The sequence below is a fragment of the Brachyspira innocens ATCC 29796 genome (assembly GCF_000384655.1).
Taxonomy (GTDB): domain Bacteria; phylum Spirochaetota; class Brachyspiria; order Brachyspirales; family Brachyspiraceae; genus Brachyspira; species Brachyspira innocens.
On sequence record NZ_ARQI01000115.1, the window covers coordinates 1 to 57,671 of the forward strand.

A 57,671-nucleotide genomic window follows, 5' to 3' on the forward strand; every position below is an offset into this window, starting at 1 on the left:
TTCTGGGTTTGTATTTGAGTTTGGTTTATTTTTTTAGTTATTTTCTTTTTTTTGATGTTGGGTAATCAGCCGCACGTACATTGTACTATCCGTAATGGTAAGCGATACCGTGCGGAATGCCCGCACGAAGTGTACCCGCAACGAAGTAAGGGTATAGGCGAATACTGCGGGAAGGTGCTACAGCTCGTAGGCGGGAATGCCCCCGACCGTAGGGAGTGCGTAGCTAGGCGAGTAGTGCGGGGTGGTTGCCAAGCTCTACAAATATGAAAAAAATTTATTCTTTGATAAAATATATTTGTTTAGGTATATATTAGTGAATTTATACTTTTAAATTTATTCTAATTCCTTATTTATCTTTATAAAAGCACGTTCTATTATATAATGATTAAAATCAATGCTATCTTTCATCGCTTCATATAATTTGAATGAACTTACTATAGCTTTATTCATAATTTCGTCTTTAAACTCAAAACCTTCTGTTATAGTTTTAATAGTTTTCTGCATAGTAATTCCTAAAAACTCATTAACTTTGCTTATATTAAGTATTTTTATATCAGCTTCATCTAGTTTTGAAATGAGCTTATCTACTTTTCTATGTCTTGCAAGCTCATCATTTATCGTATAGCATAAATTAATTGCCTCTTCCGTGTATGGTTTTAATGATATTATTTCTTTATCTATTTTTATTAAACCATTTTTTAAGCTCTCAAGTATTTTATTTTTATCTTCTATGTTTCTGTCATTTTTATCTATTTGTATATTTATATTATCAAACTTATCAATAAGCTCTTGAAGGGTAATATTCTCCATTGCCTTTATTATAACGCCACCCTCTGTGGCATTATAGAATTTTATATTATTATTAGTTGCACATTGAGCTTCATACCAGTTTCTGTACATATCAAATCTGGAATCAGTAAATACACTCTCACCATATATATTTTTCTCTTCTCTTAAATTACCCGCAACAAGAACTTTATATATTCTGCTGTCATAAGAATCAAGCTTTCCTATTTCAGTAAAGAAATTTTCTTCATGGTAGCTTCCTTTTATATGAGTCTGATGATTAGGAAAAGATAAATCAAGCCCAGCCATTATTATAGGATTAGCACCAATTCTCACAGCGAAATCATAGGCAGCAGTAGAAACACTTCCTCCCATAGTAATGTCTCCTCTTTTTCCTAATGGCTTCATAAAGTATTTTGCTAATGGAAATATTGAATCTATAAAATATATAGAACCATTAAATGATTCTATAGCCTCATGGTCAACTGATGACTCTGCTATAAGTACTGTATCTTCAAAATGAATATTTCTGAAATATTTTGAGTTTTTCTTTTGAGGGTCAATAGTTATAACAAAATGCGGAGATATGCCATGAGATGATAAAGGCTTCATCGCTGTATCAACTGCTATTATAATGGCTTTATTTTTCATCTCTTTTAATTTTCTTATATTTTTTTCAAGCGAAGGTCCAGCTGATACTATAACTGCTGGTATATTTTTATATTTATTAAAAAATCTATTAACTCCGTAGTGAGTGGCGATTTCAACAGCATTGGAAGCTATATTATAAGCCCATAGTTTATCAAACCTTGAAATGGTATTGATATTTATAATTTTTTTATCTACTACAGAAAGCACTTTACTTTGATAATGCATAGCCTCTTCAGCAAATAGTGAAGTATAAGACCTTGTAACGAAAAACTTCACTTTTTTTGTTGTAGTTATAGATATAAACTTTTCTATATCCTCATCATCATTTCCGCCTATAAAAAAAGTTATTTTATTGTCTTCAAGTATTTTATCTAATCTGAAATTATCTATTAAAGTACTGAAAAAATTTATATCAGGCTCTATTACAGCAATAGAAACATTAAGTTTTTTTACAGCATTAATCAAATATCCAGCCCCAATGCCGAATATAAATACCAAATCTAAATCTTCATCATTTTCAATTTCTTTTATTAAAGTATTAGCTTCTTTTATAGGATCATAAGCACTATGAAGAAGTATCTGCTTTCCATTTTTTACAACTTTAGCAGAATGTTTTTGAGATTTTGTTTCTATTACCCCTAAAGTTATATCAGATTGTTTTGCATTATTAAGAATATTAATAAAGTCATAAGGATATGCTTTGATATTTTTGTTTATTGCTTCTAAGTTAATTTTTCTTATTTCGTTCATAATGTATTATATAAATTTTATTTTTATTATTTTGTTATCGGAGAGTTATACAAAGAATTTAATAAAATGTATCTTATTTAGATATTTTTAAGATTTTCTTTCTATTATATAGTTTGCTAATTCTATTAAAATATTTTTAGCTTCACTATCTTTATAAGGCTTTAAATATTCAATGGCTTTTTCTGTTACTTTTTTAGCCTCTTTTTTAGCTCCTTCAAGTCCGAACTGCTTAACATAAGTAAGTTTTCCTTCTTTTTCATCTTTACCTACTGTTTTACCCAAAGTTTCATTGTCGGAAATAACATCAAGTATATCGTCCTGTATCTGAAAAGCTAGCCCTACAGCTTCACCGTATTTTGTTATATTTTCTATATCACTATCATTTTCAGAAGATATTGCACCAAGTCTTACAGCACCTCTAATCATAGCACCTGTTTTTTTAGCATGAAGAACTTTAAGCATATCAAAATTAATATCTTTTTCTTCATAATATAAATCTATAAACTGTCCCATAACCATTCCGCTAATTCCAGCAGCATAGCTTAATTCAAATAAAAGTTTTCTTAAAGTACTGTCTTTAACATCTGCTTTAGAAAGTAATTGAAAAGCATGAGTTAAAAGTCCGTCTCCTACAAGTATAGCATTAGCTTCACCGTATTTAACATGCGTTGTAGGTTTGCCTCGTCTTAAATCATCATTGTCCATAGCAGGCAAGTCATCATGAACCAAAGAATATGTATGTATAAGCTCTAATGATACAGCAGGTATTATAGCTTTTTTATAATCGCCTTCAAAAAGTTCACATGCTAAACAGGTAAGTATAGGTCTTAATCTTTTACCGCCTGCATCAAGAGGATATTTAAGCATTTCTATAAAACTATTTTCTAATTCAATATCGCTTTTATCAAATATATTCTCAATAGCTGTATTAATATCTTTAAGTCTTATATTCATATATTCTTTAAGGTTCATAGGTTTATCCTAATTTTTAGTGATTTCTTCTATTATAATGCAATAACTAAAAATGTAAAGAATAAAAAATAATATAGCTTTAGTTTATTAAATTTAGAAATATTTACTTTTATTATCCTTTTTGTTATAATTTTTATATGAGAAATATTAACAGAATGAATGATTACTTTGTACGCTATCTTTTAGGCTCTATTGGAAATGAAGATATACTTGAAAATATAGTTAATTGCGTTCTTAGAGATTCAGGCTTTCAAGAAGTACATAATTTAGAAATAATTAATCCTCATAATCTTCCTGAAAATATTAATCTTAAAGAATCTGTTCTTGATATTAAAGCAATTACTAAAGATAATAAAAAAATTATTATAGAAATACAATTATCTGGAAATATAGATTTTGTAAAAAGAATATTTTATTATATATCAAAAAATATTGTTAGTGAATTAAATGAAAATGAATCTTATGATATTATTAGTCAGGTAATAAGTATTAATTTTGTGAATTTTAATATGGACTTTTATGACGAAGGTAAGGCACACAGATGTTTTAAGCTTATAGATACTGAAAATCATAAGGTATCATTAGATATGATGCAAATGCATATAATAGAAGTACCAAGATTTATAAAGGTTCTTAATAATTCAAATATAGATGATATCAAGAGAAATAAAATATTATCTTGGATAGAGTTTTTTACAGTTAAGGATTTGAATAAAAAAGTTAAAGAAAAATTAAAGGAGGTCAATGATATTATGCCTAAAGTAATAGATAAATATGAAAGATTTATATCAAGTGAAAAAGAAATGGAAGTTTATAATGCTAGAGATGCTTTTTTATATGGACAAACTTTAATGTTAAAGAGGGAGAGAGAAGAGGGGATAAAAGAGGGAATAGAAAAAGGTATAGAAAAAGGTGAAAAAAATAAAGCTTTAAGTATAGCTAAAAGTCTTAAAAAATCTGGTTTAGATATTAAGTTTATCAGTAATAATACAGGTTTGAGTATAGAGGAAGTAGAAAAGTTATAACAAAAAATATCTATATATATTTATAGAAAATAGTTTTTATAAAATAAAAAAATTAAGGAAAAAATATGAAAATACTTGTTATAGGATCAGGTGCCAGAGAGCATGCTATTTGCAATAATTTGAGTAAAAATGAAAGAGTATCAAAAATATATTGTGCTTTAGGAAATGCTGGAACTGCCAAAGAAAAAAAATGTGAAAACGTAAAAATTTCTACTATAGATGAAATATTAAACTTTGCCAAAAAAGAAAATATTGATTTAACTATCGTAGGAAGCGAAGAGATGCTTGTATACGGAATAGTTGATAGATTTGAAGAAAACGGTCTTAAAATATTCGGACCTAATAAACATGCTGCCATACTTGAAGGCTCTAAAGCATATTCAAAAAATTTCATGAAAAAATACGGAGTAAAAACTGCAGAATATGAAACATTTACTGATTATAATAAAGCAAGTGAATATTTAAATAGATGCAGTTATCCTATAGTTATAAAAGCGAGCGGACTTGCTTTAGGTAAAGGTGTTTTGATATGCAAAGATAAAAAAGAGGCTCAAAATGCTTTAGAAGATATAATGGTTAAAAAAATATTTAAAGAAGCTGGAGATGAAATTGTAATAGAGGAGTTTTTGGAAGGTGCTGAGGCGTCTATACTTTCGGTAACTGACAGCAATGTTATAATACCTTTTATATCTGCTAAAGATCATAAAAAAATAGGTGATAATGATACTGGAAATAATACTGGAGGAATGGGAGTTATAGCACCTAATCCGTACTATACAAAAGAAGCAGAAGAGTTATTTATAAAAGATATATTAGAGCCTACACTTAAAGGAATAAAGGCTGAAAAAATGTCATTTGCAGGAATTATATTTTTCGGGATTATGATAACAAAAAAAGGGGTATATTTGCTTGAATATAATGTGAGAATGGGAGACCCTGAAACTCAGGCAGTGCTTCAGCTTTTAGATACTGACTATTTATCCATTATAGAAGCTGCTATGAAAAGAGACTTATCAAGTTTAAATATCAAATGGAAGAATAAACATGCATGCTGTGTGGTAATGGCTTCAGGCGGATATCCTGCTAGTTACAACAAAGGCTATAAGATAGAAGGCATTGAAAACATAAAGGGTAAGTGCTTTATTGCTGGGGCAAAAATAGATGAAAATAATAATATTGTTACTGACGGCGGACGTGTTCTTAATGTTGTTAATATTGCTGATACTTTAGAAGAGGCTAGAAAACTCACTTATGAAGATATAGAAAAAATAGATTTTAAAGATAAATACTACAGAAAAGATATTGGATTAATAAAATAGTGAGTAAATAATAAATGCTTGGTGTTTTTATTTCTGATAAATAAAAAAATCAAGCATTTTTAAATTAGATTTCTTTTCACTCCCACCCTTTAAATTTTTAGGATTTACTCTGTTATAAGCACTTAATTTATTTTTATTGCTGAATGTGTAACAAGCACACCCGCCCAAGTGTTTATTAAATTTTAGGATTTTTAATAGCACGCGGTGAGCGGAATTATAATTTATAGTAAGTGAATAACTATTAACTAGCTTTGTTTATAGAAAAAAGTTCAACGCGTGGTAAAATGACTTTATATATACTGGAACGATTTCATTTTGTCAATTTATGCACATTATACAGAATTATCAACTTTTTTGTGCCCAAAAAAGTTGCAAAAAAGACTAATAATTAGATTGAATTTTTTCTCACTCCCACCCTTTAAATTTTTAGGCTTTACTCTGTTATAAGCACTTAATTTATTTTTATTGCTGAATGTGTAACAAGCACACCCACCCAAGTGTTTATTAAATTTTAGGGCTTTTAACAGCACGCGGTAAGCGGAATTAAAAGTTATAGTAAATGTTTAATTATTGATTAATTTTATTTTTAAAGCTATTTCAACGCGTGGTAAGATGAATTTATATGCATAAAAAACCTGCCCCATAGCTCACTACAAGACAGGCTTTTTATAATATTGATTGATTTAATTTAATAAATTTTATTTCCAAGTATTATTTTTTATTATTAATGTAATTTTCATTCCTGAAGTTGTTATAAATGAAGATGAACTATCTAAAGCATATCCTGTTTTTAACCCAAATTTGAAAGTTATAGCTAGATTTTTATTAGCTCCTGTAATAGAAGTAGTTACACTATTATAATCTAAAGTTAATCCTGCTAATGTTTTAAAAGATGATGATTTTTCTATTTGACTTTGTAAATCATATTTTATTCCAGAGGCTCCAAATTGTGTATTATTAAATGTATATTCACTAGTAGCTGTAAAACTGCTTCCTGAAGAAGTTAAACTAAAAGTAGAAAAATTAAATTCTGCTCTTGGAATTATTCCATCGGTTAATGAAACTGTTCCTGATGTACCAAGGGTTTGAATCATATTTTCTATTTCTGCTTTAGTTATTATTTTTACTGGTATAACAGTAATATCTATATCTACATTTTTAGTTGATTCGCCATTTTTAAATTCAAGAGTTACAGTATATACTGCTTTTTGAGTTTTTGGAGATGATTTAAATTTATTAATACCAGAACTTGTTAATGATACTGATACTTCTTCGCCATTTTTAATATATGATGGTACTGATAAATCACTTGCAGATAAATTAACATCAGTAATAGTACCTGTTCCTTTTATAGTTATATTTGCAATTGTTACACTGCAGCTTGCATCTGAAGGGTTAATACTGAATTTATATTTTGCTTGTTTTTTTACTTGAGAGTAAGATGCATCTGTATCAACTTCTATTATATCATGCTCATTTCCAAGAGTGTAGGAATCCTCAGATACATAAAAACTATCTGTAGTATAATCAGTATCAGGGTTTGTAGACTGATTTGCATCATTTCCGCAGCTCACTGCAAAAATTAATGCTGTTAAAGATAAAATAATTTTGATAACCGATTTTTTCATTTTGGTTGCTCCTTAAATATTTTTTATTTATAACAATTAAAGATTTTTTATAATCTTTAATAAGTTATCAAATGTTTAAAGCATATCTATTCATATTAAATATATTTGCTCTTTATTCAATATTATTAATCAATAAAGTGATTACCTCATTATGGTTAGGTATGATTTTTATTTTCGCTTATGATACTGTAAAACTGTTTAGAGAACTTTTTTCTGTCAAAACAATTATTATCATAAGAATTGTATAAACTTAAAAGTATTAATGATAGCAGCAATATGCTTGCTTCATCAGTATTTAAATTACTCTTTTTATAATCATTTAATATAGTGTTTAAATACTTATCATTAAAAGTGTCTTTAAAATCATTGTCATTAATATTAAATATTTTTTTCACTTCAGTGCATATAGAACTTACAAGCTCATCTTCTATATGATGTATATTTTTTATAATATCTTTCATCTTCATAAATAACTCTTTGTTTTTTATTATTTTTGATAAGAAAAGTATTTCAAAAGATTTATTTTCAAAAATAATATTTTCTATCTCTCTTATCTCAAGTCCGTATGATTTTAATTTTACTATCTCCCTCGCAATATCAAGATGCTCCATTATGTAGTATCTGCTTTCTGTTCTAATCATTCCCTTTTCTACTCTGTATGCTGGAAGAAGTTCTTTATTATCCCATTCTCTTAATAAATTAATGCTCATATTCTTTATATTATTTTTTTCAAGAAGTTTTAAAAACTCTCCTATGGACATTAATCTTTTTTTGCTCCTTAAAATAAATGAATATTTTGGCAGTGTATATTTTTTGCTTTTTATAAAATAATGCAAATCAGAATGGTTTATATCCCTTTTAGCATTTGTATCTATATTATTATTTTCATCTCTTCTAGCCATTGTACATTTACCTTAAAAATTAAAAAGTTATAATCATAGAGCCGTTAGCTGTTTTTTTATTTAATTTATATTGATAACCTAAATATTTATATTTTTCAGCTTGCCTTAAAACAACATATTTCAGAATAGGTTTATTATTTTCACTATGAAGCCCTCTTCCAAATACCACCTCCATATTGATACTTAAGCTGTTTCCAAATAATATTTTTAATATACATAATATCTTTAATAAATTTGTGAAATGACTTCTCACTTCTTTTGCTCTTTTTCTGTGTAAATCAATAAATAAGTAAATGTTCATTATACAATCTCCTTAAATATTATTATTAATTTTTTTAATACCTCATTATCATTAGATATAAACTTTTTTTATACTAACTTTCATCATTTATAATTGTTTCACCGCCCCAAACTAATAAATAATTTGAAGCGGCTTACAGAAAAAATTTTATTTATTATTTTTTCTGATTAGGGTTCATCTGTTTACCTCTGTTGCCTTGATTCTTGTCATAGGTAATATTTGTTCCAGATGTACCCTTGTTGGCATTTGAAATGTCAGCATTATGATTAGGTTTTTTGCTCATATCAAGCCTCCTTAAAAATATAATTTTTAGTTAGATATATATTTTTTTATCTAACCATAGTTATATATTAGTCTCTTTATATGTTTTTATCATTTGACATATTCGTATGGAGGTCAATCAAGAATTTTTTTTTGATTTTTTTTAATATTTTTTTATAGGAATTTCTGTTGATTTGTATATATTATAGAAGTTATTGATTTTTTTTATTATATCTTCTGTACTATCAGAGTTTAATTTATATTCTTCTTCTAAAGATGAGTAGAATAATTTATTTAAAATATCTTCTGAATTATTAATATATTCTGGTCCATTATTATATAATCTTATTTTCTTATTATTTAATTCTATCTCTTTTTTTATTAATTTATATACTTTAAAGTCTTTTATATTTTCTTCTATATCAGAAAATTTATCTTTAATTTTATTATTAATAAAACCTAATAAACCTATTATTTTTATAGCTTTAGCTGAATTGAAATTATTAATAATATTAATGTAATGCAAATATTCAATAACTTTTTCAATTTCATTTACAGTGTTTTTTATTTTTATAATTTCTTTTATTATTGATTGATAGACTTCAAATTCTTTTATATTTTCTTCTATATTTATAATTTTTTCTTCATCTTGAATTAAATCACAAATATAATTTATTAATTCTAAAAGTTTATAACAATCATATTTTTTATATTCTTTATAATCAATAATATTAATAAAGTATAAATTATTAAGCATTCTATTAAACTTATTAATATCATTTTTTATTTTTTTAAATTCTTCTTTATAGCTAATTCCCAAATTAAATATTCTGCTGTATGGATTTTTTTCTATCTCTTCTCTTATTTTTATTCTAGTTTTTATATAATCTTTTTCATCTCTATGATATCCTATGATATTGTATGCAATACTCATCAATATAAACTTATAATAATAAATGTATATTTCTTTATAATCATATATTGAATAATTTTTAATTATTTTTTCTTCATCATAATAAATATAAATATTATAGTCAATAATACCATAATCTTTTATATTATGCTTTTTTGCGGTTTCATTATTTAAATAAAATTTGTAGAATCTATAAATATTATGGCTTCTAAGTGTATTATATTTATAAATGTAAAGCTCTATTATTTTTATATATTCTTCTTCATTTATAATTTTTTTATCGATAAATAAATAGCCTATAAAATATTGTAAGTAATGAAAAATATTGTCATAGTATAAAATGCCTTTTTGTAACTGTTCGTCTTCTATTATATTATAGTTTTTATTATCTCTTATTAAATTAAGTACAGCATCATACAAATAAAATATGGTATTCTCCAAATCTAATATAGTTATATTATTAAAATTATTCAATATATTTTTTATATTAATCTTTTTTATTTCTTTCTGCCTTTCTTTATTTTCTCTGATATCTGAACGTATTTCTTCTATATATTTTACACCATCAATAGTATTATATCTCTCTGATTTGAGTTTCTTATCAAAATTAAATATTTCTTTTGCTATCTCTTCAGTATCATCTAAATAACTTATATTTCTTATAAATACAAAATCGGTACTTTTTATATTTTTATATATTCTTAATATTTCATCTAAAACAAGCATGCTTTCTAATGTATAATATCTAGTATCTTTTTTCTTATCTTCTTTATTTAATCTATATGAAGGAAGAATTGAAACAGTTTTTTTATTGTTATCAAAATATTCCTGCATTACTTTCTTTAATCTTTCAATTTCGATTTCTCTTATAATAAGTTCAAAATTATCATTTTTTATATCTTCTATAATATCTTTATGACTTATCTCTTTATTTAAAAGAGTAGAATTATCATATATCAATTTATAAGGACTTATTATTTTATTAATGATTTCATATATAGTGCATCTGAATTTTTCATAAGATTTCAAATTATTATATAATTCTAAAAACACACCTATTTCAAAAAAGCATATTTTATTTTCATCTAAAAAGAAATAAATATCATCTGTATAATTAGAATCTTTTTCTTTATAGCTTAAATCTTTTTTGAATTCTATTTCTATATATTTATATTTTCCTTTTTTTAATTGAGTAGGCTTACCAGAATTGATTGATACTAATAATACTTTTATATTACTATTTTCTTTTTTTAGAGTATTAATTTTATTTATTATATTTTTTAGAGAATGAAGAATATAATAATCATCATAGTGTTTATTTTTATTACTTTTGTATGGATCATATTTTAAATATATGTCTGAGCTGTATTTTTCTATTATATATCTTATGTTTTTTGTATTTAACCTTTTTGCTTTGTCATTTTTATTTGAAGCCATTATAAAACTCTAAAAAATATTTGTATTATTTTATAGTATTAACTTTATTTTATCAATTATTGATTTTATATAATTATACCTAAACAATTATAATTTTTTATTTTAATACTATTTATTTAGATTATTAAAAGCACTTTATTTTTATTATCTAATTTATACTGGAACGATTTTATTTTGTCAACGGATGCACTTTATATAGAATTATCAACTTTTTTGCCGCACACGCTCTGCGGGCTTCACCAAAGTTTTTATCCTTCGGATACGCTTCACGAAAAACGCAATTACTAGAACTTTATATTTTAAATATATGTATTAAATGTATGGTAACACCTAAAATTTTGACTAAAAATGCAGTTCTTTTGGTTCTTTTATACCAATAAAAGAACTGGGGTGCGGGGCAAAGCCCTGCAAATATTTAAAATTAAAAAAATTAATTTTGACAAACTGTATTTGTTTAGGTATATACTAAAAATTTTTAAGTTTTTCAATTTTTTTGTTGCTCTTTTTACTGCCTCACTTGTTTAAGGAACTAGAGTGGTCAAGCTGTGTATTTCCAGATTATATAAAATGTGAGATTTTAATCATATATCATAATACTAAAAAGGATATGAAAAATACTCAAAAAAATTATAAAGTTTTACATATATATGAATTTTTTATTGCTTTAATTGAAATAACTTTGAAAAAAGTATATATTATTTGAAATTTAATTTGGAAGGTGAATTAATGAAAACAGCAGAAGAATTAATAAAGAAGCTTATTAAAAATCAAATGGACTATAATATATTTATAAAATTTAATTCCAAAACAGCAATAGAAAAAACAGCATTAACAAATTTGATAAGAAAAGCTATAAGCGATGGTTATATACAAAAAACTGATGGAAATTTGCTAAAAGTTACAAAAGAGGGAAAACAGTATATTAATAAATTGGAAGGTAAAGAGGAGGCTCCAAAAACAGTAAAATCTGTAAGAGTAAATATTGATGTAAAAAATGCCAAAGAAGATTCTAAAATTATATCTAAAGCTTATAATATAAAGCAGGATTTCAGCGAAGATTTAATTATGCATGCTGAAAAAATAAATGAGGCTGCTGATTTCAATAATATAGAAGAAGATAGGGTTGATTTAAGAAATTTAAAGACTATAACTATAGACAGTGAAAGTTCTAAAGATCTCGATGATGCTTTGAGTATAGAAAAACAAGATGATGATAATTATAAAGTTTATATTCATATTTCAGATGTAAGCCATTTTATAGAACTTAATTCTCCTTTGGATATAGAAGCTAGAAGCAGAGGAAACTCTACATATTTGATTGATGAAGTATACAATATGTTTCCAGAAATTTTATCTAATAATGTAATTTCTTTAAATGAAAACACAGACAGATTTGCTATGACATTATTAGTTCATATTAATAACAAAGGGGAAGTATTATCTTCAGAAGTTTTTAAAAGCGTTATTAATTCTAATAGAAAATTATCTTATGATTATGTAGAGGATATTATAGATAAAAAATGCCAAGATGAAGATTGGCTTATGGTTTTAATTGACAATGCTTTGACTATAAAAAATCTATTATATAATAGAAGAAAAGAGGGTAGAGGAGTTGAATTTGAGAATCAGGATATAAAAATTGTTTTAAATGATGATGGTATACCTATAGAGTTTTATGCAGAAGAAAAAAAACAATCTATGTCAATAGTAGAAGAATTAATGCTTTTAGCAAACAGCGAAATAGCAAAAAAGCTCTCTAAATATGATGGGGCAATATACCGTTATCATGGTGTTCCAGATGAATATAGATTTAATAATTTTAAAATACTAGCTCATAATAAAGGATATGATTTAAAAGAACTGCCAGATAAAAGCTATGATATAAAAGAGTTTGTTGATAGGGTGAAAGGCAAACAGGAAGAGAATTTACTTATACCAGTTTTACTTCGTTCGATGACGCCTTCTTCTTATAGTATAGTTAATAAAAGCCATTTTGGTTTGGGTCTTGATTATTATACTTATTTTACTTCTCCTATTAGAAGGTATGCTGATTTGCTTATACATAGAATAGTAAAAGATACTATTTTGTCTGGTAAGGAAGTTATAGAAGAGAGTTTAAAAAATATATGTAAGGACTCTATTGATAGTTTGTCTATCCTCGATAAAACTTCAAAGAAAGCTGAAAGGTATACAAGACAGATAAAAGCAGCCAGATATATGAAAGACAGATTGGGTGATGAATATTATGGAGTTATAAGTTCTATATCTCCAAAAGGTATTTATGTAGAGATAGAAGGTTTGGATATAGAAGGGTTTATAGAATCTATTTATATAGGTTCTAATTACAGATTTTATCAGGATATGCAAAGTGTTTATATAGATAAGATAAAGGCTTATGAATTAGGGGACAGAGTAAAAGTATTAGTTGCTAAATCTAATGTAGAAAATGGTAAGATATTTTTCTCATTGTAGATTGTAAGATTGTAGGATTTTTTTTATTTTAATATTTTTTATAAGAAGCAGGGAATTAAAATCCCCTGCTTTTATTATTATTTTACTTTAAAATATTCTATTTCATTAATAATATCTTTACTCATATTTGATATTTCAGAACTAGAGGTTGAGTTTTGATTAGCCAAACTGGAGTTTTCCTGAGTAATATTATTTAATTCTTTTATAGCAATATTCATTTGAGTTATTCCGTCTTCTTCCTGCATTATAGACTGAGTTATATCCTGAAGTTCGCTCTCCATTTCTTTTACCAGATCATTAATAGTATTTAATATAACTGATGATTTATTTGCCGATTCATTTCCGATTTCCACTCTTTTTACAGTCTCTTCTACAATTGCCGTAATATTTGTTGCAGCTTCATTAACAGTTTGGGCTAAAGATCTAACTTCGCTTGCCACTATAGCAAAACCTCTTCCTTGTTCTCCAGCTCTTGCCGCCTCAACAGCAGCATTTAAAGCAAGTATATTGGTCTGAAATGCTATGGACTGTATAAGTTTAGTTATTTCAGATATTTTTTTACTAGATTCAGATATCTCATGCATATGAGCAGATATTTCATTAACAGCTTCTACACCAGTAGTTGTTGTATCCATTATTTTTACACTTTTATCTTTAGCCTGAAGTGAGTTTGAAGTTATTTCTTTTATAGAACTAGATAAAGACTGCATTGAACCTGTAAGCTCTTCTATAGCGGCAGCCTGAGTATTAGTTCTGTCAGATAAATATTCGCTGCTTGATGATATATTTTCTATTTCTGTATTTATAGAATTAAGATTTGATTGAAGTTTATATACAACTTTTCCTATAGCATTTTTCATATTATTGACATAAGAAACTAAAGAACCTGATTTATCATTTTTATTTTCGTTATCTTGGCTGTCTATGATAAAGTTTCCTTTAGACATTTGATCTATACTGTTCATAGCTTTATCAAGCATTTGAGATATAGGTATAACTACGAGGAATGCTAAAACTGTTTGTATAATTAAAACTATAATCATAATTATTAAAGATATAATCATCATTCTAAGTATTCTATTATTTGTAGCATCCATATTACCGCGTATTATAAGTTTATATGGAGTGCCTCTTAATGATTTTATAGCGTACCATTCATTTCCTACTATCTGCATTACAGATTTATTAGGGTCTTCTAAAGATTTTGCATCTTTAAATAAAGGCTCCTGATATACATTGTATTTGTCATTAAATATATAATCTTTATTCTGATGCGACATATAAAGTCCGTCGGATGTAATCATATTTATTTGATTTTCTGTGATAACTTTTTCTAAAATTGTATTCATCTCTAAAAAGTCTATACCTATAACCCCTTTTAATGAATTATTGGTATATACCGCAAGCGATAAAGTTATTGCTATTGCTCCGCTGTTTGCATCAACATAAGGTTCTGTAATAAATATACCGTTTTTAGAAATTGCTCCCTGATACCAAGGTCTTGAAGTTTGGTCATAAGTATTAGGATAAGGATCTATTGAATTAACAAAAAGCCCTCCGTCTTTATATGGTATTTCATTTCCGTAAAGTATATCGTATATATTATTATTTGATTTTAATACATCTGATAATGTTCTTCTAATATTTTCAAATATTGTTTCATTTGCCTGAAAATATCCTCTAAGAGTATATAGAATAGTGTATATTTTTTCCATTTCTATTGATATAACAAGTTCTGTATTATCCATTTCAATTAATGTGTTTTTTTGAAACTCATTTTTGTATATTTTATTGAAAGCTATATACATTCCTATATATGATATTAATAAAAATGCTGCGAAAGGAACTATTAGTTTTAATAATAAAATTTTATTGTTTTTCATAACTAAAAACCTAAATAAAATAATATTCTTTATAGTAAAAGTATAGTAAAAAGTATTTATTGTGTCAAATTGTATTATAATTTAAAATTATTTAATTATTAATAAAAATTATCGTATTAAAAAAAGCTGTCTTAAAATAAGATAAAATATGATATTAATGTTTATTGGACTGATTTTTAAAATTATAAATTTATTTCTATATAAAATGACTGCATATTCAATATATTAGAAATAAATATATTAAATATGCAGTATATGGTAATTAACAAATTATTTTTTTAGTTTAAAATATTATATTTCATTAATAATATCTTTACTCATATTTGATATCTCCAAACTTGAAGATGAGTTTTGAGTAGCCAAACTGGAGTTTTCCTGAGTAATATTATTTAATTCTTTTATAGCAATATTCATTTGACTTATACCATCTTCTTCCTGCATTATAGACTGTGATATATACTGAAGTTCATTTTCCATTTCTTTTACCAAATCATTAATGGTATTTAATATAGAAGATGACTTATTTGCTGATTCATTTCCAATTTCCACTCTTTTTACAGTTTCTTCTACAATAGAAGTAATATTATTTGCAGCTTCATTAACGGTCTGAGCCAAAGATCTTATCTCACTTGCCACTATAGCAAAACCTCTTCCCTGTTCTCCAGCTCTTGCCGCCTCAACAGCAGCATTTAAAGCAAGTATATTAGTCTGAAATGCGATAGACTGTATAAGTTTAGTTATTTCAGATATTTTTTTGCTGGATTCAGATATCTCATGCATATGAGCAGATATTTCATTAACGGCTTCCACACCAGTAGTTGTAGTATCCATTATTTTTGAGCTTTTATCTTTAGCCTGAAGTGAGTTTGAACTTATTTCTTTTATAGAACTAGATAAAGACTGCATTGAACCTGTAAGCTCTTCTATAGCAGCCGCCTGAGTATTAGATCTGTCAGATAAATATTCGCTGCTTGATGATATATTTTCTATTTCATTATTTATTGTATTAAGATTTGATTGAAGTTTATATACAACATTTCCTATGGTATTTTTCATATTATTTACATAAGAAACTAAAGAACCTGATTTATCATTTTTATTTTCGTTATCTTGGCTGTCTATAATGAAGTTTCCTTTAGACATTTGATCTATACTATTCATAGCTTTATCAAGCATTTGAGATATAGGTATAACTACAAAGAATGCTAATGCTGTTTGTATTGATATTAAAATAATAATGACTAAAAGATATGCAAGCATAATATTTCTTATTCTATTATTGATAGCATTCATATTACCGCGTATTACAATTTTATACGGAGTATCTCTTAATGGTTTTATAGTGTACCATTCATTTCCTACTATCTGCATTACAGCTTTGTTAGGGTCTTCTATAGATTTTGCATCTTTAAATAAAGGCTCATTATATACATTGTAATTGTCATTAAAGATATAGTCTTTATTCTGATGCGACATATAAAGTCCAGCTGAAGTCATTATATTAACCTGATTTTCACTAATAACTTTTTTTGATATATTATTCATTTCTAAGAAGTCTATACCGATAACTCCTTTTAATGAATTATTAGTGTATACAGCTAATGCCAATGTTATACATATTCCCCCAGTATTAGCATCAACATAAGGCTCTGTAATAAATATACCATTTTTAGTAAGAGCACCTTTATACCATAATCTTGAAGTTTGGTCATAAGTATCAGGATAAGGACTTATACCATTAACAAAAAGTCCTCCGTCTCTGTATGGTATTTCATTTCCGTATAGTATGTCATATATGTTTTTATTTGATTTTAATATGCTTTCAAGTGTTTTTCTTATACTTGTAAATGTATTATCATTTGCTTCAAAATATCCTCTTAATGTGTACATTACATCGTATACTTTTTCCATTTCTATAGATAAAACTAATTCAGTATTATCCATCTCTACCAATGTATTTTTTATAAATTCATTAGTATATACTTTTTTATAAGCAAAGTACATAATAATATATGCTACAAGCAAGAAAACAGCAAAAGGGATAATTAATTTTAATAATAGAACTCTGTTATTTTTCATAAATATAACCTTAAAAAAAATTCTTCAAGCGGTTAAAGTATATAAAAAAAATTTTTTTGTGTCAATTACCTGTTATATATTTATTTGGTAAAATCTAATTTGATATGAAAATATATTTAAAGTAGTATATTTTAAAAAAAATATCAATATTATCATTTTGTATCATACATATAATACAAAAAATGAAGTTTTTTTCTGCATCAGTGATCATTATTTAATATGGAATTTATTTCATTTTGAGTAAGATGTTTGAATGTTCCTTCCTTTAGATCATTTAATAATATATCAGCTATTCTTAATCTTTTTAGTATAATTACTTCAAATCCTATTTTTTGACACATTCTTCTAATCTGTCTGTTTTTTCCTTCTGTAAGAATTATATGAAATGAGTTTTTATTTATTCTTTTTACTTTAGCGGGTTTTAATTTTTGTCCGTCTAAAGAGATGCCATATTCAAGTTTTTTTAAAGCTCCGTCTGGTATATTATCATTAACTTTAACAAAATATTCTTTTTCACAGTTTGTATTTTCGCCTATAATTTTTCTGCTGAATACGCCGTCATTTGTTAGTATTATAAGTCCGCTGCTGTCTTTATCAAGTCTTCCAACAGGGTATATATTATTAAAATCATTTTTAATTAGATTGTATATAGGTTTTCCCTCATCTTTGTTTGAAGATACAACATATCCTCTAGGCTTATTTAATTTTATATATATTTTATCTTCTTTGTACTCTTTTATATCACATTCTACTTTATCATCATCAGAAACCCGATATGCGGGATTTGTATTTACTATGCCGTTTATTTTAACATTTCCGTTTTGAATAAGTTTGTCAGCTTCTCTTCTGCTTGCTATATTTAATGATGCTATATATTTGTTTAATCTCATTTTTTATTATTTTATTTTATTATTTTTAAAAAAATTATAAAATAATATTACCATAATATGAATTTTAATCAAATTTAAATAATTATTTACTAAAATAATATAAGTATTATATCAATATAATAGTATGAGAATTTTATATTTTATAGTTGACAATTTTTGTTGATTATAATATAATGGTGCTAAGTTATTGGATATAATTGCTTAGCTATAAATATTAAGGAGAGTGCGCTATGAAATTCTATAGAAGTACGAGAGATTTTTCTCGCTACCTCATAATCATTTGTCTATTCATAAGCATATGTTCATTTGCTGTTTATGGACAAACTTCTAGTGTTTACATGGAAACTAGACTACTTTACAACTTTGAAACATTAGATGAATGGCAGCCAATATCAAATGCTAGCCGTTTTATGTTTAGAGGTGATAGAACAAATGAAAATGGTGTTGTAATGAAATATCCTAATATGAGATTGTTCGCTACAAAACCATATGGTATGGGTAACCAAAGCTATAATTCAACTAATTCATTATCAGTAAGTGTTTCTTTTTTCAGAAAATCTTATAACTTCTTTGACTTAGTTCCAACAGTACAAAAAATCATACCAGGAAAAGCTCAAACTTTTGATGTTTGGGTATGGGGTGGTAACTATGACTATACTATGGAAATGTTATTTGAAGACTATCGTGGTTATACTTATACATTGCCTTTAGGATCCATCAGATTTATCGGTTGGAGAAATATGAGTACAGCAGTACCATCTTTCATTCCTCAAGAAGAACCTTATGTACCTAGAGCAAAAGGTTTAAGATTTATGAATTTCCGTTTCTGGTCATCACCAGAGGAAAGAGCTGATAACTTTGTAGTTTTATTGGATTACTTCCAAACTGTTACAGATACATTTAGAGAAGCTTATGACGGTTCAGATATTGAAACTACATTAGGTCAGGAAGTTGGCGGAAGATCTTCTGAACAATATACAGAAGGTGGAGCTCAAGTAGTAGGCGAAGAAGGCGGTACAACTGCAACAGATACTACTGCAGAACAACCACAAGAAGCGCAACAATAAGGTATAAGTAAGGAGAAGAATAATATGAAAAGATTAAGTATCTTGATAACAATGTTAATTCTAACTGTTGCATTCTTGTTGTTTGCTCAAGATGCGGCTCAAACAGGTGAGCAAACTACTCAAAATGATCAAGGTGAAGATGGTAACAATTTTGTAACTGAAGCTATTACTAACTATTTAATAGATGATTTTGAATTCGCTAATACTTGGCAGGCTTCTATGCCTAGAGATTACGGCGTAGTTAGTATTATTCGTCGTGAAGGCGGTCCTGCTGACGTTGTAGCTGAAGGTGCTGAAAATAATAAATATATTTTGGGTGCTAAAGTAGAGTACTTCAGAACTGGTTATCCTTGGTTCTCTGTAACTCCTCCTAGACCTGTTAAAATCCCTGGTTATACTAAAGAACTTAGTGTTTGGGTAGCAGGCCGTAACCACAATAATAAAATGAGTTTCTACGTTTATGATATAAACGGAAAACCTCAGTCAGTTGGTAATGAAGCTCTTAACTTTATGGGTTGGAAAAATATAACTGTTCAAGTTCCTGCTAATATAAAACAAGAAGATTTTAGAGGTCAGGTAGAACAAGGTATCAGCTTTATGGGTATACATGTTAAAGTTGATCCTAGAGATTCTTATGGTAAATACTATATCTATTTTGACCAATTAATGGCTAAAACAGATATGTATCTAGAAACTTATAGAGAAGAAGACGATCCATTAGACACTTGGTAATAATTAAATAACAGAGAATATAAGGGCGGAGTATATATACTTCGCCTTTTTTATTTTTTATAACTTGAAATTAATACAATTATATATTAAACTATAAAAATAGTTATAAAGAATATTATTTAAGTGAGTGTTATTATGTCGCATATAAATATATTATTGATTGTTGGTTTTGTGCTTCTTGCTGTATATTCAATTACTTCTAGAATAGTTAATAGCAGAGCCGAAAAAGATAAAAAAGAAAATGTAATAAATAATGATGATGAGAAAAATATTGAATAAAAGGTTTTTTATATGTCAGAATTAGTTTTATATATAATAATAGGTGTAATATGTGCTATAATATCTCTTATACAAAAAGCCAATAAAAAGAATAAAGAAAATAAAAAATCTAAATCAAAAAATACAGTGAAAAATAATAATAAAAAAACTTATACTAATAAAAAAGTTAATAATAATGAAGAAGAAATATTCAGAGAGCTTAAAAAGAATATGGAGTCTCTAAAAAATTATAGTGAAGATACTTTAAGAAAAAATACTGAACATCAAAAAGTATATACTTCCAATTATGAAACTTCAAATAATGACAGAGAGATGTTAGAACTGCAGCAAAAATATAATTCTAAAATATCTCAAATTAATAATATAAAAAAAGAAGAAACAGTTAATAATGCTTTCAAAGTATCAGAAAATAAAAGACATGTTAATCATATGCTCTCTTCATTAGATATAAAGAATGCTGTAATATATAATGCTATATTAGAACCAAAGAGAATTAACTATACAAGAAAATCAAAAATCAATTAAATACATATGGGCTTAAAATTATGAATTCATTTGAAGAATTAATATCTATAATAAAAAGATTACGCGGAGAAAACGGATGTGCTTGGGATAGAGAACAGACTTTTAAAAGTTTAATCCCATGTTTTTTAGAAGAATCTTATGAGCTTGTAGAGGCTATAAGTAATAAAGATTATGAGAATATTAAAGAAGAGCTTGGAGATGTACTTTTGCATGTTGTGTTTTTCTCAGAACTTGCAAGAGATGAAAATCAATTTAATATAGATGATGTTTGTAAAAATATTAATGAAAAACTTATAAGAAGGCACCCGCATGTATTTGGGGATAGTGATGTTAAAGATGTTGAGGGCATACTTAAACAATGGGATAAAATAAAACAGACTGAAAAAAATAATTCTGGATTTAAAAGTGTTCTTGACGGTATTCCAAAATCACTTCCTATAATGGAAAAATCTTATAAGATGATGAAAAAAGCTGCTGGTGTAGGATTTGAATATAAAAATATTGATGATTCGCTTGCAAAAATAGATGAAGAGCTTTCAGAAGTTAAAGAGGCCTATAATGAAAAAGATAAAGAACATTTAGAAGAAGAAATAGGCGATTTGATTATGACAGTTCTTGATTTTGCACGTATGAATAAAATTAATCCAGTGAACTCTTTAATAAAAGTTAATGAAAAATTCAGAAAAAGATTTAATTATGTTGAAAAAACAGCCTATGACATGAATAAAAAACTTGAAGATATGTCATTAGAAGAAATGGATAATCTTTGGAATGAATATAAAAAACAAGAGAGAGAAAAATAATATCCAATTTTTTTAACAATAAAATAAAAAAAATAATATATTTATTACATATATAAATTTAAATAACAGAATTATTATTTTTGTTTTTTATATTTTTATTGCAAGAATTTTAAGTTTATATTATAATAATAATACACTAAATGATGGGGTTTGTTTAATGGCTATTAATGCTAATTTGTACAAAAGATCTAAGCTATATGATTTACTTTCAAAAATTTTAAAGAAGAAAGATGATGAAAACTTTAATATGAAAGAGCATGTTGATAAGGCATTAGAGATTATAGATAAAAGTACAGAGGAAGAAGTTAATTATGCTGACAATAAAATAAGCTGTCTGCATTTAGCTGTTCAAACTGGAAGTCCTGATATAGTTGCTGCCTTAATTGCTAAAGGAGCTGATGTTAATGCTATTAATGAAAGAGGAGTAAGTCCGCTTCATTTGGCTATTATTAAAAATCAGCCTGAAGAAGTTATTAAAATACTTTTAGATAATGGGGCAGATTATAACAGAGAAGAGGCAAATTTTTCTGCTATGATGCTTGCTGAGATAATGAATGCTCCATATATGCATTTGTTTAAAAAATAATTTTATTTTTCATATAATAAGAGCCTAATTATAAAATTAGGCTCTTATTTTTTTATTTAAGTTTTTATTCAAATATTACTCTAGGTTTTTCATCTATATAATTTGCTGGTATATTATCAAGTTTTTTTATCTGTGATATTAGAGCATCTCTTATATCATTTCCAGTCATGATAATATTTTTTCCTTTTCTTCCTATAGGATTATTTTCGCTGTCAGCATATCCATCCCCGCCGTCCAAAATATAATCAGACATTACTATATTATAATCTTTATTTTCTGTAATATCCTCTCCATTTAGTTTGGCAGATATCAATTCTCCTTCGGCACTATATACTATTTCAACACCTCTTGAATACTGAAGAAAACCGCCGCCGCCTCTTTTTGCAGCAGATATTTTTATCATATCAAGCAAATCTTTTCCATTTAATGAAAGAGTTACAGCCTGATTATTAAAAGGAAAGAATTCATTTTGTATTTTTCCAAGAGTAATATCTCCTGCTGGAAGAGATGTTCTTAATGCCCCAGAGTTTATTATAGCTATATCTATATTGTCATAAGAATCAAGCACCAAATCGCAGGCAAAGTTTCCTATAGCCATAGAATTAGTTCTTATTCCGTCTTGAGGAAGTTCAACAGGCAAAGTACCTATTCTTACATTAAACTCTTTATCAACAGTACCTTTCATCTCATCAATAAATGCGAGCATATCTTTATCCTGTTCTATATTCTGATCCATTAATACCAATTTATAATCAAAACCGTTTACAGTGCCGTTACTAACGCTTAAATTAATATCTCCTAAATACTTTCCATAACAGCCAGTCTGCACTATAGGAGTACCATTTACAATATCAGCTTCCTGAAGTTCTGTATGACTGTGTCCGCCTATTATTATATCAAATGTATTTGGCATAGCTTCTGCTACTTTTTTATCCATTTCATAGCCTATATGACTTAATAGTATTGTAACATCGTTAGTGGTATTAAGAGGGGTTGATTTTATAAAGTTTTTTAATGCCTGTATTTCTTCTTCAAATACTAAATCTTTTACACTTGAAGAACTATAAACAGGCTCTGTAGTTGTTACCCCTATTACAGCAACATTAAGGCCATTAACATTTGTAACTATATAAGGCTTAGCATAATAACTATTATCAGCTTTATTTTTTATATTGACAGAAAGTGTTGGAAATTTTCTTTCTTTCATTATTTCTGTAAAATTATCAAGTCCGTAATCTACAAAATGATTTCCTATAGTTACAGCATCTACACCTATCATATTCATTATATCCACTTCGTCTCTTCCCTGAAACACTGTAGAATAAACGCTTCCAGTAATAGTATCTCCAGCATGAAGAACTAATACATTATCATTAGTAGATTTTACTTGTTTTATGTAAGCAGCTCTTCTAGAAGCTCCGTACATATAGTTAGTTTCAGGCGGGTTTACTTCTTTGTTTACAACTCTTTCTTCTTCATCTTTACCATGTGTATCATTCATATGTATTATAGTAAGAGTTCCAGTATTTCCCGTTTTTTTGGAAGATGAACAAGAAAATGAAAATAAAATAATCATAATCAATATGAAGGCAAATTTAAATTGTTTTTTCATATTGCTCTCCTTCAAAAGAAAAATTTATAACTTTATTAAAATTATATACAATTTATTTTTGTTTTCAATACTATAGAAAATAATTACTGGATATTTTTATGAAATTTATTATATTTGGTTATTATATTAGATTAAGATTTATATATGCGGAAAAAAAATTTTATGGGCATTATTAAGAAGACAGATAAAAAAGAGAAGAATAATAAAACAAAAAAAATAGAAATAAGCAAAGAAGAACTTGAGGCAAGAGAGATACCATTACTTTTTAGTATTGTTAATTTTTCTTCAAATATTCCAATTTCTATGTATGCCGATACTATAGGAATAAAAACTGCCGAATCCTCATACAGAGGTGCTATGCATTCTGAAGCAAATAGAAATATAAGTGAAGAATATCTTTTAAACTCAAAAAAATCACCTATAGATTTATCGGTTTTGTATAATGTTTCAGGATATTCATCATTTCCTATAGATGCTTCTTTAAGCAATAGAATACTTCTTGAAGAGGAAGTTCATAAAAAAGGAAATGCTGTAAAACTTCCTCCTTATAAAAATATTAATGCCCCTATAGGTTCAGTAATAAGGTCAAGAAGAAGCAGAAGAGATTTTAAGGGCAAACCTCTCACTTTAAGCGATTTATCTACTCTTCTATACTATGGAGATGGTATTTCTGGAGATTTTGATTTTAAGCTAAATAAAGATGAATACAGCACTATAACATTTGGAGATAAATATATATCAAAACTCCGTACAGCTCCTTCTGGAGGAGGGCTTTATCCTATATATCTTTATATAGCAGCTCTTAATATAAATAATCTTGATAAAGGAATATACAAATATATGCCTTTTACTCATTCTCTTGAAAAAATTAAATTATTTAGTGATAAAGATTTAGAGAATTATTATAACAGTAATGTTTTTGGGGGCGATATAGATTTAAGAAAAACGGCTTTATCTATTTATTATGTATATAGTTTATATGAAAACTCTAGAAAGTATGGCGATATGGCACTTCAGTTTGCATTGATAGAAACGGGGGAAATTACTCAAAATATACAGCTTACAGCAGCAGCAAGCGGTATTTTAGCATGCGATATCGGAGGATTTAATAAAACTTTATCCGAAGAGTTTTTAAATATTGACGGACAAACTAATCATGTTGTGCATCTTACTTTGCTTTCAAAATGATTGTTTAATAAGAATTATAAATTTAATAAAAAATAAATAATAGGTTGATTTTGTATGGCTAAAAAGAATATTAAACTTTATGATAATGTAAGTGTTTTTTTCAGTTCTGATAATGAGATAAGATTTAGAAAGGGTATATGGAACTTTGAAGAGGCTTCTTTAACTTTAGATGATTTAAATGATAATATGAAAGAAGTTATAACATTTATTGCAAATGAACTTTTTGATGATAAACTTATATCTTTTGACGATATAGTAAAAAAATTTTCTTTAGATGAAAATGACAGCAATTTATTAAATGATATTATATCTTCTTTGATTGGAAACAGATTTTTAGAGTATGATGATAAAAAAAATAATATGCAAAATACTCTTTATGAGCTTATAGGCGAATATTTTTATGATATTCCAGATGAAAGCAAAATAGAAAAAAATAAAATAATGTTTATAACTGATAATGACAGATTAAAAGATTATGCCTTACTAGTATCTAAAGATATATATATAAATCTTGATATTATGAGTGCTGATGATATAAAAAAAATAGAAAAATCTAATCTTACAGATACAACAGATGCTATCGAAAATATAGAAATAAAAAAAGAATTATTAAAGTTATTTGATAATATATCATGCGTAGTTATAAGTGTAGAGAAACCAAGACTTAATTTGCTTAGAAATATTAATAGGCTTCTTCTCGATAAATCAGTACCAATAGTTATATCAATACTGGACGGACCATTTTTAAATATTACAACTATAAAGGGAAAAGAAACAGCTTGTTATGAATGCTTTGAAAATAGAGTTATAGCAAGAAATGAAAGTTTGTTAGTTTATAATAAATTTGTTAAGCAGACTATGAACTTTAAAATAAAAAATAAAAGAACTTATATAACACCTATTTTGCAAAGTTTTACTTCTATTGCTTTGTATGAAGCATTTTTATTTGCGGCTATAGGTAAATGCAAATTATCAGGACGTGTTATTAATGTTTATATACCTTCTATAGAGATTCAAGTTCAGGATTTGCTTAGAGTGCCTTTCTGTCCAGCTTGCGGTCATATAAGTAAGGCAAAATATAATGAAATGTATACTTCATCGAAAGAGGTTATAGAAAAGTTTGCAAGTAAGGTTATAGTGAAATGATAAAAGATAAATGATTAAATAAAAAACGGACAAAGTATATGCTTAATTATTACCCAAGTCATAAAAACATTTTAAATAAATATAATTCTATATGCGGACATCAGACTGGTATAATGGATTCTCTTATTATAATGCAGGCTAATTCTGTGATTGCTGAGAATATTAATACCTGTACAGCAATGCTTCCTAATTATCATAAAATATTATTGGGAGATAATGCTTTGGTAAATTATCATCTTTCAGGATATGGTATTTATAGAGATGAGGCTGTTATAAGATTATTAGGTGAAGGTATTGAGAGATATGCTTTATTTACTTCAAATTTATATTTTGAAGAAAAACTTAAATATCTTTCTTACAATCAATTAAAAGAAAAATATCCAGATAATGTTATACCTTTTGAATATGTTAAAATATATACAGATGATGATTTAAATAAATTAAATAGCATAGGCATTTTAGAAAATATTACAGAAGATGATGTACTTTCTTGGGTGCTTCTTCCATCTTTATTTGACAGTAAAAAAGAATATTATGTACCAGCACAGAATTTCTTTTTATCACATATGATAAGAAGAGATAAAAAAGAGAAAGTATTTATAGGCGGATTTTCAAAGGGAAGTGCCAGTCATAAAAATATTTATCTTGCTTTAAAATCGGCTATTAATGAGATAATAGAATGCGATGCATGCATGATAAAGTGGTATACAAAAAGCAAGGTTAAAGAAGTTATTATTGATGATGATATACTTAATGAATCTATTAACATGATTCTTAAAGATATTGATTATAAAATAAGGGTATTTGATTATACAGCTGATAATAATTTGGGCTATGTTTTTACTGTTATGCTTATAAATAAAAGTGAAAAAACTCCTTATATTGCAGTAGGTGCTTCTTCTGGGCTTAATCCTAGAAAGGTAATATACAGGGCTTTTATGGAGGCTTTGGCTATACTTACATTAAATATTAACGGAGCATTATCTATGCCTAGTGATTATTTGGAAACTGTATCAGAAAAAAATTATCTTAATCTTGACAGCAATGTTAATTATTGGGCTAATTTAGAAAATAAAGATAAAAAATTAAAATTCATTAATAGCAAAATTTCAGAAAAAATTGAATTAAAAAAATATAAAAATCTTGAAGTTAATACTCAAAAAGATCTGGAATATTTATTAAAAGGGCTTTGTAATATTTCAAAATATGCTGTTTATTTGGATATTACACCTTCTGAAATAGAAAATAAAGATCTTTGTGTTATGAGAGTTTATATACCAGAGCTTGTGCAGATGTCTATGCCTGCTTTTCCTTATAGTAATCACCCTAGGATAATTCAAAATGGAGGAATATCAAATAATGAATTCCCGCATCCATTACCTTAGTGCATTGCTTGTTCTTTTATCTGTTTCTTTTCCTGCTTCTTTGATTGGAATATTTATAAAGTTAAATTTTGATAAGATAAACAGAATGCTTCCTAATGCTTTGAGTTATTTATTATTTGTGATAATGGTATTTTTTACTGGATATATTGGAAGTATTAATTATAATGTTAATATATATTTTATTATTACAGCTTTTATATTTTCTTTTGTATGTATAGCATTAGAATTATTTGAAGGTATTATTATTCATTTTATTAAATACAGAGTTTGGATAAGAAATATAGAAGTTCATGAAATAGTAGAAAAAAAGAATATATTTATTGATATTATAATTATATTTATAGGTGCTTTATGCGAAGAGATAATTTTTAGGCAGGTATTTTTTAATATTTCTTATAATATATTTTCTGTTAATATTTTTACTCTTATTATACTTTCATCTTTTATATACGCACTTAATCATATATATTTTGGTGCTAATGCTGTATTTCAGAAGTTTATTGCAGGATTAATATATTCTTTATTATTTGTTTACTCTTCTTTTAATATAATAGTACCTGCTTTATGCCATTTTTTTCAAAACAGTATTTTATATGTATTATCTTTAAAAAAATTAAAGAAATATAATACATAAAAAGAGAGGATAAATTGATATTTTTAGAAATGGTGCCGTATATATTAGTATCTTTTATACTAGGTATTTTAATAAAATTTTTAGAGCATAACAATATAATAAATAATATATGCTTTAATTTGATGAATCATAGTAAATTAGAATATAATGATATGTATGTTTATGTAAGTACTTATATATATTGGATTTTTATGTTTGCTTTTGCTTTGCTTATAAGTATTTTGCAAAAACAAAATATTTTATTATATTTATATATAGATAGAAAATACATAATTTATATTTTTATTAATATTTTCGCTGTTATTTCTGCTTTTGAAATTATTATGGCAGTATTGAGTTTGATTAATAAAGATATAAGGGCTAATGTTATATTTAATAATATATTATCAGTACCTTCTGTAGATTTGCTTTACTCTTCAAGGATAAATCCTAAATGGATATTGATAATATTATCAAGTATAATAAAATGCTTATTTTTTAACGGAGTAATATATTTGGCTGTAAAGAGTAAATTATCAAATTTATTTTTTACTATTTTCATAGCAGGTATGTTATTTTCATTGGAAGAAATTTTCAGAGTAACAAGTATTAAACAGGCATTTATATTTACTATAGCCTGCTTAGCAGTTACTTTTGTTAATGGACTTGCATTTGAGTACAGCGGAAGTTTGATACCGCCCATATTTGCTAATATAGCTTTTACAATGTATTATTTCGGGCAGTTTGAAAATATGCGTAGGTACTCTTAAATCATTGGTATTAATTTCTTTATATGAATATTTTTATATAAGGAGTTTAATATAAAAAACATCAAAAGGAGTTGTTGATATGATTAAATATTCTTCAAAAGTACGCACAACATGTTCTCTAAAAAGCCAATCTGTTGTATTGACTCCTGGAGGATGTTGCTGCTCTTGTTGTTGTTCTTGTTGTGTTAATGTAACAACTACAACAAACAATTAATTTATTATAATAATTGTTATAATAAATTTTTATGCCTGCTGTATTGATAGTTTTATTATTAATGCAGCGGGTTTTATAATAATTGATAAAATTAAATTTGGTAGCTGCTTAATATGGAAAGTTTGATTAGTGCTAGAAATATAGAGAAGAAGTTTAATAAAAATACAATATTAAAAAAAATAGATTTTGATATAAATAAAGGAGAAGTTACAGCACTTGTAGGACCAAACGGTTCTGGAAAAACTACACTTATAAATATATTATTAGGTATATTAAAAGCAGACAAGGGCGAATTAAAAATAAATATAGATAATTATAAAAAGCATATAGGAGTACAGCTTCAGTCTACACCTTTTTTTGAAGGATATACTGTAAGAGATAATATATTAATGTTTTCAGCTCTTTATGATATAAAGATAACAGATGAAGATATAAATAATATGCTTAATAAATATTCTCTTAATGCCAAAACTTTAGCTATTAAACTTTCTGGAGGCGAGCAGAAAAAACTTGCCATAATGATAGCTACTATGCAAAACCCAGATTTACTTATATTTGATGAGCCTACAGCGAGTTTGGATCCAAGAGAAAGATATAATGTAAAAAATATGATAAAAGAGCTTGCTTACAATAATAAAACAATTCTTTTTACTTCTCATGATTTAGAGGAGGTGGAAGATATTGCTGATAGAATAGTATTTTTATATAAAGGAGAGATATTAGAAAGCGGAAGTAAAGATGAACTTTTAAGTAAATATAATTTTGACAGTTTAGAGAAACTTTATCTGCATATTACTAATTATTAATAGACTTGTTTCAAAACTAAATTAATAGATAATTATACTATTTGAATTTTTAGTATTTTTTATTTTATAAGTAGGGCTTTGCCCCACACCCCACTTCTTTTGGTGACCCAAAGAAGCAAAAAGACTGCATGTTTATATACTAAAAAACAAGTTATACAACATTTAAAACGTTATATTTATAGTTTTAAAATTAAATAATTTTTATAATTAATATTGTCAAGTACTTTTGAAACAACTCTAATATATTTTTTAAATTTATGCTAAATAATAATAAATAAAGAATAACTATGAAAACAATATTTAAACTTACAATGAAAAAAGCTATAAGAGATCCTTTTCTTATATTCTGGTCAATATTTTTTCCTTTGGTAATAGTTATATCACTAGGGCTTTTTTTTAATATGGAAAGCTACACTATTCATATACTCACGGCTATGACATGTGTAAGTGTGCTTGCCTATTCCTTTATGACTACAAGTTTTAATGTATTAAGTCAGAGAAGGAGAGGGGTTTATAACTTGCTTAAAGTAACACCGCTTCCTTTATACAAATATATTATAAGTTTATCATGTGCTTGGGTGATAATATCTATTATAAGCAGTTTATTTGTATTTTTTGTATGTGCTTTATTTTTTAAGATAGAGTTTGATTTTTTATCTGTTTTTTTATTTCTGCCTGTAATAATAATAGCTTCTTTGCTTTATATATTTATAAGTTTTTTTGTTTCCAGTCTTGTAAAAAATAATGAAACAGCCAGTATATTGTATAATATTATTTTAATGGCTTCTATGTTTTTAAGCGACGGGTATTATTCATTATATAATGCTCCTAATATAGTAAAGTTTTTAAGCAAATTAAATATTTTTCAGTATTTTTTGAATGCATTTAGGGGAGCTTTTTATTTTGATTTTCTTTCATACTTTATTGGTATAGCTGTACTGTTTGTATGCTTAATAATAGCTTTGATTTTAGCTGTTAATACTTTCAGGTATGCTGATAAATAGTTTAAAATGTAGTATTGACAAAAAATCATTTTCTTATTATTATGAATTTAATAATCTAATTTGGAGGAAGAAAATGTTAAAAAAATTATTAGTATTAACATTGTTCGTATCATTTTTGGCAGTAGGCTGTGACAAATTAAAAGAGGCAGCAGGCAATGTTACAGGCGGTATAACAGGAATAAGATAGTACATATGCAGGCACTTGGAATGCTGATACTGCTAGTAGTTCAACAGAATTAGGTGGATCTTATTTCACTGTTAAAGATGATGGTTCTATGAGTTTTTATGATAGAGAACTTAAAAAGACAATTGAATATAAATCTACTTGGATAATAAAAACAGGAAGTACATATACTGCTATATATAATGAGACAGATCCTAATGATGATACTGTAATATTGGGAAAATATACAGTTGTTATTACTTTTGAAGAAAAAACTGGCACTGATTCAACTACTACTACAACAGTAGCAAATGTAAGTTATAGAGTAGAAATAGAAGCAGATAAAAAAGATATCACATATAAAGGTGTATTTAATAAAGCTCAGTAATTATTTTCTTATATAAATAACTATAAGGGGGCATATGCCTCCTTTTTTGTATATTTTTATAATTAAATTCATATTATAAGTAATAAAAATATATATAATAAATTTGCAATAGATACAAATATATAATACAATATAAGATACAATATATTAATTGAGAGGAATGAAAAATATGTTTAAAGGCACTACCATATGTGCAGTATGCAGAAACGGAATTACAGCAATAGCAGGTGACGGTCAGGTTACATTGGGTGAAACAGTAATGAAGCCTAATGCTGTTAAATTAAGAAAATTATACGGCGGTAAAGTTATATCTGGTTTTGCAGGTTCTACTGCCGATGCATTTACATTATTTGAAAAATTTGAAAAAAGGCTTCAGGAGTTTTCCGGAGATCTTACAAGAGCAGCTGTTGAGCTTGCACGCGAATGGAGAACCGATAAAATGCTTAGAAATTTGCAGGCACTTATTATAGTGGCCAGCAAAGACAAAATGCTTTTACTTTCAGGCAACGGCGATGTTATAGAAAGTGAGAATAATATACTAGCCATTGGAAGCGGCGGACAGTATGCTAAGGCTGCTGCTATGGCTCTATGCGAAAATACAGACCTTTCAGCTAAAGAAATAGCTAAAAAGGCACTTGAAATAGCTTCTCAGATATGTATATACACTAACAGCAATATTTCTTTGGAGGTTATAGAATAAATTATGTCATTTGATGCGAAATTAGAAAGTGAGCTTACACCTAGAAAGATAGTTGAAGCACTAGATCAATATATAATAGGACAAACAGAGGCTAAGCGTTCAGTTGCTATAGCTTTGAGAAATAGATACAGAAGACGTCATCTTCCAGAAGATTTAAAAGATGAGGTGGCACCAAAAAATATTATCCTAATAGGACCTACTGGGGTAGGAAAGACAGAGATAGCTAGAAGGCTTGCGAAACTGGTTAATGCTCCTTTTATCAAAGTAGAGGCCACTAAATATACAGAAGTAGGTTATGTTGGACGCGATGTTGAGAGTATGGTTAGAGATTTGGTTAATGTTGCCATATTTGAGCTTAAAACTGCTATGATGAAAGAGGTTGAAAAAGAAGCTACCGATATAGCTTTGGATAAATTGGCAAAACTGCTTCTTCCTTCTGTAAAAAAAGAAGAAAATGAAAATGTATCTGAAGAAGAGATGGAAAAAAAGAAAAATGCCAAAGAACAGATAAAAAAACGTATAGCTAACGGCGATTTTGATGAAAGCTATGTTGAATTAAAGATAACAGGCGGTCAGAATAGAATGTTCGGCATAATTCCGGGTATGGGTTTTGAAGAAAGCGATATGATTCAGTCTATGGTTGGAAGTATTATGCCTCAAAATAAAAAGCATAAACGTTTGAGAGTAAAAGAGGCTAAAAAACATCTTATAAATGAGGCTTCAGAATCTCTTATAGATATGGAGAAAATAACTTCAGATGCTTTGAGTCTTACTGAAAATATGGGTATAATATTTTTAGATGAAATAGACAAAATAGCAAGCGGAAACAAAACAGACAGTGCTGATGTTGCCCGTCATGGCGTACAAAGAGATTTGCTTCCTATAGTAGAGGGTACTACTGTTAATACAAGATATGGCCCTATAAAAACAGATCATATATTATTTATAGCCGCTGGTGCTTTTCATGTTAATAAACCTTCTGATTTGATACCAGAACTTCAGGGAAGATTTCCTATAAGGGTGGAATTAAAGGCTTTATCTAAAGATGATTTTAAAGATATATTGGTTAATCCTAAAAATGCTATCACTAAACAGTATCAGGAGCTTTTAAAAACTGAAGGAGTAACTATAGAGTTTGAAGAAGATGCTTTGGAAGCTATAGCAGATATGGCATACAATATTAATACTAATGTAGAAAATATAGGTGCTAGAAGACTTTATACTATTATGGAAAAAGTTTTTGAGGAAATTTCTTTCAGTGCCGATGAACATAAAGGTGAATTTATAAAAATCAATGCCGATAATATAAAAGAAGCTATGAAAGACATTGAAGATAACAGAGATATAAGCAGATATATATTGTAATAGTATCTTACTGTACAGTATAGATTTTTTGGTTTTTTTTTATTAAAATAGATAATGTATAAGAAAAATTAATTGGAGTTTATGATGGATAATAATAATGAACAACAAGAAACTACCGTATTTATTAAGTGGGTGCCTTTGTATGAAACAAGACACAAATTAATAGATAGCCAGCACAAAGAATTGGTAAATATAGTTAATGAACTTTATTTAGCAACAGTTGATAACAGTGCAAACACTAATGAAGCTTTTATCAAAGCCATTAAGAAATGTATTGACTATACTCAGTACCATTTCAAAACAGAAGAAAAAATAATGGACCTTATTAATTATTCGGATGCAGAAAATCATAAAGCTATGCATAAGAGTTTCTATTTGGAAATAGTTGACCAAATTAGAAAATATGAAGAAGGTCAGCCTTTTGTAGCTAACAAATTTATTAAATTCCTAAAAGATTGGCTTTTAGAGCATATAGGTTTTCAGGATAAAAAATTTGTTAATGAAATTAAGGAAGCCTTAAAGAAAAAAGAAGGTCATAATTAATATTTAAGTACTCTGTTATATATGATAAATGTTCTAAGTTTATATGTTGTTATTTTTTAATATAGAGAGTTGTGTAAAAAATAGGAAATTTTATAAGTGTCGAAAGGTAATTCATACACGGTTGGTGTAATTATATTAAGTATTATTAGTGCTATACTTCTATCTTTAGCTTTTCCGCCATTAAATTTTTTTCCTATTTCTTTTATTGCACTTGTTCCGCTTAATATTATAATTTATAAATCAGATAAACTTAGATATTATGTAATATCAGCATCTATATTTGTGCTTGTGTTTTTTGGTTATCTGCTTATGTGGGTAACTGCTTTTATGCTGAAAGAAACTGAGGCTATAGTTTCTTTTTTAACATTATTTACTATACTATTTTTAATAATATTTTTATTTTATTTTCCAGCGATGCTTTTAAGCGGTTTTTTATCAAAAAAGCTGCCTGAATTTAGGTTTATTACTGTACCGCTTGTATTCACATTTATGGAATATATGAGAAATGTAGGATATCTTGGATTTCCTTGGGGGATTATAGGATATTCGCAGTGGAATTTCTCACTATTTTTGCAGTCTGCTGATATATTTGGCGTGCTTGGTATTAGCTTTTTTGTGTATTTCTGCAACTCTGTTATAGCTCATTATTTGCTTTTCTTTGCAGAGCGAAATATTTCAAAAAAGTATCAGTACAAAAAACCATATATACCAGCCATTATATTTATATCATCATTTATATTAATTCTTATTTATGGTGCTGTGAAAATTAATATTGAGGAATCAAAAAGAACTCTTCAGCCTAAAACTAGAATTGCTCTTATACAAAAATCTTTTGACCCTAATGTATATTGGAATAATATATATACGGGAGAGCCTTACCGTAAAAACTCTAAAGGAATACAGGGTTTTGCTGAGAAATTTCTTCTAAAGCCAGAAAAATTCCAAAGCGAAGAAAAGCCTGACGGAGTAACTCAAAATGGTACAGTTTCAGTAAGAAGAATAGCAAAATTGGCTAGAGATGCCTCGCTTTCTAAACCTTCATTAATAGTATATCCGGAATCCGTTACTCTTGATTCTTACGGATATTATATAAATGAATATAAAGAAATTTTTGATTACGGACTTGTTTCTAATTCTATTTATCCGGGTATTTATAATACATATATACTTTATGATATGATTAGATATACTCAAACTTATCACCTTTTAGGTACAACTATCATAAAAGAAGATACCAATGAAAATGCCTATAATCCGTATAAATACTATAATGGCATGGAGTTTATCAATGACAGAGGTAATGTTATAGGTGAGTATTCTAAGATAAAACTTGTACCAGGCGGAGAATCATATCCGTTTCAGGATAATGAGTTTCTTCTAAATACTTTTCCTTTCAAAAATATTATAAGCTTTATGTATGCCCAATTTGATAAAGCTGGTGCCAACAGATGGGACAGAGGAAGAAGTATTACAGTGTTCAATCACCCTAATGGATATACTTTCACTGGTGTTATATGTTTTGAAAGCGCTTTCGGTGATTTTGTTAGAAAGTTCGTATATAATGGTGCTCAGACTTTGGCTGTTATTACTGAAGATGCTTGGTCTTATAGCGATGAATCTCTTCTTCAGCATTTTTATATGTCTGTTTTTAGGGCTGTAGAAAACAGAAGAGATATCGTTCATAATGGTAATTCTGGGGTTACTGGTCATATTTCAAGCACTGGTAAAATTATATCAACACTTCCTTTTTGGAAACCCGATTATATGGTTGCTAATGTGGCATTAAACAGTGACATAACTATATATACAAGATTCGGAGAGTGGTTTGTATTTCTTTGTTTTATTGGTATTTTAGTTCTTTTGTTTTTTGCTACTGCTAAAAGTTTAATCGAGTTAAAAGAAATAATTAAAAAACGTTTCTTTCTAAAGCAGTCTGCAGAAAATGATGCAGTATTTGCTGTAATTCCTTCTGCTAAAAAAGTAGATGAGTATATTAATGATGAAGCAAGTGACGATATTCCTAGTTTGGACGATATAGAGGAAGCTGTAGTTAAGAAAAAAGAGAAAACTCAGGAAGTAAAAACTAATACTCCAATAATAGATAAAAACTCTGAAATTAATAATATAAAAAATAATACTGAAGTTATACAAGAATCAAAAGAAAACAGTAATAAAAAAACTAATATGAACACTGAAAATAAAAAAATAGATTTGTTTTCTGATAAATATACAGATTATACAAAGGAAATGACTGATATAATAGAGAATTCAAAATCATACAGCATATTTGATGATAATAAATATACATCTGATATTTCTTCTGTTTTAAGTACAATTATAGAGGAGAATGAAGAAACTTCAGCAAGAGATAAAACTATAAAAAATAATAATATGAAGAATAATATAAAAAAAGACAATAAGCAGCATTAAAGGATATATATGTTGGGAGCCATTAGAGTACTTATAGCGGAAGATTCTAAGATTATTTCTGGAATGTTAAATAATATTCTAGCAAATCATTATAGAATTAATGTTGTAAGTTTGGTAAATAATGGCATAGATGCCTACAAATCTATAGTATCTATAAAACCTGATTTTGTTGTTATGGAAATAGATTTGCCTTTAATGGGAGGCATAGAGCTTTTAAAACTTTTGAAAAAAGAAAATATACAAGTTAATATATTAGTGATGACATCTTTGACTAAGAATAAGGATTTATCATCTAGGGCTTTGGAGCTTGGGGATTTGGACATTATTTATAAGCCGCGTAATGTATCTATTGATTTTTTAAAAGAAAATGTCTTAAATAAAATAATTGAAATATCAAAAAATAACAGAGAAAACAGTTTGGAGTTTGTCCCTGAATCTAGTATAGATTATAGCTTTAATTTTTTGAATAATAGTAATAAAAAAGTTATTGATGAAAGCGAAAAAACAGAAATAGATAAATTTGATGACAATGTAAGAATAATACCGTTTAATCAAAAGCAGGTTGCTACAGCTATAACTAAGGTTTTGAAGTTTAAATTTAATACCCCAAAATTAGTTGCTATAGGTATATCAACAGGCGGACCAAGAGCTTTAAGAATAATGCTTCCTAGTATACCTGCTGATTTTCCTCTTCCTATACTCATATCGCAGCATATACCGAAAGAGTTTTCTTCTTCTCTTATTTCAAGTCTTCAGGATATATGTTCCATAAAAATAAAAGAGGCAAGTCTCGATGAGGAGTTAATGCCTTCTGTTGTTTATATTTCACCGGGCGATAAAAATATGGGTATATATATGGATTCTGCTGGAAGGCTTAAAATTAAATTTTATCCAGACACTGATAAAAAGTTTATTTATACTCCTTGTGTGGATTATTTGTTTAACACTATTGATGATGTTTTAACTGACAAGGCTATAGCTATAGTTATGACTGGTATGGGTAATGACGGCACTGAAGGTATGATTAAACTTCATAATCATAATAATCTTACTATTGCTCAAGATAGAGCTAGTTCTACAGTTTATGGAATGCCTAGAAGCGTTATAGAAAATAAGGCTGTTCATTTGGTATTATCGCTTTATGATATTGCTGAGTTTTTAATACAATATATGAGGTTAAAAATTAGATGAAAAATATTATATTTATTCTCGTAATGATTTTATTTTTAGTTTCATGCCAAAAAGAATATAAAGCAGACAGTGAGTATAGCGTTTATGAGTATGAAACATATATATCCAAATTAATATCAAATAAAGATACGCTTGAGTTTACTTCTAATTTTGTTCTTAATTTAGATGATAATATAGCTAATACTCTTAAAGAAATGTCTTTAATATATGAACTTACTCCTGTTAATATTATAGAATCTATAAAAAATAGAGGTGCTTTATATCAGAGAATATTTTCAAATAATGATGATGCTTTATGCAATTATCTTCCTAAATACGGAGGATATTATGATGTAAGTATTACATATAAAAAATATAAAGATGTTATATTGGCTCAGATTGAATATCCTTCTTTTAATAAAATATCTGAAAACTCTATTGAGTTTGTAGCTATTTATTTAAATGATAAATGGAGTTTACTTACTATTAATTTTTTGAATATTTAAGGACTTATTTTAATGAAGAAATTATTTATTGTATTAATCATTTTTGTTTTATCTTTACTTGCTGTTTCTTGTCTTGAAGATTTGGACACAGGCAAGAAAAAAGATTTATTTATATTTTTTGATAATATGAAAGCTCAGATACTTGATGATAATATAAACTGGATAGAAAAAAACTCTAATATAGATAATGTAGAAAGCATAAAAAATATTCTTACAGACAATAAAGATTCTATAAAAAATTTGCTCTCATCTTCAAACGGAGAATATTCTGTAACTATAAATTATACAATAGGTGACAATACCAGTGCCTACAGAGGATATTATATAATAAGAAATAGTGAGTTTTCTCCGACATATTATTATATAAGACTGATAAACGAAGCTAATAAATGGAAAATAGAATCTATAGACAGACTTCCATTAAGGTAATATATATTATACTTGTTTCAAAACTACTTGATAACATTAAATATGAAATTATTTAATTTTTAAAATTAGAAATATAGTGTTTTACATGTTGTATAAATTGTTATTAGTATATAAATATGCAGTCTTTTTGCTTCTTTGGGTCACCAAAAGAAGTGGGGTTTGGGGCAAAGCCCCATATATTAAAAACAAAATATAACTTCATTTTTGACAAACTATATTTTTAGGTATATACTAAAAATTTTTAAGTTTGTCAATTTTTTATTCAACTTTTTCCCGCCGCACACCACAGGCGGACTTCGTCAAAGTTGCAAAAAGTGCAAATTTGTATAATATTAAGACTTGTCAATTTACAATGAGAATTTTTAAGAGTTTTTTATGGAACAACCTGAAGAATATAATGCAGAAAGAGAATTGCTTGACTGGTTATGTTATGACTTAAATAAACAAAGAGAAAATATAGCAAAAGAATTTGGAATTAAACCAGAAGAAGTTGAAGATATATATTTAACTATAAATATAGGCGATAACAATAATAATTATAAAATAAATTTCTATTTTGATTTTATAAATTTATTAAGAGTATTATTTCCAAATAAAGTATCTCATAAATATATATTTAATTTAAGAGTTAGATTTATCAATATTAATTTTTATAAAGAATTTGGTATACAGGGTATTGATTTTAAAAAGAATAATGTTTTATTCCTTAATTATTCATTTTATAAAAATATTATATTCATTAATAATTTTTTTTATGGATTGTACTTTCAAAATATTTATATTTATGAGAGTATTAATATTGTATTTTGTAAAGCATTAGACTTAAGTTTTAGTAATATTAAATTTGATAATAATAATTCTTCACTAAATATAATTGGTAATTATTGTTTTATTGATACTGTAATAATGGTAAAGTCTTTATATATTGGTAGATATGTACATGGTGGTAAAATCAATTTAAAGAATTTATCAGTAGAAAAAATTAATTTTGAAAATATTTTTATACATGATTGTATAATCAATCCTGTTAATTTCAAAGTGCATAAATTCTCTAACCGTGAAAGTGCTTTATTTCTAAAACAGCAGGCTTATGCAGCAAACAATGCTATTGACGCTTTGCAGTATAAGGCTAAAGAAATAGAACTGCATAAAGAAGAATTAAGAAAAAAGGAAAATAAAACTTATAAGGATTGGGCAGACATACTTTCCATTGAGTTAAGTTCACTCTACAGCGACAATGGTCAGAATTGGGTTAGGGCTTTATTTATGACTATATTAATAACCGCTTTTTGTTTTACTGTTTTTTATATTCCTGATTTGGCTCAGTCTAATATAATGCTTTTATATTATAAAAAATTATTTCCAGAGTTAATAAAATATTTTATACCTACCGACTACAGCCTTTTAATAAAATATGCTGAGTCTCAATTAAATTTATGTTTAAAAATATTTGGCTGTTTAGTTTATTTTTTAGGTAAAGTTTTATTTTGGTACGGCTCGGTGCAGACTGTTCAAGCATTTAGAAAATTTTCAAAAGGGGCATAATCTATAAGTTGACAAAAAATATTTAATGTGTATAATTATGTGTATAAAAAGAGGTGTTCAAATGATGCGTATTTATTTTTTTATTAAAGAGGAGAATATAGTTGAAAGCATCAGAAATTATAATACTTCTAAAAAAAGACGGCTGGTTTCAAGTTGCTCAAAAAGGAAGCCATAAACAATTTAAACATAATACTAAAAAGGGAAGAGTTACAGTTCCTTATCATAGTAATATTGACTTATCAATAGCTGTGATAAAAAGTATAGAGAAACAAGCTAATATAAAAATTTTAAATAAATAGTTTGTTTTACAGTATAATATATTTATTATGAAAAAAAAATTAGAGACATTTGTAGCAAATATTTATAAAACAAAATCTGGATATAATTCTACATTTTATGATTTTGACGGCTGTGTTAGTGCTGGTAAAACTTTAGAAGAAATAGTTAACAATTCTAAAATAGCACTTCAAATGCATATTGATGGTATGATAGAGGACGGAGAAAAAATTCCAAAGGCATCTAGCTTAGAAAAAATAATTAAAGAAACTGAAGATGAACCTATAACTAGAATGTTAATAGAAGTAAAAGTTTCAAGAGAAAAGAAAAAAAGAATAGATATTACACTAGATGAAAGTTTAATAAAAACTATAGATAATTTATCATCAAATAGAAGCGAATTTATAACATTAGCAGCTAAAAATTATATATCAAATTATTACAAGTAAATATGATATCGTATCATAATACCGCTCTGTTCAAGCGTTTAGGAAATTTTCAAAAGGGGCTTAAATTAATAATAATTTCTGTTATAATAAAAATATACAATTTTGAGGTTTATCAATGAATAAAAAAATTTTTGCCTATATAGAATATGATAAAGAAAGTAATGTTTATGTTGGATATATTCCTTCAATAGTAGGAGCTCATACACAGGCTGATACTTTGGAAGAATTGCATATAAAATTAAAAGAAGTTTTGGATTTATGTTTTGAAGAGATGGACAATGAAGAGAAGAATGCTATTCCAGAGTTTGTAAAAATAGAAGAAATAGAGCTGGTATGAGTAAGCTAATTTTAAAAGATGCAAAAACTATAGAAAAATTACTGTTTTTATTAGGATTTATTAAACAAAGACAAAAAGGAAGTCATGCTTTTTATAAACATGAAGATGGAAGATGTACGGTTATTCCTTTTCACTCAAATAAGGTAATATCAAGACCGCTTATGAGAAAAATATTAAATGAAATAAATCTTGATGTAGAAGAATATAATAATCTGATAGAAAAAATATAATACCTTTTTCAAATTTATAATTTTCTGAGCTTTTAAAAAATAATATTCTTTTTTATATTATTAAATCGTAATATCAATATAGTTTTTTAATAAATATATTGTATTTTATAATTTGCAAAAAATTATAAATATACTACAATAATAACCTATCACTTTAAGGAAATAACATGCATATAATAAAAGCTCCATGCAAAATTAATATTTCTCTCGATATTACATCAAAAAGAGAAGACGGATATCATCTTATAGAATCTTTATTTCATACAGTAAATTTATATGATATTATAAGTATAGAAAAGTCTGATAAATACAGCATTCATACAAATGGAATGTTTGCATTAAAAGATGATGAAGAGGATAATATAGTAACTAAAGTATTTAATTATTTTAAAAATGAAATGGGGCTTATTAATAATTATAATATAAATATTGAAAAAAATATTCCTACAGGTGCAGGTCTTGGGGGAGGCTCTTCTGATGCTGCTAATATTATTAAGTTTTTTTTAAGTGAACTTAATATTGATGTTAATGATAGTTTGATAGAATCATTTTCTAGGTTTGGTGCTGATATTCCTTTTTTTATAAGAGGAGGTTTAGCTTGGGTTTCTGGAATAGGGGAGAAGATAAAAAATTATAACTTTATACTTCCTTATAATATTATTTTGATATATCCTAATATACATGTATCTACAAAATTGGCTTATTCAAAGTTTGTTAAAGATGATTTCAATAAATCTGATATATTCGCTATAAAAAATATGCTTGATAATAGAGAATGTTTTAATAAAGATATTAATTTTAACGATATAGTTTCTAATACATATAATATATTTGAAAAAAATGTATTTAATTTGGATAAAAGAATAGAAGATATAAAACTACATGCAGAAAATATAATAAAAAGAAAAGTATCTATGAGTGGTTCTGGTTCTTCGCTTTTTGCTTTATATGAGAATAATGATAAAAAAATAGATGATGACTTTAATAAATTAAAATCAGAAATGAATTATAATATTTATAAATTAAGTTTGATTTAATGTTTGATTATGTTATAATTAAATTTTATTATAAAAAATATAAAGAGAAGAAAATAATATGATAAAGAAAATATTTGTTATACTTCTTATAAGCAGTTCTATATTTTATGCTAAAAACTTGTCTTCAAAACATTCTCTTTCTGTACTTGAAACAGCGAGTACAAGATCTATGGGAATGATGAACAGTGCATTTTTGCTTGGAAATGATTCTTCTTCTATATTTATGAACTCAGCTTCTTTAATGGGAGTACTTAGAGACAGTGTTAATTTAAATTATACAGTTACTTCTAATCCTAAAAACGAATATATATTTAATGCATCTTATGCACATATAGGAGCTTCTTATGCGGTAGGTTTAGGTTTTGCTGGAGATATTAATAAAGTTTATTCATATGATAGTTTGGGTACTAGAAGAAATGATATATACAGCGGACTTTATTTGATTAATATAGGAGCTTCTTATGCTATTAATGACAGCTCTTTTATAGGTGGAAATATAAAAACTGTCATTAATAATAGTGAAAAAGATAATAATTTCGGAATGTTTTTAGATTTGTCATATATGCAGTCTCTTTTTACTCCGAATTTCAAATTAGGTGTTGGAGTTAGAAATTTTGGATTTTATGATAATGTATTTGCAAAAGTTGATACTGATATAATTGCTTCTTTAGCATACTCTAAAAGTGACGGAAGTTTTTCTGTAGCTGCTCAGTATACTATATCAGTTCCTTCTGTTACTCATAGCATATCTGTTGGTATAGAGGCTATGATAGTAGATTTTAATAAATTAGGATTATTTAAAGAAAAGAGTTCTTGGTATGATGATTTGCCAGAAACTATATTAGATGCTCCTAGTGCTATACAAAAAAGATTTGCTACTAAATTACCTAGCGGCATTTTGGCAAGAGTAGGTGTTGGTAATAATGGAGCTTCTTTGGGTTTGTCTGTTTATGTGCAATTATTCAGACTTGATTATGCTATTGTTTTTGATAATTTTAGTAAGGATAATATTTCACATAATATAGGTATGAGTTTTATGTTTTAGGTTTGCTGATTTATGGCTGTTTGTAAACAAAAAATATCTAATACAGAAAATTGCGACAGAGAAGAGTATAAAGACGGTTTATGTATTATTCATCATGACAGTAATGATAAACCAGACGGGCTTTTCAGACGTATTATAAGAGATGATCTTTATAGAGGATTTTATAATTTTTCTTATATGATAAGCTATGAAGGATTTAATTTTGAAGGCTTAAAGGTAGAGAAAAATGCTGATTTACTTTTTAGAAACTCATCATTTTACGGGCCTTTTGTAATTAGAAATTATGATTTACAGGCTTCTTTGGACTTTACGGATTCTGATTTTGACAGCGGTATTATTATAAATATGTCTAATGTTCATAAAGGTATAATTTTAAAAAACTCTAAAATTAATATGGACTTTAATATGTCCTTATCAAATATATACTCTATAGATGCGGATAATATTACTATAGACTGTAATTTTAATATGTCTAATACCGATATAATAGATAAATTTAAGTTTAATCATACATATTTTAAGAATAATTTTAGCCTTCTTAATGCTAGTTTGCAAGGAGATGCTAGTTTTGAAAATATTATTATAGAGGGCGATGCTGATTTTAGAAATATTAAGTTTTATAAATCATTAAAATTTGAAAACGTAGAAATAAAAGGCAGCACCATACCTATAGAAATAGCAAAAAATAAAAATATAGAGTTCAAAAATGTTGTTATAAACGGCGTTCTCATAGAAGATAATCAAAAAGAGAAAAAAGAAAAAGAGAAAAAAGAAAAAGAACTAGAAAAAATTAAAGAAGCAAAAGATAATATAACTAAAGAAACACTTTTTAAATATTCTAAAAAGAAATAATTTTTATTAAAGCAAATGTCTTTTATCTTTTAGTTCATCTTTTTCTCTAATATCTTTTAATATATCTTTGATTTTAGAATCTTTGTTATTGGGATATATTAATAATACCCCTTCAGATTTTACTATTGTTAAATCATTTACTCCATCTATAGCTATAAAAGTACTGTCATCATCATTAATAATAATGTTTCCGTTTGATTCTTTAGTATATACATTTCCAACTATTACATTGCTTCTTTCATCTTTATCATGTATTCTTCCAAGTGCTGAAAAAGCTCCCAAATCGTCCCAAAAGAAATGTGCCTTTATACATATAATATGCTCTAATTTTTCCATTATTCCAAAGTCAAAAGAAATTTTATCTATAGCTTTAAAAATTTCCTGTTTTTTTATATCATCTTTTTCTTTTAATGTTTTCATTACTTTATCATGGGTTTCAGGCATCAATTCGCTTATAGATTTAAGTATATTATCAATAGACCAAACAAATATACCGCTGTTCCATAGATAATGTCCGTCTTCTAAAAATATGCATGCATTTTCATAATCAGGTTTTTCTACGAACTTATCAACATTATATTCATTATCTTTAATTTTATCTTTTAATTTTATATAACCATATCCAGTTTCAGGTCTGTTCGGATTAACCCCTATTATTACTATGTTATCAGTATTTTCGCTTACTTCAATGGCATTTTCAATAGTATCTAAAAACATTTCTTCATTTTTTATTATAGGGTCGGCTGGAAGTATTGATACTATAGCATTTCCTATTTTCTCTTTTATATATAATGCTCCTAATGCAATGGCCGCTGTTGTATCTTTTCCTATTGGTTCGTATATTATATTTTCTTTTTTAAAAGAAGGTATGTATTTTGCAAATGCTTCTTTATATCTTTTTCCAGTAATTATAAATATATTATCTTCTTTTGTAATTTTTGATGCTCTTTCTATAGTTTGTTCTATTAATGATTTATTTTCTATTATATTTAGGAATTGTTTTGGTTTGCTTTCTCTGCTTAAAGGCCATAGTCTTTCACCTATACCTCCTGCCATAATGAGTACAGCTTTTTCCATTTTTTAATCCTTTTTTATCTTATATAGTATAATTATAATTAAAAAATGGATAAAAAACAAGAAGTTTGTTTATTTTTTTATTATATAATTTTATATTCTATACTGAACAATTTATTAAAATTATATATTTACATTTTATACATTAAATAAAAAAAATTTAATTTTTTGTAAAAAATGTAGTTATTTGTAATATTACAAATATAAATCTACTATTATTAATTGCAAATTAAATATTTTTTATTTGACAAAAAACTAATTATATATTAATCTTTATTACTATAATAGGGAGATTTTTTATTAATCATAATTTGTGAGAGGCCATATGAATAATACTGAAGAGTTAATATATGATGATGACGACATGTTGTCACCCATTGATGCGGCTAAAGTGGTTGGGGTTTCAAGAACAACTGTTAATTATTGGGTTCGTCACTACGGACTTAAAGCTGATGTTACTCCCGGAAAGAGATATAAAATTCGTTATGCTGATTTGAAGGCATTTTTAGCTTTTAATAAAAAAGAAAAAAGAGTAAAGCTCAAAAGAAAACATACTAGATATAAAATAGCTATCATAGAGCCTATGGAGATTACAAGAAAAAATTATTCCGAATGGCTTAGTGAAGACTATGATGTGATATGTGTATCTAATCTTACATCTCCTCTTAAAGAGCTTAAAAAGATTTCACCTGATATTATCTTAATGGATATTAATTTATCAGAAGATAAAGATTATTTCTATTTACTTGAAGAGATAAAAAATGAAATATCTTTAAGAACTGCATTAATTATTATTATTACTAAGAGATATAATGAAGATGATGTTGTTAATGGGCTTGAGAAAGGTGCATGTGACTATGTTAAAAAGCCAGTAGGTCAAAATGAGCTTAAAGCAAGAATAAGAAATGCTGTAAGATTTTATGTAGATGTGTAATTGTTTAGAGCATGCTTATAGGATCTATATCTATTTCTATGTAATCACCTTTTTGGGCTTTAAAATTATTATTAAGTTTATTGAAAAATCCGCTTAATAGAGAATGAGAAGGTGTTTTTACTAAAATATTCCATCTATAATATTTATTTAATTTACTTATAGTACATGCCACAGCACCAAGTATCGTAATCTTATCTGAGTTTTCATAAGTTTCCATTCTAAGCATATCAGCTATTATATTAGCATCGCTTTCAACTTTTTTTTCATCTAAGCCTCTTATTACAAGTCTTACAAGTCGTGTAAAAGGAGGATAAATTGGGTATTTTCTTTTTTCTATTTCCTGATTATAAAATGCTATATAGTCATGATTTTTGGCACATTCTATACTGTAATTGTTAGGAGAATAGGTTTGTATATATACTACTCCGTTTTTCTCTCCTCTTCCGCTTCTTCCAGCTACCTGAGTAATAAGATTAAATGTTCTTTCAGCACTTCTAAAATCTGGTATATGAAGAGACATGTCAGCAAGTAAAACACCTACTAAAGTAACATTAGGAAAATCAAGTCCTTTAGCTATCATTTGAGTTCCTACAAGTATATCTATTTCACCGTCAGAAAATCTTTTAAATATTTTTTCATAGTTTTTTGTGCCGCCTACAGTATCCTGATCCATTCTTTCTATGACAGCATTTGGAAAAAGTATATTTAAATGCTCCTCTACTTTTTCAGTACCGCTTCCTATACGTTCAAAATGTCCTATTTTACATTCATCGCAAAGCTCATTATCCAAAAATTGAGTATATCCGCAGTAATGACACATAACAACATTTTTCTTTTTATGGTATGTTAAAGAAACAGAGCAGTTAGGACATTCGAGAACTCTTTGGCAGTAAGAACATGCTACAACAGGAGCGTATCCCTTACGGTTTAGAAATAATATTATTTGTTCTTTTTTTTCGAGCTTTTTATTTATCTCTTCAACCAATTTTTGGGTTATCATAGGAAAAACTTCAGCTCTTTTTTCTTTTTTTAAGTCGAGTATTTTAACCTCTGGCATATTAACTGAAGCGGCTCTTTTATTTAGTTTTAGTAATTCTATTTTTCCTATAGAAGCATAATAAAAACTTTCTATAGAAGGAGTGGCACTTCCAAGAAGAAGTAAAGCATTTTCATGATTTTTTCTGTAAAAAGCAACTTGTCTTGCATGATATCTTGGTGTGTCTCCAGCCTTATAGCTTGTTTCATGTTCTTCATCTATAACTATTATCCCAAGATTAGGAGTAGGGGAGAATATTGCACTTCTTGCTCCTATTACTATTTTTATTTCATCTTTTTTTATCATCTGCCAATATCTGTATTTGGAGTTTGGCGAGAGTTTACTGTGAAGTACGGCAATTTTACCTTCAAATCTTTCTGCAAATCTTTTTATAGTTTGAGGGGTAAGTGATATTTCTGGAAGTATCACTATAGCCTGCTTTCCCATATCAACAACTTTTTTAATAGCCTGCAGATAAACTTCTGTTTTTCCGCTTCCTGTTACACCATGAAGAAGAAAAGTTTTTGGTTTTTCTGATTCTAAACTTTCATTAATTTTTTTTAGTACTTCTTCCTGTTCATCATTGAGTTTTAGGTATGGTTTTTGTTTGGCTGGTATTGGTTTTGCTTTTTTTTCTTTTTTTGCGGGAGTACCCACTGGGAGTGCTGCGAAAAGAGCTTCTCCGAAAGATGAGTGATAATAGCTGCTCATCCATTTTGCTAATTGAAATTCTTTATCTGAACATATTGGTTCAAGATCAATTCTAGCTTTGATAGAATATACTTTATAGTTTCCATCTAACTTTTCAGTTTCCTCTATAACAATGCCTTTACTGTTTTTACCTTTAATAGGAGCTACAACCCTACATCCTACCAAGCTATCATTAATCTCATCTGGTTTTATGTATGTAAGTATTTTATCTATAGGTAAATTAAAAATAACTTTAACATACATTATAATTACATTTTTTCACGGCGTTTTTTATCTTCGTATTTAGACATACAGTTAACACATCTTAAAGTATAAGGCAAAGCAGTTAATCTCTCTTCATTGATTTCTTCTTTACAGTCTATGCATTTACCGTATGTGCCGTCTTCTATTCTTTTAAGTGCATTATTAAGCATTTCCAATTTATCTTTTTCTTTTTGAGAAAAATTTACTAAATTTTGTTTTTCATAAGCCTGAAATGCTATATCAGCCATATCTCCATGAGAATCTTCTTTAAGAGCTTCATAGGTTTCATTTCCGCTTAAAAGCTCGTCTAAAGTTTTCTTTTTTTCCTCTAACAAGAGATCTTTAAATTTTTTTAATTTCTTAGCAGTCATTATAAAAACCCTTAAATAAATATAATTGCTAGGATAAAAACTTAACGTTTAGAGAATTGGAAGCGTTTTCTAGCACCAGATCTACCATATTTCTTACGTTCAACAACACGGGAATCTCTAGTAAGAAAACCATTTCTTTTTAAAGTAGTTCTGAAATCTTGGCTTTCACCCACTAATGCTTTAGCAATACCATGTCTAACAGCATCAGCCTGAGCAGAAACTCCGCCGCCATGTACATTGGCTAATACATCGTATTTTCCGAAATTGCCTGTTACTTTTAAGGCATCTTCTACTACTTTAAGAAGTGCTGCTCTGTTGCAGAAGTAATCAGTATAGTTTTTTCCATTTATTAAAATTTTACCGCTGCCTAAAGTGATGCGTACTCTAGCATTAGCAGTTTTTCTTTTTCCAGTAAAAATAGTTAATTGTTTAGCTGCCATTTTTATCTCCTAATTATATATTTACTACAGTAGGTTTATTAGCTTCATGCGGATGTTCGCTTCCTGCATATACTTTTAATTTTTTAAGATGAAGTCTTCCTAACGGATTATGAGAAAGCATACCTTTTACAGCTATTTTTACCATTCTTTCAGGGTTTTTTTCTAATAATTCGCCGTAGCTTACAGCTTTAATTCCGCCTGGGTAGCCTGTATGTCTATAGTGAATTTTTCCTTTCTTTTTATTTCCTGTTAGAACTATGTCTTTAGCATTGATGATAATTACATAATCGCCATTGTCTAAGTTGTATGCATAGTCTACTTTATGTTTACCTTTAAGCATATAAGCTGCTCTGCTTGCAACTCTTCCTAATGACTTACCTTTGGCATCAATTATAAGCCAATTTTGTTTGATATCTTTTTGTGATAAAACGTAAGTATTATTTTTTGTTTTTAATGTTTTTTTGTCCATAACATACACACCTTGATTTAACGTTTTAAAAAATTTGGTAGTTTTAATCTAAAAATGTAACGGTGCGTAATTATAACATAAAGATATTGTAAAGTCAAATTTTAATTATATATATTTATATGAAATTTTGATATTATTAACGGATATTAGCGTATAGATTTTATTATATCAATTATTTTTTTTATTCCTATTAGTTTGATTATTGAAGCAGATTTTTTTATTCCTACTATCTTGATAAAATCTCTGATATTATTGGCATTTCTCAGTTTGATAATATTTTTTAATCCTATAAGTTTTATTATTGATTTTGCTTTTTTTATGCCTATTATTTTTATTATTTTGTATATGTTTTTCATTGTCTATAAAAATTATAAATACTAAATACTTTTTTGAAATGCTATTCTCTCTCCATTACCGTTTTTCAAATATATTATTCCGCACCTTTCAAAACCTTCTTTTTTAAGGAAATTAAGCATAGGAGCATTATCTTTATGGGTGTCTATTCTTATATTACCGCATTGATTAAAGCAGTAATAAAGACAAAAAGAAGCTGTGCCTTTTCTTCCTTTTAATACAGCTATTCTGTGTATTACTCCGTATTCTTTGTCATTAATCCAATTACCGTCATATATTTTATCATAATTTTCATCTTCTCCCACGAAAAAACAAAAAGTACCTATAATATTATCATTATCATCTAAACATACATAACTATGTTTATTATTTATATCGTTTTCTACATTTTCTCTTGAAGGGTATCCGTTAATCCATTGGTTAGGATTATTATTTTCTCTCATAAAGTTTCTAGCATAATCAAATATTTCTATTACTTTATCAATATCTTTATATTCTGTTTTTCTTATTTTCATTATTATTGTTCCTTGTTTTTGAGATAATTAAAAATGCTTTCTATATCTTTTTTAGTTAAATCTATTTTAGAAAATAAATCTTTTCTGTTTTTAAAAGTTTTTATTATGCTTCTTTCTCTTCTGTACTCATCGATCTTTTTATGATTTCCAGATAAGAGAACTTCAGGCACTTTCATATTATCAATTTCTTCTGGTCTTGTATATTGTTCATATTCTAATAAACCGTTTGAATTTTCTTCAAAAGTATCGCTTGTAACTGACTCTTTATTATTTAAAACACCTTTATATCTTGATACAGCATCTACAAGTAAAAGAGCAGGTATTTCTCCTCCGCTTAATACATAATCTCCTATACTTATAACTTCATCAGCATATTTTTTTTCAACTCTATAATCTATTCCTTCATAATGCCCCAGTATCATAGTTATATGCTCTTTATTTGAAAGCTCTTTTATTTTTTTCTGAGTGAGTATTTTTCCAGAAGGCGAGAAAAGAAGAGTATATCCTCTGTTATTACTTTCAAAATATTTCTTAAAAATACTGTAGGTCATTATCATACCCGGTCCGCCGCCGTATGTATAATCATCACATTTTTTATAATTACCGTCTCCGTATAAACGCATGTCTACTATATTTAAATCTATTTTTTTTTCATTTAGTGCCATGCCTATTACACCCATAGAGGTATGGCTTTCATAGAATTTTGGGAACAGTGTAAGTATATCTATTATCATTTTTTTATTATATCCTATAGTTTTTATATATCAATAGTTTTATTTACTTATGATATTTTTAGTGTATAATAAAAATTTTTTCATACTGCTGCATGGAGCATTTTATGAATATATTTCATTTGTTTATAAAATATGTATCTTTAAATATACTTGGAATGATAGGGCTTTCATGCTATATACTTGCTGATACTTTTTTTGTAGCTAGAGGAATAGGTTCTGACGGGCTTACTGCTTTGAATATAGCTATACCTATTTATAATTTTATAAATGGATTGGGCTTGATGATTGGTATGGGTTCTGCTACAAAGTATGCTATACTAAAAACTCAAAGTAAAGATAATGAAGCAAATATTGTTTTTACCAATGCCTTAATATATGTATTTGCTCTATATTTATTTTTTATTATCATAGCTTTATTTTTTACAAAAGATATTGCACACATTCTTGGGGCTAGAGATGAAATACTTGTCATGACAGACATATATATAAAAGTAATATTTATATTTTCAGCTATGTTTATGCTTAATAATGTTTTACTGGGTTTTGTAAGAAATGACAATCACCCAAAACTTGCAATGCTTGCTATGGTGATGGGAAGTTTATTTAATATCATTTTTGATTATATATTTATATTTCCTCTAAAAATGGGTATATTCGGAGCTGTTCTTGCTACAGGTTTTTCTCCTATTATTAGCATGATTATATTATCAAGTATATTTATTAAAAAGAAAAATACTTTTTTTATAGTAAAACCCAATATAAACTTAAAAAATATTTTTGAAATTGTATTATTAGGTATTTCTTTTTTAATTACAGAAGTATCATCAGGTTTTGTTATGATAGCTTTTAATATAGTAATACTTAATATAGCTGGAAATGTTGGAGTTGCAGCATATGGTATAATAGCTAATATAGCATTGGTTATTATAGCAATATTTACAGGTATAGGGCAGGGTATACAGCCTATAATAAGCATTAATTACGGAAACATCAATAATATAAACAAAATATATAAATATGCTTTGATTTTATCATCTTTATTTTCTATTATATTGTATATTTTTACTTTGATATTTGCAGACAGCATAACTTCGCTTTTTAATAAAGATAATAATATAACTCTTCAGAATATAGCTGTTAATGGACTTCATATATATTTTACAGCTTTTATATTTGCAGGATATAATATTATAACTTGTGTATATTTCAGTGCTATGGATAATGCCAAGCCTTCGTTTATAATATCAATTTTAAGGGGATTTATATTTATAATGCCTTTAATATTTATTTTGTCATATATTTTTGATATGATTGGAGTATGGCTTTCTTTTCCTATGGCAGAGATTTTAAGCAGTTTGTTTTCTTTACTTTATTTTATAAAAAACAACAAAAAAAGATTTACTATTTAATTTCTATACTTAATCATTACTATTTTTCTGCCGTCATCTTCAAAGTAAAAATCATCTGTGTATAGAGAGATTAAAAATATACCTCTTCCGCTGTCTTTATAAATATTTTCCTGTGATTCTGTAAGATTTATCGTAGCTAGAAAATAATCAAATCCTTCGCCTTCATCTTCTACTATAATTTCTATTTTTTCGCTATCTATATTAATATTTAGATATACATTTTTATTATAATTATTTTTGTTTCCATGTATTATGGCATTGGTAAGGGCTTCTTCAAATGCTATTTGCAGAGCATCGCATTGTTCTATACCGTTTGAGTGGAGCATATCCAAAAAATCTTTAGAAATTTTTGGTATTAGTAATTTGTCGCTTGGGATTTTTTTCATAAATAATATTTTTTCTGTTCGCTTGGGACAATCCTTAACATACATATTCATAATCAATTTCCGCTTGTTTTTATTGTTATCAGTTTATTATCAGTACATTATAGTATAGTAAAATAAAATATGTATTTCAAGAATTATCAGCTTATATTTAAAAAATATTACTATTAATAATATTTTTTAAATAAATCTATTGACAATAATTATAATTTGAATACAATTTATATAAATTTTAGATTTAATTTCAATTTATATAAAGGATTTTTTATGAAATATATGAATCTTTACAGGGGATATGAAAAAAGAAAAGAAGCTATTGATAAAAGAATATCTTCTATTATAGAGAGAAGTCAGTTTGTATTTGGTGAAGAATTAGATACTTTAGAAAAAGAATTAGCAAATTATACAGGGGCAAAATATGCTGTAGGTGTTTCATCTGGACATGTTGGATTGGTTCTTGCACTTTTGGCATTAGGATTCAATGCGGGAGAGGATCATTCTAATAAAGAGGTTATAGTACCTGCCATGACATTCTTTTCTACTGCTGAAGCTCCTTCATTTTTGGGTATGAAAGTTAGAGTATGCGATATTGACGAATACTTTAATATGGACGTAAAAAAACTTGAAAGTTTAATAAATAAAAATACAGCAGCTATTATATCTGTAAATTTATTCGGTCAATGTGCTAATTTTGATGTTATACTTGATATTGCAAGAAAAAACAATATTTTTGTAATAGAAGATGCATGCCAATCATTTGGGGCAAGCTACAAAAATGTGAAATCATGCTCTGGAAAATTAGGAGACATTGCTGTTACATCATTTTTCCCAGCTAAACCTTTGGGCTGTTTCGGAGACGGCGGAATGGTATTTACAGATAATGAAGAGTTTTATAAAAATCTCAAACAATTACGACATCATGGTGATGAAGGCGGCATGAACCATGTAAAATTGGGTACTACTGGAAGACTTGATAATATGCAGGCTGGTATTTTGCTTGAGAAGTTTAAGGGTTTTGAAGAGGATATGACATACAGAAGAAATGCTGCTAAATATTATAATGAACAGTTAAAAGGCATTGTAAAAGTGCCTGAAATAGCAGAATATACTCAAAGCGTTCATGCACAGTATGTTATACAGGTAGAAAATAACAGAGATGAAGTAAGGGCAAAATTAGCTGAATTAGGCGTTCCTACAGCACTTTACTATCCTCACCCTATACATTTAGCACCTATTTTAGTAAAAAAATTAGGCTACAAAGAAGGAGATATGCCTGTATCTGAGTATGCTTCAAAACATAATATAGCTTTGCCTATAGATAATGATATTTTGAAAGAAGAGCAGGATATCGTTATAGAGGCAGTGAAAAAAGTTGTAAAAGGATAATATTTACATATAGTACAAAATGAAAGTGCTTTATGCTTTCATTTTGTATTTTATCATAATAATAAAAATCAATAAATTATTTCTATATTTTACATGATTTAAACAAATTAATTTATTATACTATAGTGTATAAGATATATAAATTCGTCTTTTATACATAATAAATTTGACAAATAGAGCGATATTTTATATGATATGAAACAGAGGTGAAAAAAATGAACAGTATAAATAAATTAATCGATCATACCATTCTTAAACCAGAGGCAACACTAGATGATATAAGGAAGTTATGTATAGAAGCAAAAGAATACGGATTTTATTCTGTATGTGTTAACTCCGCTTATGTAAATGTTGCTTATAATTTTCTTCTGCATTCAGATGTAAAAGTTTGTTCTGTAGTAGGTTTCCCATTGGGAGCTATGATGAAAGAGGCTAAGGCTTATGAGGCTAAATTTGCTGTTGACAGCGGTGCAGATGAAATAGATATGGTTATAAATGTCGGTTTTCTAAAAAGCAAAAAAATAGATCTTTTTGAACGCGATATAAAAAAGGTGCGTGATGCTTGTTCTGCAAGCGTATTAAAAGTCATTATAGAAACTTGTCTTTTAACAGATGAAGAGAAGGTTTTGGCCTGCAAAATAGCTAAAGAATGCGGGGCTGATTTTGTAAAGACTTCTACAGGATTTTCTTCAGCTGGAGCTACTGAGCATGATGTAAAACTTATGCGTGAGGCTGTAGGAAATGAAATGGGTGTAAAGGCTTCAGGCGGAATAAAAACCTATGAAGATGCTATAAAAATGATAAATGCTGGTGCAAACAGACTTGGTACTAGCAGCGGTATTGCTATAGTAAATGCAGAAAAAAAATAAAATAATTTCTGTAATAAAATGGAGTATGAACTATGGAATCAGCTAGAGAAATAAAGGCTTTTTATGATGAAGAGGCAAATAAGCAAGGTCTTCTTCAGTATCATATCAAATTAAAAAAAGGCGATGTAGCTAAATATGTACTTCTTCCGGGAGATCCTAAAAGAGTTGGTTATATTGCTAAGTTTTTAGATGATGCAGTTCTTAAGGCTGATAACAGAGAGTATGTTACAGTAACAGGCAAATATAAAGGTGTAGGCGTTTCTGTAACTTCTACAGGGATTGGAGGGCCTTCTGCGTCAATAGCTATGGAAGAGCTTATAAATATAGGAGCTGATACTTTTATAAGGGTAGGTACAGCTGGAGGACTTAGCCTAAAAGTAAAGCCTAATGATTTAGCTATAGCTCAGGCTGCAATCAAAGATGAAGGCACTACAAGAGAATATATACCTTTTGAATATCCTGCTATTGCTGATACTGATGTTATGTTTGCTTTAAGAGATGCTGCTAAAAAAATAAATTCTAATTATCATATAGGTATTGTTCATAGTAAAGATTGTTTTTACGGAGAATTAGAACCTGAGAATTCTTTTTTCAGAGAGAAATTTGAAAATAATCTTAAATACTATACATTATGCGGTGCTATAGCTTCAGAAATGGAATGTGCTGCCCTTTTTGCATGTGCTTCTTTAAGGAAGGTAAGAGCAGGCGGAATAATGCATATAGTAGAAAATACTATGATAGAGAGAATGGGTACTCATCTTGAATATAGCGACAATATAGAAAATATGATATTAACTGCATTAGAAGCTATAGTTTTATTAGATGAAAAAGATAAGAGGGGTAATTAAATATGTTTCCTAAAGCCTATTATGAAGAAAATGAAAATCTAGTTCATCATTTGAAATTAAAAAAAGGAGATGTAGGCAGATATATTATAATGCCGGGAGACCCTAAAAGATGTGCCAAAATAGCTAAAAGATTTGATAATGCAAAATTAATAGCTGATTACAGAGAATATGCTACTTATACAGGATATATAAACGGGGTTAAAGTTTCTACGGTGTCTCATGGTATAGGAGGACCTTCTACTGCAATAGCATTAGAGGAACTTATAAAGATTGGAGCTGATACTTTTTTACGTGTAGGTACTTGCGGCGGTATGAATATGGGGGTTTTACCAGGTGATGTTGTTATAGTTAATGGTGCTATTAAGGGCGGCGGAACTATGGATAACTATATACCTAAAGAGTTTCCTTGTGTGCCTAATGCCGATGTACTTGAGGCTATGATTGAAGGCGGAGGCAAAATAAAAACAAAAAGTCATGTAGGTGTTGTTCAATGTAAAGATGCTTTTTATGCTCAGCATGCTCCAGAGAGTATGGCTGTTGATAAAGAGCTTTTATATAAATGGGATAGTTATATTAAGGCGGGCTGTTTAGCTTCTGAAATGGAATCTGCTACGCTTTTTGCTGTGGGAGCTTCCAAAAATGTACGTACTGGTGCTACTATGCTTGTTCTTCACAATCAGGAGAGGGTAAAAAATAATATTAATGATCCAAAAGATTATACTGGTGAAGAAGCAATAGATTTGATTATAGAATCTATTAAGATTTTAATAGAAAAAGATAATAAAAAATAATAAAATAAAAAAACAAATAATAGTTTAGGATAGGATTATGTATAAAAAAATATTATTATTAGCAGTATCTTTGTTTTTATTTTCCTGCGGCAAAGAAGAAAAGAATAATACCCCAAATAGTTTTGAAATAGCTGTTTTAATAGATTTGGGCAGTGTTGATGACAAATCATTTAATCAAGGCTCTTGGGAAGGTGTAAAGGATTATGCTCAGACTTATGGTATAACTCATAAATATTATAAAGTGCCAGATAAAGATATAGATTCATATTTAAATACTATAGAGCTTGCCGTAAAAGGCGGTGCTAAATTAATAGTAACTCCGGGATATCAGTTTGAACCTGCTATATATAGAGCTCAGGATATTTATACGAATGTAAACTTTATATTAATAGACGGAGAGCCTCAGGACGGTACTTATACTGATTATAGAACAGAAACAAATACTATTGCTATACTTTATGCTGAAGAAGAAGCTGGATTTTTGGCAGGATACGCTATAGTAAAAGAGGGATATACCAATTTAGGTGTTATAGGAGGAGTTGCTCACCCTGCAGTTGTAAGATTTGGTTATGGTTTTATACAGGGTGCTGATTATGCTGCAAATGAATTAGAACTTGAAAAAGGCGATATTAATATAAAA

Annotated in this window: 60 protein-coding genes (1 of these 60 running past the window's edge); 40 read left to right on the plus strand and 20 right to left on the minus strand. The window is 27.3% G+C overall.

The genetic code is table 11. The features are described from left to right. Positions 1 to 333: 333 nt before the first annotated feature. The gene (locus F811_RS0108730; protein WP_020004869.1) at positions 334 to 2,187 is read right to left on the minus strand and encodes a motility associated factor glycosyltransferase family protein; all 1,854 of its coding nucleotides are present in this window, start codon (positions 2,185 to 2,187) and stop codon (positions 334 to 336) included. An 87-nt stretch (positions 2,188 to 2,274) separates the two neighbouring features. Beyond that, entirely contained in the window at positions 2,275 to 3,159 is an 885-nt protein-coding gene (locus F811_RS0108735; RefSeq protein WP_020004870.1) for a polyprenyl synthetase family protein, read from the minus strand. 137 nt (positions 3,160 to 3,296) lie between these two features. Here F811_RS0108735 and F811_RS0108740 point away from each other — a divergent pair, with 137 nt between their 5' ends. Then, positions 3,297 to 4,184, plus strand: coding sequence for an Rpn family recombination-promoting nuclease/putative transposase (locus F811_RS0108740; RefSeq protein ID WP_026364396.1), 888 nt, complete (start codon positions 3,297 to 3,299; stop codon positions 4,182 to 4,184). 65 nt (positions 4,185 to 4,249) lie between these two features. Then, positions 4,250 to 5,503 carry a phosphoribosylamine--glycine ligase gene (gene purD / locus F811_RS0108745; RefSeq protein ID WP_020004872.1) on the plus strand — a complete coding sequence of 418 codons (1,254 nt, stop codon included), beginning with the start codon at positions 4,250 to 4,252 and terminating at the stop codon, positions 5,501 to 5,503. A 698-nt stretch (positions 5,504 to 6,201) separates the two neighbouring features. Here purD and F811_RS0108750 read toward each other — a convergent pair. From F811_RS0108750 to F811_RS0108770, 5 genes are all read right to left on the minus strand, one after another. Then, positions 6,202 to 7,131: a hypothetical protein gene (locus F811_RS0108750; RefSeq protein WP_020004873.1), complete on the minus strand. Its 930-nt coding sequence runs from the start codon at positions 7,129 to 7,131 to the stop codon at positions 6,202 to 6,204. Positions 7,132 to 7,286: 155 nt separating this feature from the next. Further along, complete coding sequence (locus tag F811_RS0108755; RefSeq protein WP_020004874.1) at positions 7,287 to 8,033, minus strand: MerR family transcriptional regulator; 747 nt, start codon at positions 8,031 to 8,033, stop codon at positions 7,287 to 7,289. Positions 8,034 to 8,052: 19 nt separating this feature from the next. Further along, positions 8,053 to 8,334, minus strand: a complete 282-nt coding sequence (locus F811_RS0108760; RefSeq protein WP_020004875.1) for a Smr/MutS family protein — start codon at positions 8,332 to 8,334, stop codon at positions 8,053 to 8,055. Between the two features lie 154 nt (positions 8,335 to 8,488). Continuing rightward, positions 8,489 to 8,617, minus strand: a complete 129-nt coding sequence (locus tag F811_RS17120; protein ID WP_020004876.1) for a hypothetical protein — start codon at positions 8,615 to 8,617, stop codon at positions 8,489 to 8,491. A 141-nt stretch (positions 8,618 to 8,758) separates the two neighbouring features. After that, positions 8,759 to 10,945, minus strand: a complete 2,187-nt coding sequence (locus F811_RS0108770) for a ligand-binding sensor domain-containing protein (RefSeq protein WP_020004877.1) — start codon at positions 10,943 to 10,945, stop codon at positions 8,759 to 8,761. A gap of 726 nt (positions 10,946 to 11,671) precedes the next feature. Between F811_RS0108770 and F811_RS0108775 the strand changes: the two genes are divergently transcribed. Beyond that, complete coding sequence (locus tag F811_RS0108775) at positions 11,672 to 13,417, plus strand: RNB domain-containing ribonuclease (RefSeq protein WP_020004878.1); 1,746 nt, start codon at positions 11,672 to 11,674, stop codon at positions 13,415 to 13,417. Positions 13,418 to 13,494: 77 nt separating this feature from the next. Here F811_RS0108775 and F811_RS0108780 read toward each other — a convergent pair whose 3' ends face one another. The 3 genes from F811_RS0108780 to F811_RS0108790 all read right to left on the minus strand — a co-directional run bounded on the left by F811_RS0108780 (position 13,495) and on the right by F811_RS0108790 (position 18,269). Further along, entirely contained in the window at positions 13,495 to 15,300 is a 1,806-nt protein-coding gene (locus F811_RS0108780; protein ID WP_020004879.1) for a methyl-accepting chemotaxis protein, read from the minus strand. A 291-nt stretch (positions 15,301 to 15,591) separates the two neighbouring features. Beyond that, positions 15,592 to 17,379 carry a methyl-accepting chemotaxis protein gene (locus F811_RS0108785; RefSeq protein ID WP_020004880.1) on the minus strand — a complete coding sequence of 596 codons (1,788 nt, stop codon included), beginning with the start codon at positions 17,377 to 17,379 and terminating at the stop codon, positions 15,592 to 15,594. 200 nt (positions 17,380 to 17,579) lie between these two features. Continuing rightward, the gene (locus F811_RS0108790; protein ID WP_020004881.1) at positions 17,580 to 18,269 is read right to left on the minus strand and encodes a pseudouridine synthase; all 690 of its coding nucleotides are present in this window, start codon (positions 18,267 to 18,269) and stop codon (positions 17,580 to 17,582) included. A gap of 338 nt (positions 18,270 to 18,607) precedes the next feature. Here F811_RS0108790 and F811_RS0108795 point away from each other — a divergent pair, with 338 nt between their 5' ends. The 6 genes from F811_RS0108795 to F811_RS0108820 all read left to right on the plus strand — a co-directional run bounded on the left by F811_RS0108795 (position 18,608) and on the right by F811_RS0108820 (position 22,261). Continuing rightward, on the plus strand, positions 18,608 to 19,336 hold the full coding sequence (locus F811_RS0108795; RefSeq protein ID WP_020004882.1) for a flagellar filament outer layer protein FlaA: 729 nt from the start codon (positions 18,608 to 18,610) through the stop codon (positions 19,334 to 19,336). Between the two features lie 24 nt (positions 19,337 to 19,360). Continuing rightward, the gene (locus F811_RS0108800) at positions 19,361 to 20,068 is read left to right on the plus strand and encodes a flagellar filament outer layer protein FlaA (protein ID WP_020004883.1); all 708 of its coding nucleotides are present in this window, start codon (positions 19,361 to 19,363) and stop codon (positions 20,066 to 20,068) included. Positions 20,069 to 20,203: 135 nt separating this feature from the next. Beyond that, on the plus strand, positions 20,204 to 20,347 hold the full coding sequence (locus F811_RS16765; RefSeq protein ID WP_020004884.1) for a hypothetical protein: 144 nt from the start codon (positions 20,204 to 20,206) through the stop codon (positions 20,345 to 20,347). A 12-nt stretch (positions 20,348 to 20,359) separates the two neighbouring features. After that, complete coding sequence (locus F811_RS0108810; RefSeq protein ID WP_020004885.1) at positions 20,360 to 20,872, plus strand: hypothetical protein; 513 nt, start codon at positions 20,360 to 20,362, stop codon at positions 20,870 to 20,872. Positions 20,873 to 20,892: 20 nt separating this feature from the next. After that, complete coding sequence (mazG, locus tag F811_RS0108815; protein ID WP_020004886.1) at positions 20,893 to 21,675, plus strand: nucleoside triphosphate pyrophosphohydrolase; 783 nt, start codon at positions 20,893 to 20,895, stop codon at positions 21,673 to 21,675. 157 nt (positions 21,676 to 21,832) lie between these two features. Next, positions 21,833 to 22,261: an ankyrin repeat domain-containing protein gene (locus F811_RS0108820; protein ID WP_020004887.1), complete on the plus strand. Its 429-nt coding sequence runs from the start codon at positions 21,833 to 21,835 to the stop codon at positions 22,259 to 22,261. Between the two features lie 64 nt (positions 22,262 to 22,325). Here F811_RS0108820 and F811_RS0108825 read toward each other — a convergent pair whose 3' ends face one another. Next, positions 22,326 to 23,873 carry a bifunctional metallophosphatase/5'-nucleotidase gene (locus F811_RS0108825; RefSeq protein WP_020004888.1) on the minus strand — a complete coding sequence of 516 codons (1,548 nt, stop codon included), beginning with the start codon at positions 23,871 to 23,873 and terminating at the stop codon, positions 22,326 to 22,328. Positions 23,874 to 24,035: 162 nt separating this feature from the next. Here F811_RS0108825 and F811_RS0108830 point away from each other — a divergent pair, with 162 nt between their 5' ends. From F811_RS0108830 to F811_RS0108945, 24 genes are all read left to right on the plus strand, one after another. After that, positions 24,036 to 25,061, plus strand: coding sequence for a SagB/ThcOx family dehydrogenase (locus F811_RS0108830; protein WP_020004889.1), 1,026 nt, complete (start codon positions 24,036 to 24,038; stop codon positions 25,059 to 25,061). Between the two features lie 54 nt (positions 25,062 to 25,115). Next, positions 25,116 to 26,207: a streptolysin associated protein SagC gene (locus F811_RS0108835; protein ID WP_020004890.1), complete on the plus strand. Its 1,092-nt coding sequence runs from the start codon at positions 25,116 to 25,118 to the stop codon at positions 26,205 to 26,207. A 38-nt stretch (positions 26,208 to 26,245) separates the two neighbouring features. Further along, a complete protein-coding gene (locus F811_RS0108840; RefSeq protein ID WP_020004891.1) occupies positions 26,246 to 27,592 on the plus strand; it encodes a YcaO-like family protein in 1,347 nt (448 codons plus the stop codon). Then, a complete protein-coding gene (locus F811_RS0108845) occupies positions 27,567 to 28,226 on the plus strand; it encodes a CPBP family intramembrane glutamic endopeptidase (RefSeq protein WP_026364398.1) in 660 nt (219 codons plus the stop codon). Before F811_RS0108840 ends, F811_RS0108845 begins: the two co-directional genes overlap by 26 nt. 14 nt (positions 28,227 to 28,240) lie before the next feature. After that, positions 28,241 to 28,975 (plus strand): hypothetical protein, encoded by a 735-nt coding sequence (locus F811_RS0108850; RefSeq protein WP_020004893.1) that lies wholly within the window; start codon positions 28,241 to 28,243, stop codon positions 28,973 to 28,975. Positions 28,976 to 29,054: 79 nt separating this feature from the next. After that, a complete protein-coding gene (locus tag F811_RS17190; protein ID WP_104618768.1) occupies positions 29,055 to 29,189 on the plus strand; it encodes a streptolysin S family TOMM toxin in 135 nt (44 codons plus the stop codon). A 113-nt stretch (positions 29,190 to 29,302) separates the two neighbouring features. Beyond that, positions 29,303 to 29,995, plus strand: coding sequence for an ABC transporter ATP-binding protein (locus tag F811_RS0108855; protein WP_020004894.1), 693 nt, complete (start codon positions 29,303 to 29,305; stop codon positions 29,993 to 29,995). Positions 29,996 to 30,282: 287 nt separating this feature from the next. Next, positions 30,283 to 30,999 carry an ABC transporter permease gene (locus tag F811_RS0108860; protein ID WP_020004895.1) on the plus strand — a complete coding sequence of 239 codons (717 nt, stop codon included), beginning with the start codon at positions 30,283 to 30,285 and terminating at the stop codon, positions 30,997 to 30,999. Positions 31,000 to 31,274: 275 nt separating this feature from the next. Next, complete coding sequence (locus F811_RS0108870) at positions 31,275 to 31,550, plus strand: hypothetical protein (RefSeq protein ID WP_020004897.1); 276 nt, start codon at positions 31,275 to 31,277, stop codon at positions 31,548 to 31,550. Between the two features lie 169 nt (positions 31,551 to 31,719). Next, a complete protein-coding gene (gene hslV / locus F811_RS0108875; RefSeq protein ID WP_013113511.1) occupies positions 31,720 to 32,250 on the plus strand; it encodes an ATP-dependent protease subunit HslV in 531 nt (176 codons plus the stop codon). A gap of 3 nt (positions 32,251 to 32,253) precedes the next feature. Continuing rightward, the gene (hslU, locus tag F811_RS0108880; RefSeq protein WP_020004898.1) at positions 32,254 to 33,615 is read left to right on the plus strand and encodes an ATP-dependent protease ATPase subunit HslU; all 1,362 of its coding nucleotides are present in this window, start codon (positions 32,254 to 32,256) and stop codon (positions 33,613 to 33,615) included. Between the two features lie 84 nt (positions 33,616 to 33,699). Continuing rightward, positions 33,700 to 34,158: a bacteriohemerythrin gene (locus tag F811_RS0108885; protein ID WP_020004899.1), complete on the plus strand. Its 459-nt coding sequence runs from the start codon at positions 33,700 to 33,702 to the stop codon at positions 34,156 to 34,158. Between the two features lie 96 nt (positions 34,159 to 34,254). Further along, a complete protein-coding gene (gene lnt, locus F811_RS0108890; RefSeq protein WP_020004900.1) occupies positions 34,255 to 36,588 on the plus strand; it encodes an apolipoprotein N-acyltransferase in 2,334 nt (777 codons plus the stop codon). A gap of 9 nt (positions 36,589 to 36,597) precedes the next feature. Continuing rightward, positions 36,598 to 37,779, plus strand: a complete 1,182-nt coding sequence (gene cheB, locus F811_RS0108895; RefSeq protein ID WP_020004901.1) for a chemotaxis-specific protein-glutamate methyltransferase CheB — start codon at positions 36,598 to 36,600, stop codon at positions 37,777 to 37,779. Then, complete coding sequence (locus F811_RS0108900; RefSeq protein ID WP_020004902.1) at positions 37,776 to 38,264, plus strand: hypothetical protein; 489 nt, start codon at positions 37,776 to 37,778, stop codon at positions 38,262 to 38,264. The genes cheB and F811_RS0108900 overlap by 4 nt, the downstream gene beginning before the upstream one ends. 12 nt (positions 38,265 to 38,276) lie before the next feature. Then, complete coding sequence (locus tag F811_RS0108905; protein ID WP_020004903.1) at positions 38,277 to 38,693, plus strand: hypothetical protein; 417 nt, start codon at positions 38,277 to 38,279, stop codon at positions 38,691 to 38,693. A 375-nt stretch (positions 38,694 to 39,068) separates the two neighbouring features. Beyond that, positions 39,069 to 40,238, plus strand: a complete 1,170-nt coding sequence (locus tag F811_RS15690; RefSeq protein WP_020004904.1) for a hypothetical protein — start codon at positions 39,069 to 39,071, stop codon at positions 40,236 to 40,238. 101 nt (positions 40,239 to 40,339) lie between these two features. Further along, positions 40,340 to 40,537: a type II toxin-antitoxin system HicA family toxin gene (locus F811_RS0108915; RefSeq protein ID WP_020004905.1), complete on the plus strand. Its 198-nt coding sequence runs from the start codon at positions 40,340 to 40,342 to the stop codon at positions 40,535 to 40,537. Positions 40,538 to 40,564: 27 nt separating this feature from the next. Continuing rightward, complete coding sequence (locus tag F811_RS0108920; protein WP_020004906.1) at positions 40,565 to 40,963, plus strand: type II toxin-antitoxin system HicB family antitoxin; 399 nt, start codon at positions 40,565 to 40,567, stop codon at positions 40,961 to 40,963. 115 nt (positions 40,964 to 41,078) lie between these two features. Next, positions 41,079 to 41,300, plus strand: coding sequence for a type II toxin-antitoxin system HicB family antitoxin (locus F811_RS0108925; RefSeq protein WP_020004907.1), 222 nt, complete (start codon positions 41,079 to 41,081; stop codon positions 41,298 to 41,300). Beyond that, a complete protein-coding gene (locus F811_RS0108930) occupies positions 41,297 to 41,530 on the plus strand; it encodes a type II toxin-antitoxin system HicA family toxin (RefSeq protein WP_020004908.1) in 234 nt (77 codons plus the stop codon). Before F811_RS0108925 ends, F811_RS0108930 begins: the two co-directional genes overlap by 4 nt. 167 nt (positions 41,531 to 41,697) lie before the next feature. Continuing rightward, entirely contained in the window at positions 41,698 to 42,567 is an 870-nt protein-coding gene (gene ispE / locus F811_RS0108935; protein ID WP_020004909.1) for a 4-(cytidine 5'-diphospho)-2-C-methyl-D-erythritol kinase, read from the plus strand. 58 nt (positions 42,568 to 42,625) lie between these two features. Further along, positions 42,626 to 43,612, plus strand: a complete 987-nt coding sequence (locus F811_RS0108940; protein WP_020004910.1) for a hypothetical protein — start codon at positions 42,626 to 42,628, stop codon at positions 43,610 to 43,612. A 12-nt stretch (positions 43,613 to 43,624) separates the two neighbouring features. Then, entirely contained in the window at positions 43,625 to 44,464 is an 840-nt protein-coding gene (locus tag F811_RS0108945; RefSeq protein WP_020004911.1) for a hypothetical protein, read from the plus strand. 6 nt (positions 44,465 to 44,470) lie between these two features. Here F811_RS0108945 and F811_RS0108950 read toward each other — a convergent pair whose 3' ends face one another. Further along, a complete protein-coding gene (locus F811_RS0108950) occupies positions 44,471 to 45,541 on the minus strand; it encodes a mannose-1-phosphate guanylyltransferase (RefSeq protein ID WP_020004912.1) in 1,071 nt (356 codons plus the stop codon). Between the two features lie 322 nt (positions 45,542 to 45,863). Here F811_RS0108950 and F811_RS0108955 point away from each other — a divergent pair, with 322 nt between their 5' ends. Further along, positions 45,864 to 46,472: a response regulator gene (locus F811_RS0108955; protein WP_020004913.1), complete on the plus strand. Its 609-nt coding sequence runs from the start codon at positions 45,864 to 45,866 to the stop codon at positions 46,470 to 46,472. 4 nt (positions 46,473 to 46,476) lie between these two features. On the opposite strand, the gene priA is transcribed toward F811_RS0108955, so the two are convergent. From priA to trmD, 7 genes are all read right to left on the minus strand, one after another. Then, positions 46,477 to 48,462, minus strand: a complete 1,986-nt coding sequence (priA, locus tag F811_RS0108960) for a replication restart helicase PriA (RefSeq protein WP_020004914.1) — start codon at positions 48,460 to 48,462, stop codon at positions 46,477 to 46,479. A gap of 5 nt (positions 48,463 to 48,467) precedes the next feature. After that, positions 48,468 to 48,833 (minus strand): TraR/DksA family transcriptional regulator, encoded by a 366-nt coding sequence (locus F811_RS0108965; RefSeq protein ID WP_020004915.1) that lies wholly within the window; start codon positions 48,831 to 48,833, stop codon positions 48,468 to 48,470. A 41-nt stretch (positions 48,834 to 48,874) separates the two neighbouring features. Further along, positions 48,875 to 49,273, minus strand: a complete 399-nt coding sequence (gene rpsI / locus F811_RS0108970; protein ID WP_020004916.1) for a 30S ribosomal protein S9 — start codon at positions 49,271 to 49,273, stop codon at positions 48,875 to 48,877. A gap of 13 nt (positions 49,274 to 49,286) precedes the next feature. Further along, the gene (rplM, locus tag F811_RS0108975) at positions 49,287 to 49,742 is read right to left on the minus strand and encodes a 50S ribosomal protein L13 (RefSeq protein WP_013113493.1); all 456 of its coding nucleotides are present in this window, start codon (positions 49,740 to 49,742) and stop codon (positions 49,287 to 49,289) included. Between the two features lie 146 nt (positions 49,743 to 49,888). Continuing rightward, a complete protein-coding gene (locus F811_RS0108980; protein ID WP_020004917.1) occupies positions 49,889 to 50,098 on the minus strand; it encodes a hypothetical protein in 210 nt (69 codons plus the stop codon). Between the two features lie 21 nt (positions 50,099 to 50,119). After that, complete coding sequence (locus F811_RS0108985; RefSeq protein ID WP_020004918.1) at positions 50,120 to 50,611, minus strand: GNAT family N-acetyltransferase; 492 nt, start codon at positions 50,609 to 50,611, stop codon at positions 50,120 to 50,122. A 2-nt stretch (positions 50,612 to 50,613) separates the two neighbouring features. Continuing rightward, complete coding sequence (gene trmD / locus F811_RS0108990; RefSeq protein WP_020004919.1) at positions 50,614 to 51,345, minus strand: tRNA (guanosine(37)-N1)-methyltransferase TrmD; 732 nt, start codon at positions 51,343 to 51,345, stop codon at positions 50,614 to 50,616. 104 nt (positions 51,346 to 51,449) lie between these two features. On the opposite strand from trmD, the gene F811_RS0108995 reads away from it, so the two are divergent. Further along, positions 51,450 to 52,754: an MATE family efflux transporter gene (locus F811_RS0108995; protein ID WP_020004920.1), complete on the plus strand. Its 1,305-nt coding sequence runs from the start codon at positions 51,450 to 51,452 to the stop codon at positions 52,752 to 52,754. On the opposite strand, the gene F811_RS0109000 is transcribed toward F811_RS0108995, so the two are convergent. Then, on the minus strand, positions 52,751 to 53,191 hold the full coding sequence (locus F811_RS0109000; RefSeq protein ID WP_026364400.1) for an ATP-binding protein: 441 nt from the start codon (positions 53,189 to 53,191) through the stop codon (positions 52,751 to 52,753). The two genes, F811_RS0108995 and F811_RS0109000, sit on opposite strands and share 4 nt — an antisense overlap. Positions 53,192 to 53,404: 213 nt before the next feature. Between F811_RS0109000 and F811_RS0109005 the strand changes: the two genes are divergently transcribed. The 5 genes from F811_RS0109005 to F811_RS0109025 all read left to right on the plus strand — a co-directional run. Then, positions 53,405 to 54,523: a DegT/DnrJ/EryC1/StrS family aminotransferase gene (locus tag F811_RS0109005; protein ID WP_020004922.1), complete on the plus strand. Its 1,119-nt coding sequence runs from the start codon at positions 53,405 to 53,407 to the stop codon at positions 54,521 to 54,523. A gap of 215 nt (positions 54,524 to 54,738) precedes the next feature. Next, positions 54,739 to 55,392: a deoxyribose-phosphate aldolase gene (gene deoC / locus F811_RS0109010; protein WP_020004923.1), complete on the plus strand. Its 654-nt coding sequence runs from the start codon at positions 54,739 to 54,741 to the stop codon at positions 55,390 to 55,392. Between the two features lie 32 nt (positions 55,393 to 55,424). Further along, the gene (locus F811_RS0109015; RefSeq protein ID WP_020004924.1) at positions 55,425 to 56,240 is read left to right on the plus strand and encodes a nucleoside phosphorylase; all 816 of its coding nucleotides are present in this window, start codon (positions 55,425 to 55,427) and stop codon (positions 56,238 to 56,240) included. Between the two features lie 2 nt (positions 56,241 to 56,242). Continuing rightward, positions 56,243 to 57,031, plus strand: a complete 789-nt coding sequence (locus F811_RS0109020) for a nucleoside phosphorylase (protein ID WP_020004925.1) — start codon at positions 56,243 to 56,245, stop codon at positions 57,029 to 57,031. 37 nt (positions 57,032 to 57,068) lie between these two features. Beyond that, positions 57,069 to 57,671, plus strand: partial view of a BMP family lipoprotein gene (locus tag F811_RS0109025; RefSeq protein ID WP_020004926.1) — the 5' portion only. 474 nt of this gene lie beyond the right edge of the window; the window shows 603 of its 1,077 coding nt (coding positions 1-603); its start codon is at positions 57,069 to 57,071; its stop codon lies beyond the right edge, outside the window.

Excerpts from the sequence above, each read along its gene's own strand:
- F811_RS0108730 (WP_020004869.1), bottom strand. The coding sequence starts at position 2,187 with ATGAACGAAATAAGAAAAATTAACTTAGAAGCAATAAACAAAAATATC.
- F811_RS0108735 (WP_020004870.1), bottom strand. The coding sequence starts at position 3,159 with ATGAACCTTAAAGAATATATGAATATAAGACTTAAAGATATTAATACA.
- F811_RS0108740 (WP_026364396.1), top strand. The coding sequence starts at position 3,297 with ATGAGAAATATTAACAGAATGAATGATTACTTTGTACGCTATCTTTTA.
- purD (WP_020004872.1), top strand. The coding sequence starts at position 4,250 with ATGAAAATACTTGTTATAGGATCAGGTGCCAGAGAGCATGCTATTTGC.
- F811_RS0108750 (WP_020004873.1), bottom strand. The coding sequence starts at position 7,131 with ATGAAAAAATCGGTTATCAAAATTATTTTATCTTTAACAGCATTAATT.
- F811_RS0108755 (WP_020004874.1), bottom strand. The coding sequence starts at position 8,033 with ATGGCTAGAAGAGATGAAAATAATAATATAGATACAAATGCTAAAAGG.
- F811_RS0108760 (WP_020004875.1), bottom strand. The coding sequence starts at position 8,334 with ATGAACATTTACTTATTTATTGATTTACACAGAAAAAGAGCAAAAGAA.
- F811_RS17120 (WP_020004876.1), bottom strand. The coding sequence starts at position 8,617 with ATGAGCAAAAAACCTAATCATAATGCTGACATTTCAAATGCCAACAAG.
- F811_RS0108770 (WP_020004877.1), bottom strand. The coding sequence starts at position 10,945 with ATGGCTTCAAATAAAAATGACAAAGCAAAAAGGTTAAATACAAAAAAC.
- F811_RS0108775 (WP_020004878.1), top strand. The coding sequence starts at position 11,672 with ATGAAAACAGCAGAAGAATTAATAAAGAAGCTTATTAAAAATCAAATG.
- F811_RS0108780 (WP_020004879.1), bottom strand. The coding sequence starts at position 15,300 with ATGAAAAACAATAAAATTTTATTATTAAAACTAATAGTTCCTTTCGCA.
- F811_RS0108785 (WP_020004880.1), bottom strand. The coding sequence starts at position 17,379 with ATGAAAAATAACAGAGTTCTATTATTAAAATTAATTATCCCTTTTGCT.
- F811_RS0108790 (WP_020004881.1), bottom strand. The coding sequence starts at position 18,269 with ATGAGATTAAACAAATATATAGCATCATTAAATATAGCAAGCAGAAGA.
- F811_RS0108795 (WP_020004882.1), top strand. The coding sequence starts at position 18,608 with ATGGAAACTAGACTACTTTACAACTTTGAAACATTAGATGAATGGCAG.
- F811_RS0108800 (WP_020004883.1), top strand. The coding sequence starts at position 19,361 with ATGAAAAGATTAAGTATCTTGATAACAATGTTAATTCTAACTGTTGCA.
- F811_RS16765 (WP_020004884.1), top strand. The coding sequence starts at position 20,204 with ATGTCGCATATAAATATATTATTGATTGTTGGTTTTGTGCTTCTTGCT.
- F811_RS0108810 (WP_020004885.1), top strand. The coding sequence starts at position 20,360 with ATGTCAGAATTAGTTTTATATATAATAATAGGTGTAATATGTGCTATA.
- mazG (WP_020004886.1), top strand. The coding sequence starts at position 20,893 with ATGAATTCATTTGAAGAATTAATATCTATAATAAAAAGATTACGCGGA.
- F811_RS0108820 (WP_020004887.1), top strand. The coding sequence starts at position 21,833 with ATGGCTATTAATGCTAATTTGTACAAAAGATCTAAGCTATATGATTTA.
- F811_RS0108825 (WP_020004888.1), bottom strand. The coding sequence starts at position 23,873 with ATGAAAAAACAATTTAAATTTGCCTTCATATTGATTATGATTATTTTA.
- F811_RS0108830 (WP_020004889.1), top strand. The coding sequence starts at position 24,036 with ATGGGCATTATTAAGAAGACAGATAAAAAAGAGAAGAATAATAAAACA.
- F811_RS0108835 (WP_020004890.1), top strand. The coding sequence starts at position 25,116 with ATGGCTAAAAAGAATATTAAACTTTATGATAATGTAAGTGTTTTTTTC.
- F811_RS0108840 (WP_020004891.1), top strand. The coding sequence starts at position 26,246 with ATGCTTAATTATTACCCAAGTCATAAAAACATTTTAAATAAATATAAT.
- F811_RS0108845 (WP_026364398.1), top strand. The coding sequence starts at position 27,567 with ATGAATTCCCGCATCCATTACCTTAGTGCATTGCTTGTTCTTTTATCT.
- F811_RS17190 (WP_104618768.1), top strand. The coding sequence starts at position 29,055 with ATGATTAAATATTCTTCAAAAGTACGCACAACATGTTCTCTAAAAAGC.
- F811_RS0108855 (WP_020004894.1), top strand. The coding sequence starts at position 29,303 with ATGGAAAGTTTGATTAGTGCTAGAAATATAGAGAAGAAGTTTAATAAA.
- F811_RS0108860 (WP_020004895.1), top strand. The coding sequence starts at position 30,283 with ATGAAAACAATATTTAAACTTACAATGAAAAAAGCTATAAGAGATCCT.
- F811_RS0108870 (WP_020004897.1), top strand. The coding sequence starts at position 31,275 with ATGAGTTTTTATGATAGAGAACTTAAAAAGACAATTGAATATAAATCT.
- hslV (WP_013113511.1), top strand. The coding sequence starts at position 31,720 with ATGTTTAAAGGCACTACCATATGTGCAGTATGCAGAAACGGAATTACA.
- hslU (WP_020004898.1), top strand. The coding sequence starts at position 32,254 with ATGTCATTTGATGCGAAATTAGAAAGTGAGCTTACACCTAGAAAGATA.
- F811_RS0108885 (WP_020004899.1), top strand. The coding sequence starts at position 33,700 with ATGGATAATAATAATGAACAACAAGAAACTACCGTATTTATTAAGTGG.
- cheB (WP_020004901.1), top strand. The coding sequence starts at position 36,598 with ATGTTGGGAGCCATTAGAGTACTTATAGCGGAAGATTCTAAGATTATT.
- F811_RS0108900 (WP_020004902.1), top strand. The coding sequence starts at position 37,776 with ATGAAAAATATTATATTTATTCTCGTAATGATTTTATTTTTAGTTTCA.
- F811_RS0108905 (WP_020004903.1), top strand. The coding sequence starts at position 38,277 with ATGAAGAAATTATTTATTGTATTAATCATTTTTGTTTTATCTTTACTT.
- F811_RS15690 (WP_020004904.1), top strand. The coding sequence starts at position 39,069 with ATGGAACAACCTGAAGAATATAATGCAGAAAGAGAATTGCTTGACTGG.
- F811_RS0108920 (WP_020004906.1), top strand. The coding sequence starts at position 40,565 with ATGAAAAAAAAATTAGAGACATTTGTAGCAAATATTTATAAAACAAAA.
- F811_RS0108925 (WP_020004907.1), top strand. The coding sequence starts at position 41,079 with ATGAATAAAAAAATTTTTGCCTATATAGAATATGATAAAGAAAGTAAT.
- F811_RS0108930 (WP_020004908.1), top strand. The coding sequence starts at position 41,297 with ATGAGTAAGCTAATTTTAAAAGATGCAAAAACTATAGAAAAATTACTG.
- ispE (WP_020004909.1), top strand. The coding sequence starts at position 41,698 with ATGCATATAATAAAAGCTCCATGCAAAATTAATATTTCTCTCGATATT.
- F811_RS0108940 (WP_020004910.1), top strand. The coding sequence starts at position 42,626 with ATGATAAAGAAAATATTTGTTATACTTCTTATAAGCAGTTCTATATTT.
- F811_RS0108945 (WP_020004911.1), top strand. The coding sequence starts at position 43,625 with ATGGCTGTTTGTAAACAAAAAATATCTAATACAGAAAATTGCGACAGA.
- F811_RS0108950 (WP_020004912.1), bottom strand. The coding sequence starts at position 45,541 with ATGGAAAAAGCTGTACTCATTATGGCAGGAGGTATAGGTGAAAGACTA.
- F811_RS0108955 (WP_020004913.1), top strand. The coding sequence starts at position 45,864 with ATGAATAATACTGAAGAGTTAATATATGATGATGACGACATGTTGTCA.
- priA (WP_020004914.1), bottom strand. The coding sequence starts at position 48,462 with ATGTATGTTAAAGTTATTTTTAATTTACCTATAGATAAAATACTTACA.
- F811_RS0108965 (WP_020004915.1), bottom strand. The coding sequence starts at position 48,833 with ATGACTGCTAAGAAATTAAAAAAATTTAAAGATCTCTTGTTAGAGGAA.
- rpsI (WP_020004916.1), bottom strand. The coding sequence starts at position 49,273 with ATGGCAGCTAAACAATTAACTATTTTTACTGGAAAAAGAAAAACTGCT.
- rplM (WP_013113493.1), bottom strand. The coding sequence starts at position 49,742 with ATGGACAAAAAAACATTAAAAACAAAAAATAATACTTACGTTTTATCA.
- F811_RS0108980 (WP_020004917.1), bottom strand. The coding sequence starts at position 50,098 with ATGAAAAACATATACAAAATAATAAAAATAATAGGCATAAAAAAAGCA.
- F811_RS0108985 (WP_020004918.1), bottom strand. The coding sequence starts at position 50,611 with ATGAAAATAAGAAAAACAGAATATAAAGATATTGATAAAGTAATAGAA.
- trmD (WP_020004919.1), bottom strand. The coding sequence starts at position 51,345 with ATGATAATAGATATACTTACACTGTTCCCAAAATTCTATGAAAGCCAT.
- F811_RS0108995 (WP_020004920.1), top strand. The coding sequence starts at position 51,450 with ATGAATATATTTCATTTGTTTATAAAATATGTATCTTTAAATATACTT.
- F811_RS0109000 (WP_026364400.1), bottom strand. The coding sequence starts at position 53,191 with ATGAATATGTATGTTAAGGATTGTCCCAAGCGAACAGAAAAAATATTA.
- F811_RS0109005 (WP_020004922.1), top strand. The coding sequence starts at position 53,405 with ATGAAATATATGAATCTTTACAGGGGATATGAAAAAAGAAAAGAAGCT.
- deoC (WP_020004923.1), top strand. The coding sequence starts at position 54,739 with ATGAACAGTATAAATAAATTAATCGATCATACCATTCTTAAACCAGAG.
- F811_RS0109015 (WP_020004924.1), top strand. The coding sequence starts at position 55,425 with ATGGAATCAGCTAGAGAAATAAAGGCTTTTTATGATGAAGAGGCAAAT.
- F811_RS0109020 (WP_020004925.1), top strand. The coding sequence starts at position 56,243 with ATGTTTCCTAAAGCCTATTATGAAGAAAATGAAAATCTAGTTCATCAT.